This window comes from Candidatus Planktophila lacus, from assembly GCF_002287925.1.
In the GTDB taxonomy this organism is placed as follows: domain Bacteria; phylum Actinomycetota; class Actinomycetes; order Nanopelagicales; family Nanopelagicaceae; genus Planktophila; species Planktophila lacus.
In genome coordinates, this window is sequence record NZ_CP016769.1 from 1 (window position 1) to 57671 (window position 57671).

50 protein-coding genes, 2 tRNA genes and 1 pseudogene (1 of these 53 running past the window's edge) are annotated in these 57671 nt (G+C 45.3%); 37 read left to right on the forward strand and 16 right to left on the reverse strand.

The features are described 5' to 3' along the window. Window positions 1–104: 104 nt before the first annotated feature. The 10 genes from dnaA to A1s21148_RS00055 all read left to right on the forward strand — a co-directional run bounded on the left by dnaA (window position 105) and on the right by A1s21148_RS00055 (window position 10677). Window positions 105–1517, forward strand: coding sequence for a chromosomal replication initiator protein DnaA (gene dnaA / locus A1s21148_RS00005; RefSeq protein WP_095670461.1), 1413 nt, complete (start codon window positions 105–107; stop codon window positions 1515–1517). 387 nt (window positions 1518–1904) lie between these two features. Further along, window positions 1905–3035, forward strand: coding sequence for a DNA polymerase III subunit beta (gene dnaN, locus A1s21148_RS00015; RefSeq protein WP_095670463.1), 1131 nt, complete (start codon window positions 1905–1907; stop codon window positions 3033–3035). Window positions 3036–3045: 10 nt separating this feature from the next. Beyond that, window positions 3046–4149 carry a DNA replication/repair protein RecF gene (gene recF, locus A1s21148_RS00020; protein WP_095670464.1) on the forward strand — a complete coding sequence of 368 codons (1104 nt, stop codon included), beginning with the start codon at window positions 3046–3048 and terminating at the stop codon, window positions 4147–4149. Continuing rightward, window positions 4142–4594, forward strand: coding sequence for a DciA family protein (locus tag A1s21148_RS00025; protein WP_095670465.1), 453 nt, complete (start codon window positions 4142–4144; stop codon window positions 4592–4594). Before recF ends, A1s21148_RS00025 begins: the two co-directional genes overlap by 8 nt. A 187-nt stretch (window positions 4595–4781) precedes the next feature. Continuing rightward, window positions 4782–6743, forward strand: coding sequence for a DNA topoisomerase (ATP-hydrolyzing) subunit B (gyrB, locus tag A1s21148_RS00030; RefSeq protein ID WP_095670466.1), 1962 nt, complete (start codon window positions 4782–4784; stop codon window positions 6741–6743). Window positions 6744–6794: 51 nt separating this feature from the next. Next, window positions 6795–9272, forward strand: coding sequence for a DNA gyrase subunit A (gene gyrA, locus A1s21148_RS00035; RefSeq protein ID WP_420022013.1), 2478 nt, complete (start codon window positions 6795–6797; stop codon window positions 9270–9272). Window positions 9273–9367: 95 nt separating this feature from the next. Further along, window positions 9368–9442, forward strand: a tRNA-Ile gene (locus A1s21148_RS00040). A 13-nt stretch (window positions 9443–9455) separates the two neighbouring features. Continuing rightward, window positions 9456–9528, forward strand: a tRNA-Ala gene (locus A1s21148_RS00045). 87 nt (window positions 9529–9615) lie between these two features. Next, on the forward strand, window positions 9616–10128 hold the full coding sequence (locus A1s21148_RS00050) for a peptidylprolyl isomerase (RefSeq protein WP_095670468.1): 513 nt from the start codon (window positions 9616–9618) through the stop codon (window positions 10126–10128). A 9-nt stretch (window positions 10129–10137) separates the two neighbouring features. Beyond that, entirely contained in the window at window positions 10138–10677 is a 540-nt protein-coding gene (locus tag A1s21148_RS00055; protein ID WP_223299391.1) for a rhomboid family intramembrane serine protease, read from the forward strand. A 110-nt stretch (window positions 10678–10787) separates the two neighbouring features. Here A1s21148_RS00055 and A1s21148_RS00060 read toward each other — a convergent pair whose 3' ends face one another. Next, window positions 10788–12830 (reverse strand): (Fe-S)-binding protein, encoded by a 2043-nt coding sequence (locus A1s21148_RS00060; RefSeq protein WP_095670470.1) that lies wholly within the window; start codon window positions 12828–12830, stop codon window positions 10788–10790. Between the two features lie 271 nt (window positions 12831–13101). Between A1s21148_RS00060 and dnaK the strand changes: the two genes are divergently transcribed. Genes dnaK through A1s21148_RS00080 form a run of 4 tightly spaced genes read left to right on the forward strand, consistent with a single transcriptional unit; the run spans window position 13102 to window position 16765 of the window. Then, window positions 13102–14934, forward strand: a complete 1833-nt coding sequence (dnaK, locus tag A1s21148_RS00065) for a molecular chaperone DnaK (RefSeq protein WP_095670471.1) — start codon at window positions 13102–13104, stop codon at window positions 14932–14934. Beyond that, entirely contained in the window at window positions 14934–15440 is a 507-nt protein-coding gene (gene grpE, locus A1s21148_RS00070) for a nucleotide exchange factor GrpE (RefSeq protein WP_095670472.1), read from the forward strand. Before dnaK ends, grpE begins: the two co-directional genes overlap by 1 nt. 9 nt (window positions 15441–15449) lie before the next feature. Next, on the forward strand, window positions 15450–16373 hold the full coding sequence (locus tag A1s21148_RS00075) for a DnaJ C-terminal domain-containing protein (RefSeq protein WP_095670473.1): 924 nt from the start codon (window positions 15450–15452) through the stop codon (window positions 16371–16373). Further along, window positions 16370–16765, forward strand: a complete 396-nt coding sequence (locus A1s21148_RS00080) for a heat shock protein transcriptional repressor HspR (RefSeq protein ID WP_095670474.1) — start codon at window positions 16370–16372, stop codon at window positions 16763–16765. The genes A1s21148_RS00075 and A1s21148_RS00080 overlap by 4 nt, the downstream gene beginning before the upstream one ends. Here A1s21148_RS00080 and A1s21148_RS00085 read toward each other — a convergent pair. Together A1s21148_RS00085 and A1s21148_RS00090 are read right to left on the reverse strand one after the other, a co-directional pair. After that, entirely contained in the window at window positions 16762–18030 is a 1269-nt protein-coding gene (locus A1s21148_RS00085; protein WP_223299392.1) for a DUF1501 domain-containing protein, read from the reverse strand. The two genes, A1s21148_RS00080 and A1s21148_RS00085, sit on opposite strands and share 4 nt — an antisense overlap. Beyond that, complete coding sequence (locus A1s21148_RS00090; RefSeq protein ID WP_095670475.1) at window positions 18027–19316, reverse strand: DUF1800 domain-containing protein; 1290 nt, start codon at window positions 19314–19316, stop codon at window positions 18027–18029. The genes A1s21148_RS00085 and A1s21148_RS00090 overlap by 4 nt, the downstream gene beginning before the upstream one ends. A 44-nt stretch (window positions 19317–19360) precedes the next feature. On the opposite strand from A1s21148_RS00090, the gene pyrE reads away from it, so the two are divergent. Then, the gene (gene pyrE, locus A1s21148_RS00095) at window positions 19361–19894 is read left to right on the forward strand and encodes an orotate phosphoribosyltransferase (RefSeq protein ID WP_095670476.1); all 534 of its coding nucleotides are present in this window, start codon (window positions 19361–19363) and stop codon (window positions 19892–19894) included. Window positions 19895–19898: 4 nt separating this feature from the next. On the opposite strand, the gene A1s21148_RS00100 is transcribed toward pyrE, so the two are convergent. Continuing rightward, window positions 19899–20555 carry a DedA family protein gene (locus A1s21148_RS00100; protein WP_095670477.1) on the reverse strand — a complete coding sequence of 219 codons (657 nt, stop codon included), beginning with the start codon at window positions 20553–20555 and terminating at the stop codon, window positions 19899–19901. A gap of 23 nt (window positions 20556–20578) precedes the next feature. Between A1s21148_RS00100 and A1s21148_RS00105 the strand changes: the two genes are divergently transcribed. The 10 genes and pseudogenes from A1s21148_RS00105 (at window position 20579) to galE (ending at window position 34197) form a co-directional block, all read left to right on the forward strand. Further along, window positions 20579–21967: a glycoside hydrolase family 32 protein gene (locus A1s21148_RS00105; protein WP_095670478.1), complete on the forward strand. Its 1389-nt coding sequence runs from the start codon at window positions 20579–20581 to the stop codon at window positions 21965–21967. Between the two features lie 163 nt (window positions 21968–22130). Next, window positions 22131–23462: an ABC transporter substrate-binding protein gene (locus tag A1s21148_RS00110; RefSeq protein ID WP_095670479.1), complete on the forward strand. Its 1332-nt coding sequence runs from the start codon at window positions 22131–22133 to the stop codon at window positions 23460–23462. A 109-nt stretch (window positions 23463–23571) separates the two neighbouring features. Next, window positions 23572–24441: a carbohydrate ABC transporter permease gene (locus A1s21148_RS00115; RefSeq protein ID WP_223299393.1), complete on the forward strand. Its 870-nt coding sequence runs from the start codon at window positions 23572–23574 to the stop codon at window positions 24439–24441. Next, window positions 24438–25262, forward strand: coding sequence for a carbohydrate ABC transporter permease (locus A1s21148_RS00120; protein WP_095670481.1), 825 nt, complete (start codon window positions 24438–24440; stop codon window positions 25260–25262). Before A1s21148_RS00115 ends, A1s21148_RS00120 begins: the two co-directional genes overlap by 4 nt. A gap of 26 nt (window positions 25263–25288) precedes the next feature. Beyond that, complete coding sequence (locus A1s21148_RS00125) at window positions 25289–26947, forward strand: alpha-amylase family glycosyl hydrolase (protein WP_095670482.1); 1659 nt, start codon at window positions 25289–25291, stop codon at window positions 26945–26947. A 118-nt stretch (window positions 26948–27065) separates the two neighbouring features. Beyond that, window positions 27066–29351, forward strand: a complete 2286-nt coding sequence (locus tag A1s21148_RS00130) for a sodium-translocating pyrophosphatase (protein ID WP_190276883.1) — start codon at window positions 27066–27068, stop codon at window positions 29349–29351. 29 nt (window positions 29352–29380) lie between these two features. Further along, window positions 29381–32152 carry a type I DNA topoisomerase gene (gene topA, locus A1s21148_RS00135; RefSeq protein ID WP_095670483.1) on the forward strand — a complete coding sequence of 924 codons (2772 nt, stop codon included), beginning with the start codon at window positions 29381–29383 and terminating at the stop codon, window positions 32150–32152. Between the two features lie 9 nt (window positions 32153–32161). Further along, window positions 32162–32491 (forward strand): GDP-mannose 4,6-dehydratase, encoded by a 330-nt coding sequence (locus A1s21148_RS00140; protein ID WP_095670484.1) that lies wholly within the window; start codon window positions 32162–32164, stop codon window positions 32489–32491. Continuing rightward, window positions 32437–33219 (forward strand): annotated as a pseudogene (locus tag A1s21148_RS00145) (topoisomerase C-terminal repeat-containing protein); the annotation flags it as partial. The gene A1s21148_RS00140 and the pseudogene A1s21148_RS00145, both read left to right, overlap by 55 nt. Window positions 33220–33228: 9 nt before the next feature. Beyond that, window positions 33229–34197 carry a UDP-glucose 4-epimerase GalE gene (gene galE, locus A1s21148_RS00150; protein WP_095670485.1) on the forward strand — a complete coding sequence of 323 codons (969 nt, stop codon included), beginning with the start codon at window positions 33229–33231 and terminating at the stop codon, window positions 34195–34197. On the opposite strand, the gene A1s21148_RS00155 is transcribed toward galE, so the two are convergent. Next, complete coding sequence (locus tag A1s21148_RS00155; protein ID WP_190276884.1) at window positions 34198–34593, reverse strand: type II toxin-antitoxin system VapC family toxin; 396 nt, start codon at window positions 34591–34593, stop codon at window positions 34198–34200. It abuts the gene before it with no gap. Continuing rightward, on the reverse strand, window positions 34590–34946 hold the full coding sequence (locus A1s21148_RS00160) for a type II toxin-antitoxin system Phd/YefM family antitoxin (RefSeq protein WP_095670487.1): 357 nt from the start codon (window positions 34944–34946) through the stop codon (window positions 34590–34592). Before A1s21148_RS00160 ends, A1s21148_RS00155 begins: the two co-directional genes overlap by 4 nt. A 108-nt stretch (window positions 34947–35054) precedes the next feature. Here A1s21148_RS00160 and tmk point away from each other — a divergent pair, with 108 nt between their 5' ends. The 9 genes from tmk to A1s21148_RS00205 all read left to right on the forward strand — a co-directional run bounded on the left by tmk (window position 35055) and on the right by A1s21148_RS00205 (window position 45546). Then, window positions 35055–37100, forward strand: coding sequence for a dTMP kinase (gene tmk / locus A1s21148_RS00165; protein ID WP_095670488.1), 2046 nt, complete (start codon window positions 35055–35057; stop codon window positions 37098–37100). Continuing rightward, entirely contained in the window at window positions 37101–38273 is a 1173-nt protein-coding gene (locus tag A1s21148_RS00170; RefSeq protein ID WP_095670489.1) for a DNA polymerase III subunit delta', read from the forward strand. It abuts the gene before it with no gap. Beyond that, window positions 38273–39796, forward strand: a complete 1524-nt coding sequence (locus tag A1s21148_RS00175; RefSeq protein WP_095670490.1) for an alpha/beta hydrolase — start codon at window positions 38273–38275, stop codon at window positions 39794–39796. The genes A1s21148_RS00170 and A1s21148_RS00175 overlap by 1 nt, the downstream gene beginning before the upstream one ends. Further along, the gene (locus tag A1s21148_RS00180; protein WP_095670491.1) at window positions 39793–40884 is read left to right on the forward strand and encodes an acyltransferase family protein; all 1092 of its coding nucleotides are present in this window, start codon (window positions 39793–39795) and stop codon (window positions 40882–40884) included. Before A1s21148_RS00175 ends, A1s21148_RS00180 begins: the two co-directional genes overlap by 4 nt. A gap of 95 nt (window positions 40885–40979) precedes the next feature. Then, on the forward strand, window positions 40980–42395 hold the full coding sequence (locus A1s21148_RS00185) for a hypothetical protein (protein ID WP_095670492.1): 1416 nt from the start codon (window positions 40980–40982) through the stop codon (window positions 42393–42395). Beyond that, the gene (locus tag A1s21148_RS00190) at window positions 42385–43119 is read left to right on the forward strand and encodes a glycosyltransferase family 2 protein (protein ID WP_095671773.1); all 735 of its coding nucleotides are present in this window, start codon (window positions 42385–42387) and stop codon (window positions 43117–43119) included. The genes A1s21148_RS00185 and A1s21148_RS00190 overlap by 11 nt, the downstream gene beginning before the upstream one ends. Continuing rightward, on the forward strand, window positions 43106–43879 hold the full coding sequence (locus A1s21148_RS00195) for a class I SAM-dependent methyltransferase (RefSeq protein WP_190276885.1): 774 nt from the start codon (window positions 43106–43108) through the stop codon (window positions 43877–43879). Before A1s21148_RS00190 ends, A1s21148_RS00195 begins: the two co-directional genes overlap by 14 nt. Before the next feature lie 113 nt (window positions 43880–43992). Continuing rightward, the gene (locus tag A1s21148_RS00200) at window positions 43993–44637 is read left to right on the forward strand and encodes a VOC family protein (protein ID WP_095670494.1); all 645 of its coding nucleotides are present in this window, start codon (window positions 43993–43995) and stop codon (window positions 44635–44637) included. A 12-nt stretch (window positions 44638–44649) separates the two neighbouring features. Further along, window positions 44650–45546 (forward strand): glycosyltransferase family protein, encoded by an 897-nt coding sequence (locus tag A1s21148_RS00205; RefSeq protein WP_095670495.1) that lies wholly within the window; start codon window positions 44650–44652, stop codon window positions 45544–45546. A gap of 497 nt (window positions 45547–46043) precedes the next feature. Here the strand turns inward: A1s21148_RS00205 and A1s21148_RS00210 are convergent, their stop codons facing one another. From A1s21148_RS00210 to A1s21148_RS00255, 10 genes are all read right to left on the reverse strand, one after another. Then, on the reverse strand, window positions 46044–46676 hold the full coding sequence (locus A1s21148_RS00210) for a 2OG-Fe(II) oxygenase family protein (RefSeq protein WP_125932371.1): 633 nt from the start codon (window positions 46674–46676) through the stop codon (window positions 46044–46046). Between the two features lie 233 nt (window positions 46677–46909). After that, entirely contained in the window at window positions 46910–47647 is a 738-nt protein-coding gene (locus A1s21148_RS00215; RefSeq protein ID WP_190276886.1) for an FkbM family methyltransferase, read from the reverse strand. A 518-nt stretch (window positions 47648–48165) separates the two neighbouring features. Then, window positions 48166–49068, reverse strand: a complete 903-nt coding sequence (locus tag A1s21148_RS00220; RefSeq protein ID WP_125932372.1) for a glucosamine inositolphosphorylceramide transferase family protein — start codon at window positions 49066–49068, stop codon at window positions 48166–48168. Window positions 49069–49160: 92 nt separating this feature from the next. Continuing rightward, complete coding sequence (locus tag A1s21148_RS00225; protein ID WP_095670499.1) at window positions 49161–50468, reverse strand: DUF4910 domain-containing protein; 1308 nt, start codon at window positions 50466–50468, stop codon at window positions 49161–49163. After that, complete coding sequence (locus tag A1s21148_RS00230; RefSeq protein WP_095670500.1) at window positions 50453–51391, reverse strand: hypothetical protein; 939 nt, start codon at window positions 51389–51391, stop codon at window positions 50453–50455. The genes A1s21148_RS00225 and A1s21148_RS00230 overlap by 16 nt, the downstream gene beginning before the upstream one ends. Then, window positions 51392–51997 carry a hypothetical protein gene (locus A1s21148_RS00235; RefSeq protein WP_095670501.1) on the reverse strand — a complete coding sequence of 202 codons (606 nt, stop codon included), beginning with the start codon at window positions 51995–51997 and terminating at the stop codon, window positions 51392–51394. After that, window positions 51994–52830: a formyltransferase family protein gene (locus A1s21148_RS00240; protein ID WP_095670502.1), complete on the reverse strand. Its 837-nt coding sequence runs from the start codon at window positions 52828–52830 to the stop codon at window positions 51994–51996. Before A1s21148_RS00240 ends, A1s21148_RS00235 begins: the two co-directional genes overlap by 4 nt. Next, entirely contained in the window at window positions 52830–53777 is a 948-nt protein-coding gene (locus A1s21148_RS00245; protein WP_095670503.1) for a Gfo/Idh/MocA family oxidoreductase, read from the reverse strand. Before A1s21148_RS00245 ends, A1s21148_RS00240 begins: the two co-directional genes overlap by 1 nt. Further along, window positions 53774–54781, reverse strand: coding sequence for a Gfo/Idh/MocA family oxidoreductase (locus tag A1s21148_RS00250; RefSeq protein WP_095670504.1), 1008 nt, complete (start codon window positions 54779–54781; stop codon window positions 53774–53776). Before A1s21148_RS00250 ends, A1s21148_RS00245 begins: the two co-directional genes overlap by 4 nt. 5 nt (window positions 54782–54786) lie before the next feature. Further along, entirely contained in the window at window positions 54787–55515 is a 729-nt protein-coding gene (locus tag A1s21148_RS00255; RefSeq protein ID WP_095670505.1) for an acylneuraminate cytidylyltransferase family protein, read from the reverse strand. 74 nt (window positions 55516–55589) lie between these two features. Between A1s21148_RS00255 and A1s21148_RS00260 the strand changes: the two genes are divergently transcribed. The 3 genes in view from A1s21148_RS00260 to A1s21148_RS00270 are tightly spaced (at most 11 nt apart) and all read left to right on the forward strand, a layout consistent with a single transcriptional unit that may run on beyond the window. Further along, window positions 55590–56201 (forward strand): glycosyltransferase family 2 protein, encoded by a 612-nt coding sequence (locus A1s21148_RS00260; RefSeq protein WP_095670506.1) that lies wholly within the window; start codon window positions 55590–55592, stop codon window positions 56199–56201. Between the two features lie 11 nt (window positions 56202–56212). Further along, complete coding sequence (locus A1s21148_RS00265; protein ID WP_095670507.1) at window positions 56213–57250, forward strand: N-acetylneuraminate synthase family protein; 1038 nt, start codon at window positions 56213–56215, stop codon at window positions 57248–57250. Beyond that, window positions 57251–57671 carry the 5' portion of a cytidylyltransferase domain-containing protein gene (locus tag A1s21148_RS00270; RefSeq protein WP_095670508.1) on the forward strand. It continues 305 nt past the right edge of the window, so the window shows 421 of its 726 coding nt (coding positions 1–421); it begins with the start codon at window positions 57251–57253; its stop codon lies beyond the right edge, outside the window.

Sequence of the window (57671 nt, forward strand, 5' to 3'; positions counted from 1 at the left end):
CCTCTGTCCACAGGTATCCGTCAAAGTGGCTCTAAATGAAGGCTAAAGCCCTACTTTAGACCACAGCCTGTGGATAACGTTGTGGATAGTCTAAGGGGGCAATTATGGCAGTAGTTGAGATAGAACTCGCCGACCTTTGGGACCGGGTTATTGAGCATGTCTCACTCGGAGAACCACAACACCGCGCCTTTCTAACAATGACTAAACCGCTGGGTTTAATCCAGAGCGATGGTGGAATCACAAACCTACTTGTTGCAGCCCCAAATGTTTTTGCAAAAGATGTTCTCGAGTCCCGACTTCGTGTTGTTGTTAATGAAGTCCTTACTCGCGAACTTGGAGATAAAACAAATATCGCAGTGATGGTCGATGAGTCGCTCGAACTCGCGGATCACCCAGCGCCGGCGGTTGTTATTGAAGTAGCGCCATCACGTCCGGGCACTGGCCGCGACAACACCGAAACTGGCACTCGTAAAAACGATGAGCCTTCGCAATTAAATCCTCGTTATATTTTTGAAACTTTTGTTATTGGTGCATCAAACCGTTTTGCTCACGCCGCAGCTGTTGCAGTAGCTGAAGCGCCAGCAAAGGCTTACAACCCACTCTTTATTTACGGAGAGTCTGGGCTTGGCAAGACTCACTTGTTGCACGCTATTGGCGCCTATGCCAAAGAGCTTTATGGTAGTGTGCGAGTTCGTTATGTTTCATCTGAAGAATTCACCAACGATTTTATTAACTCTATCCGCGACGATAAAGCCTCTGCTTTCCAGCGACGTTACCGCGACTTAGATGTTCTTCTTGTCGACGATATTCAATTCTTGGAAAATAAAGAACGTACCCAGGAAGAGTTCTTCCATACTTTTAATACGCTTTATAACGCCAATAAACAAATAGTTATTTCATCTGACCGCCCACCAAAGCAATTAACAACTTTGGAAGATCGACTACGTTCTCGTTTCGAATGGGGTTTGATTACAGATATCCAGCCACCAGAACTTGAAACCCGTATTGCGATTCTGCGTAAGAAAGCTGCGCAAGATAAGTTAAATGCACCGGATGATGTTCTCGAATATATTGCAAGTAAAATCTCTACAAATATTCGCGAGCTAGAAGGCGCTCTTATTCGCGTTACCGCTTTCGCCAGCCTTAACCGCCAAGGTGTTGATTTAGGTTTAGCTGAAATCGTTCTTAAAGATTTGATCCCAAGTGGCGCAGGTCCAGAAATCACCGCGCCGACAATCATGGCCCAAACCGCCGCTTACTTCAGTTTGACGATCGACGATCTTTGCGGGACCTCACGTTCTCGGGTTTTGGTAAATGCGCGCCAGATCGCGATGTACTTGTGCCGCGAGTTAACTGAGCTTTCGTTACCGAAGATCGGCCAGACTTTTGGCGGTCGCGACCACACAACTGTTATGCACGCCGACCGAAAGATCCGCCAGTTGATGGCTGAACGCCGGTCTATTTATAACCAGGTCACCGAGTTAACTAACAGGATTAAATCTCAAAATAGGGGTTAGGTGCTTTGTCCGATTTTTCACCTTTTGGGGTGCTTACCCCCAACTGTGGAGAAATTGTGGATAACTGTGGATTTCAACAGGAAATCTGTGGTTAAAACTAGGTTTAAAAAGTTTCGTTTTTAAGAAAGGGGTAGTTGTGGTGAGAGAAGCTGTTAATACACACAGAAACGCTGGGTTTGTCCACAACTTTCCAACAAGTAAAAACGCCTCTGAGCAGGACTTTCCTTATTTATCCACAGATATCCACGGTGGTTACTACTACTACCTATATATACAAGAAACCCGCCCCCAAGCGAACCCCACAGCTTTTAAATCTTTAAAAACCCAACTAACTAAAAACCTACCTGCTGTGCAAGACTTTCAACTAAAGAAAAAGAGGGTTACGGCGTGAAATTCACTGTAGATCAAGGCGCGCTCACAGATGGCGTTAATTGGGTTTCCCGGAGCCTTTCAACCCGACCAATTAAAACCGAGCTTCTCGGAATCGTTATCGATGCCACTGGCGATGAGGTAATCCTTTCTGGTTCCGATTTAGAAACCTCAAGCAAATCTTTCTTTAAAGCAGATATCGCACAACCTGGAAAAGTATTGGTTCCCGGAAAGTTACTCGCGGAAATTTCTCGCTCCCTTCCAAATAAACCAATCACAATCACTTTAGATGGTTCTCGTGTTCTTGTTACTTCAGGTTCGGCAAAATTTACACTGCCAACTCTTTCAATCTCTGAATACCCAAATCTGCCTGAACTTCCAGAAACAACCGGAGTTGTTGCAAGCGATGTTTTCGCAACCGCGGTTGCGCAGGTTGCAATTGCTGCAGGCCGTGATGACTCACTACCAACACTTACCGGTGTACATATTGAAATCAACGAAGAGACTGTCACGTTGGCTGCAACAGACCGCTACCGTTTAGCAGTTCGCGAATTTAATTGGCAACCAACAACCCCGGGTCTTTCAACAACATCACTGTTGCGCGGGCGCACAATTGCCGATGCTGCTAAATCTTTAACTGGTTCAAAGAACGTTTCACTATCTTTCGCACCCGCAACTAGCAACGACCGCCTCGCAGGATTTTCCGGCGAAGGTAAGTCGATGACATCGCGCATGCTGGATGGAACCTTTCCTCCATACCGCCACTTGTTGCCACAAGAAGTAACAACCACTGCAATCGTTGAAGTTGCACCATTCCTAGATTCAGTTCGCCGCGTTGCACTTGTAACCGATAAAACAGTTCCGCTTCGCCTTGAATTTGCAAATAACTCAGTTTCACTTGAGGCAGGCGCCGGCGAAGAAGCACAAGCCACCGAAGCTATTGAAATTTTGTTAAACGGTGAAGCTATATCAATCGCCTTCAACCCAGTTTTCTTAGCTGATGGCCTGCAAGCCGTCGGAACTTCATTTGTACAAATTTCATTCACTGGTTCAAATAAACCAGCGATCCTCATGGGCAAATCAGAGCGCGATGGCAAGGTAATCGAAAACTATCGCTACCTTTTAATGCCGATGCGCTACGCCTCTTAAGGCCACTTAAGTGCGCGTTAAAAAATTAGCGCTGACTAATTTCCGCTCATATAAATCTCTCGAGCTAGAGCTAGCTCCTGGACCAACCACCTTCATAGGCAATAACGGCTCCGGTAAAACAAATATCGCAGAAAGTTTGATTTATCTTGCATACCTTTCTTCACACCGCGTTTCTCAAAACCTTCCACTTCTACATCTTGGCACCGATCAAGCGATCATTCGCGCCGAAATCGAGCGCGATGACCGCACTCTGCAGGTAGACCTAGAGATAAATGCCAGTAAAGCCAACCGTGCGCGGTTAAATCAAAACGCAACCAAATCACAACGCGATATTCTTGGCGCCCTGCAAGTTATCTATTTCTCACCTGAAGATTTAGATCTAGTGCGCGGTGAACCAACCCACCGCCGGGATTTTCTAGACAAACTTTTAATCACGCGAGCCCCAAGACTTGCTGGAGTTATTTCTGATTACGACCGCGTTGTTAAACAACGCAACACCTTGTTGAAAACTCGCGCGCCCGAAAACGCGCTGGCGCCATGGACAGAACAATTAATTAATTTAGGCGCACAATTAAGTGCTGAAAGAATTGCCTTAGTTGAAGAGTTAAACCCTTATGTAGCTGCAAACTACGCAAACCTAAATGAAGTAAAACCGGCGTCGATTGCTTATAAATCCGCAACTGACGGTTTAACCACAAATACCGATGAAAATATCCAAACCTTAACTGCGCGCCAACTAGAAGTAGCCCGTCAAGAAACCGAGCGCGGAGCATCACTTATTGGTCCACATCGCGATGACCTACATCTACAACTCGGCGATTTTCCAGCAAAAGGTTATGCCAGCCACGGTGAATCCTGGTCAATGGCTATCTCACTTCGTGTCGGAGCTTTTAACTTACTTAAATCTGAAGGCGCCGAACCCATTTTAATTCTCGACGATATCTTCGCCGAACTTGATACCGCCCGCCGCGCACAGTTAACTTCAGTTACAAAGATGGCTGAACAAACAATTATTACCGCAGCGGTTGAAAGCGATCTTCCACCAGAGTTATTATCAAGTAAGTACTACGTATCCCCAGGTGTGGTAAGTAAAGAAAGGGCAACCAATGTCTAAACGCGACCTTGCCTTAGATTTATTTCGTAGCTACAAAACCGGATTTATAAAGAAAACAAAAGTTGTTGAAGAACGCACCTCAAAACCCGGCGACCCAACTCTTATCAATAAAGTAATCGAAGATTTAATAACGCAGCGCGATTGGCATTTAGGAATCGCCGAAGGAACTCTGTTCTCAAATTGGAAATCAATTGTCGGTGACGAGATTGCATCCCACACAACACCACTCTCACTTCTCGAAGGCGCCTTACTTGTGCAATGCTCATCAACTGCTTGGGCTACACAATTAACTGCAGTTGGTTTAGATCTGCTGCACTCGGTTCAGAAGAGCGCTCCTGATGCCGGCGTGCAATCTTTAAACTTCATCGGGCCGCAAGCGCCCTCCTGGAAACGCGGCCTCCGGACCATCAAAAACGAACGCGGCCCGCGCGATACCTACGGTTAAAAGCCTTAAAACCCATTCACCCAATAGGAACCCTCACCCGTGCGCGGAAAATGGCGCATTACCCACACCTAAGGCTTATTGTGGCTAGCGCCTTTTCTTTTTACAGATAGGATAAGAGCGCTTAGTTAAGGAATTCCCCTTCTAGGTGCCTTTTAAGACCAGAACTTGATTTTGTGAGGAGCCTTTAGTGTCCGAGAAGTCCGGCGGTTACGACGCCAGCTCGATCACCGTCCTTGAGGGCCTCGATGCTGTCCGTAAACGCCCCGGCATGTATATCGGCTCAACTGGCGAACGCGGCCTTCACCACCTGGTCTATGAAGTCGTCGACAACTCTGTAGATGAAGCGCTCGCAGGATATTGCGATGAAATCAATGTGACTTTAATGCCTGATGGCTCACTCCAATGTATCGACAACGGTCGCGGCATTCCGGTTGATATCCACCCAGTTGAAAAGAAGCCAGCGCTCGAAGTTGTTCTTACAGTTTTACACGCCGGCGGAAAATTCGGCGATGGTGGTTACTCAGTCTCTGGCGGTCTACACGGTGTAGGTATTTCTGTAGTTAACGCACTTTCTACTGATCTTTCAGTTGATGTACAACGCGATGGTTTCTTCTGGTCACAAAGTTACAAACTTGGTGTTCCTACCGCGCCAGTTAAAAAAGGCGAAGCTTCAACCAAAACCGGTACAACAGTTCAATTCTGGCCATCTGCCGAAATCTTCGAAACCACAGATTTCTCATTTGAAATTTTATCCACACGTTTTCGCGAAATGGCTTTCTTAAATAAAGGTTTACGTTTAACCCTTACCGATCTGCGCCCTGGCCATGTTGATGATAAAGGCGAACCACTACACGTAAATTACAAATACGACGGCGGTATTGCAGATTTCGTAAAACACCTAAATTCAACGCGTGGTGAAACCCACAAATCAATCATCTTCTTTAACGCCGAAGATAAAAAAGCCAAACTCTCACTTGAGATTGCCATGCAATGGAACGCTGGGTTCTCTGAATCTGTCTACACCTTCGCAAACACAATTCACACCCACGAAGGTGGAACCCACGAAGAAGGTTTCCGAACCGCACTTACATCAGTTGTAAACAAGTTTGGCGAAGAAGCCGGATTCATTCGCAAAAAAGAAGATCGCCTAACTGGTGATGATGTTCGCGAAGGTTTAACTGCAATTGTTTCTATCAAACTCGGCGAGCCACAATTTGAAGGCCAGACAAAAACTAAACTTGGTAACACTGAAGCAAAATCATTTACCCAAAAGGCTGTCAACGAATTCTTAACACAATGGTTTGAACAGAACCCACAAGAAGGTAAAGACATTGTTCGAAAGAGTATCGATGCCGCAGCAGCACGCGTTGCAGCGCGCAAAGCGCGCGATCTATCGCGCAACCGCAAAGGTTTACTCGAAGGCCGCGGCATGCCCGGCAAGTTGGCCGATTGCCAATGGACGGACCCATCAAAGTGTGAGCTCTACATCGTCGAAGGTGACTCTGCAGGCGGTTCCACAAAAGGTGGACGCGATTCACGCAACCAAGCAGTTCTACCAATCCGCGGCAAAATTCTTAACGTTGAAAAAGCACGTATCGACCGCGTATTACAGAACAACGAAGTACAAGCGCTAATTACCGCACTTGGTACTGGCGTTCACGAAGATTTCGATATCGAAAAACTTCGCTATCACAAGATTATTTTGATGGCCGATGCTGACGTCGACGGACAACACATCCGCACACTTCTTCTAACTTTGCTATTCCGTTTTATGCGCCCACTTATTGAAAAAGGCTTTGTTTACTTGGCGCAACCACCACTTTATAAAATTAAATGGGGCGGCAAAGATCCGATTGAATATGCATTCTCTGATCGCGAACGCGATGGCATGATCAAGATCGGTCTCGACGCCGGAAAGCGTTTACCAAAAGATGACGGTATCCAACGCTTTAAAGGCCTTGGCGAAATGCCAGCGAAAGAACTTTGGGATACAACAATGGATCCCGAACACCGCGTGCTAATTCAAGTAACTCTTGAAGATGCATCTGCAGCTGATGATCTCTTCTCTGTTCTTATGGGTGAAGATGTAGAACAGCGCCGCGCATTTATTCAACGTAACGCTAAAGACGTTAGATTCTTGGATATTTAAATGGCTGACGATAAAAAACCTAAAGATGTAACTCCAGTCGATCGCACTGGCATGGTTAACCCTGGTGATGATTTCGATCGCATTGAAACAGTTGACCTTCAAGTTGAAATGGCGCGTTCGTACCTCGACTATGCAATGTCAGTCATTGTTGGCCGTGCTTTGCCAGATGTGCGAGATGGATTAAAGCCGGTTCACCGCCGCGTTTTATATGCGATGTACGACGCTGGTTATCGACCAGATAAGGGTTACTACAAATCTTCACGTATCGTCGGTGATGTCATGGGTAATTACCACCCACACGGTGACACCGCGATCTATGACACCGTTGTTCGCTTAGCCCAGCACTGGTCTCTGCGCTATCCATTGGTAGATGGCAACGGAAACTTCGGTTCTCCCGGCAACGATCCAGCAGCGGCAATGCGTTATACCGAAGCTCGTTTATCGCCTATCGCGATGGAGATGATGCGCGATATCGATGAAGACACCGTTAACTTCTCACCAAACTATGACGGCCGTTCTCAAGAGCCAGATGTTTTGCCAAGCCGTTTCCCAAACCTGCTTGTAAATGGTTCTGCTGGTATTGCAGTTGGTATGGCGACAAATATTCCGCCACACAACTTACGCGAAATCACCGAAGGCGTTATTTACGCTCTTAAAAATCCAGATATCAAACCTGAAGATTTGTTAAACGAACTTCTAAAGATTGTTAAAGGCCCAGATTTCCCAACTAAGGCTTTAATTGTTGGACGCACTGGCATCGAAGAGGCTTACCGCACAGGCCGTGGTTCAATCACGATGCGCGCAGTTGTGCAGGTTGAAGAAATCAATAAGCGCACCTGTCTTGTAGTTTCCGAACTTCCATATCAAGTTAACCCAGATAACTTAGCCCTTAAGATCGCCGAACTTGTTAAAGATGGCAAGATCAAAGGCATCGCCGATGTGCGCGATGAAGGCAACGAGCGTCTTGGCCAACGTCTAGTAATTGTTCTTCAATCTTCTGCAATTCCTAAAGTTATTTTAAATAACCTTTATAAACAGACTCAATTACAAGATACCTTCGGCGCAAACATGTTGGCACTTGTCGACGGCGTGCCACGCACCCTGCGTTTAGATGAATTCATCAAGTTCTACATCGAACACCAAGTAGAAGTAATCATCCGCCGTACTAAATATCGTTTGGCCGAAAAAGAAAAACGCGCCCACATCTTGCAGGGCTACCTCAAAGCACTCGATGCTCTTGATGCGGTTATCGCTTTAATCCGTGCATCTACCACCCCTGAAGAAGCGCGCACCGGTTTGATGAAGCTACTTGATGTCGATGAAGTGCAAGCAAATGCAATTCTCGATATGCAACTGCGCCGCATCGCGGCGTTGGAGCGCCAGAAGATCAACGACGAATACAACGGGCTTATGGCCGATATTGTCGAGTTAAACGAGATCTTGGCCAGCGAAGCAAAGCAGCGCCAGATAATCATTTCAGAGCTCACTGAACTCACTGCAAAATATGGCGACGAACGCCGCACCCAAATTGTTGCTAGCGAAGGTGATTTCTCGGCTGAAGATTTAATTCCAGATCAAGATGCGGTCGTCACAATTACTCGTGGTGGCTATGCCAAACGTACCAACGCAGATCTTTATAAATCACAACGTCGCGGTGGCCGCGGCGTAAAAGGTGCGGCGCTAAAGCAAGATGATGTTGTCGACCACTTCTTCGTTGCCAGCACACACGACTGGTTATTGTTCTTCACCAACCAAGGACGCGTCTACCGCGCCAAAGTTCACGAACTTCCAGATGCAGGCCGCGATGCACGCGGACAACATGTTGCAAACTTGATGGCCTTTAAACCGGATGAGCTAATTGCACAAGTCTTGTCATTTAAAGATTACACAGCATCTCCTTATCTAGTTCTTGCAACTAAAACTGGTTTAGTTAAGAAGACTCCACTTACCGAATATGACTCACCACGCACCGGCGGCTTAATTGCAATCTCACTAAAACCAGGCGATGAAGTTGTATCTGCAGCGCTTGTAAACAAAGGCGATGAATTGTTATTGGTTTCCAAGAAAGCGATGTCACTTCGCTTCGCCGCAGATGAAGAATCACTTCGTCCAATGGGTCGCTCAACAAGTGGTGTTATCGGAATGAAGTTCCGCGCCAATGATGAACTTCTAACAATGGCGCGCATCGATTCACAAACAGCAACAGCATTTGTATTTACTGCAACCGACGGTGGTTACGGAAAGAAAACCCCACTCGATGAATACCGCTTACAAGGTCGCGGCGGTATAGGCATTAAAGCTGCCAAGATCGATGAAAATTCACGTGGCTCACTCGTTAGCGCACTAGTTCTTGCTGATACCGATGAAATCTTGGCGATCACATCTGCAGGAACCGTTATGCGCACACCAGCTGCTGAAGTCCGCCAAACCGGCCGCGACTCAATGGGTGTTCGCTTGGTAAACCTCGATGAAGGCGTTGCACTGGTCTCTGTTACACAGAACCAGGAAGATGAGATTTCGGGCAAATAACGCTAGTCTTGCCCACCTGCGCTAAGGCGCGTTTTGGTCTCTTGAAGAAGTTCAAGTAACCTAGCGCTTCTGCATTAAAGAGAGATCTTTCTTGCGGGCCCATAGCTCAGCCTGGTTAGAGCGCTTCCCTGATAAGGAAGAGGTCGGTGGTTCAAGTCCACCTGGGCCCACCCGTTCTAACACGGGGACCTAGCTCAATTGGTAGAGCACCGCCTTTGCAAGGCGGGGGTTAGGGGTTCGATTCCCCTGGTCTCCACAAATTTTAATTTTGGAACCAGTAAAACTGGTCTCCACACAGTTCTTATTTAATGTAATTCATCCACTTAAACGATTGGCTACAAATATGTCATCAACAGCAACTCTTCACACATCACTCGGCGACATCGTTATCGAGCTCTACCCAAATCACGCACCAAAGACAGTTGCAAACTTTGTTGAACTTGCAACCGGTGCGAAAGAGTGGACCGATCCACGCGATGGCAAGAAGACAACTGCAAAGTTGTACGACGGAACAATTTTCCACCGCGTCATTTCAGGTTTCATGATTCAAGGTGGAGATCCACTCGGAAAAGGTTTCGGCGGACCTGGTTACCAATTCGCTGACGAATTCCACGGCGAACTTCAATTCGATGCGCCATACATTCTTGCAATGGCTAACTCAGGCCCAGGAACAAATGGTTCACAGTTCTTTATCACTGTTGCACCAACAACTTGGTTGAACCGCAAGCACACCATCTTCGGAGCAGTTAAAGACGCTACTTCTCAGGCTGTTGTAGACAAGATCGGTTCAACACCAACAGGTGCACAAGATGTTCCTGTTACACCAGTTGTAATCAATAGCGTCACAATCGCTTAACTCTTAATTATGTATCAAATGAAGCGTTCTGCAACGCTCTCATTAATTACACTAATTTCCGGTGCGTACTTATTAAATCTGGGCTACCCAGAGTTTTACGATTACACAGCGCTCTTCAGACCATTTGTAGATTCAGGTGAATACTGGCGACTCTTTACTGTCGCTCTCGTTCACGGCGGACTCACACATCTATTTTTTAATATGTTCTCACTTCTTGTTTTAGGAAATCCCATCGAAGCTGCTCTTGGCAAAGCGCGCTTTCTTGTAATTTTCTTTATCTCACTCTTAACCGGTTCCCTCGCTTCGATCTATCTAACAAACGATCTCCACGTTTCCGTTGGCGCATCTGGCGCAATCTTCGGTTTATTCGGCGCCTTCATCGCACTTCGCAAGCGCATCAACGACGGCGTACGCGATATCTATGTAATCGTCGGACTTAACTTCGTATTCGGCTTCATCCTGGGCGGCGTCGACTGGCGCGCCCACCTTGGCGGCCTTGTCGGGGGCTACCTGACTACCGCGGTATTGCTTCGAATTACACGCGTGTAATTCATACACACTGTGCACAAACCCTGTGGATATCTTTTTAAACGTGAAACTAAGGATTCCGAAGCGCAAGGACTGTAAAAGGCTTTTCCCCAGTCCTCAGCAAGGAATCCTTAGTTCTTAAGATTTCTAAGTAGGACTTGAGCTACATCCAAAACCTCAACGTCGCTTTGCCGCGCAACCATTCCGTCGCCAACCATCACGCGACAGAACGGACATGCAACTGCAACTTCATCAACGCCGGTTGAAATAGCTTCATCGACGCGATTTAAATTAATACGAGTTCCAATTTTCTCTTCCATCCACATACGTCCACCACCACCACCGCAACAGAATGAACGCTCTTGATTACGTGGCATCTCAGTAATGTCGCAACCGGATGCTTCAAGCAGTTCGCGTGGTGGCGCATAGATTTGATTGTGACGACCCAAGTAACAAGGATCGTGATAGGTAAGTTTCTGTTCGCTCTTATGTGGACTTGGCTTTAAGCGCTTCTCTTTAATCAAAGTGTTAAGTAATTGAGTGTGGTGCAACATCTCAAGCTCGAAGCCACTCTGTGCATAGTCGCGACCAATTGTTGTGAAGCAGTGAGGGCAGGTAACAACCACCTTCTTCTTACCCTTTGGGCGACCTGCAAATACTTCGTTAAAAGTTTCGATGTTTTCGCGTGAAAGTATTTGGTAAAGGAATTCATTTCCGGCACGACGTGCGGGATCTCCCGTACATGTCTCGCGCTTTCCTAGAACTGCGAAGTTAACACCAGCCATGTATAGAAGTTCCGCAACAGCCTTCGTTGTCTTCTTAGCGCGTTCTTCATATGCACCCGCACAACCAACCCAGAATAAATATTCAACTTCATCTGGCAATACGCCTTCAACAACGCGAACTGGAAAATCACACTCTGCAATCCAGCCTTCGCGATCTTGTTTATTGGCACCCCAAGGGTTGCCGGCTTTTTCAAGATTGCGGAATGTTCCACCAAGTTCTGATGGAAATTCTGATTCAACCAAGACCTGGAAGCGGCGCATATTTACGATGTGATCGACATGTTCGATATCAACCGGGCATTCATTTACGCAGGCGCCACACATGGTGCAAGACCAGAGCACATCGAGTGAAATAGGGCTGTTCTCGCCAACTATCGCCTCTGTTTCAACAACTTTAGCCATCGCGTGATCGCGCATCGCCATAATCAAAAGCTTTGGTGAAAGTGGTTTATCTGTATGCCAAGCAGGACATTGCGATTGGCACCGTCCACACTCGGTACAGGAAGTCATATCGAGCAGACCCTTCCAAGAAATATCTGCACGATTTCCTAAACCAAAGACATCATCTTCGGCAGGATCTTCAAAGTTAACTGGCTTACCGTGCGACAACATTTCAGGAAGCGCGCCAAGTGAGTTACTGCCATCGCTATTGCGCTTATAGAAAATATTAAAGAAGGCTAAGAAGCGGTGCCAAGCAATACCCATTGTTAAATTACTTGCGATAACAATGAACCACGCCATCGAAATAACTATTTTGGCTGTTGCTACCCAGACGATTGCGTTTTCGATTGCGGCAACACTCATACCTTGGAAAGCAAGAACTGCTGGCCAAGAGATTGCATAATGCCAGTTCCAGTTTTCTTCCCCAGCGAGTGCGCCTTCAAGACCGCGCAGTGCAATTACACAGAAGACAATCGCAAGGATTGTTGCTTCAACGTAATAAGCCTTGCCCATTCCAGAACCAGCAAAACGGTTAAGCATGCGAAAACGTGTAACTTGGCGAATGCCAATTAAGGTAACAATGCCAACTCCGGTAGCCATCGCGATAAATTCCGCGAATAGTTCATAAACAACCCAATGACCAATTAAGGGCAACGCAAACTCCGGATTAATTACTTGCCCATAGGCTGTAACCAAAGTTCCAAAGAGCGCACCGAAACCGACCATGACAAACCAGTGCGCAATCCCAGTTGCGGTGAAGTTGAGCATCTTGGTGTGGCCCAAAACTTCCTTCAACATATTCTTAAAGCGCGCACTCTGATCATTGCTGCGCGTTGGATCGGCTTGGCCCTTGCGATAAATCCCAATCAACTGGCGCACCCGAACCGTCAGCAGAGCGAGAGCTACAACGGTGATCGTGTACGAAAGTGTGGCCAGGGCGATACGCATAACGCGAGGTTACCGATCACGGCCTCGATTTACCTTGAGATGAAGCCTTTGAATTCCGCCAGTAAAGCCGACCGTAAAAGGCTTTTCCCCGGTCGGCGATGGTGGAATTCAAAGGCTGGGAATATCTGGGCAGGTGAGGGAGTTATACGGGATGCCCCAACCTTGAGTCGCACCTACTCAACCTTTTGAGTAAGATGGACTCAGGTTAGAGCAGCCTCAACCCCAGATCGGGCTTGAGATGAGCTAAGAAACGTAAAAAGGAGCAATACACATGGCTAGAGCAGTCGGAATCGACCTAGGAACTACAAATAGCTGCGTATCGGTACTCGAAGGTGGAGAGCCAACGGTTATCGCAAACGCAGAAGGCGCTCGCACAACCCCATCGATCGTCGCCTTCGCAAAGAATGGCGAAGTCCTCGTCGGTGAAGTTGCTAAGCGTCAGTCAGTGACAAACGTTGAACGCACAATCCGTTCCGTTAAGCGTCACATGGGTACTAACTGGTCGATGGATATCGATGGCAAGAAGTACACCGCACAAGAAATTTCTGCACGCGTTCTACAAAAGCTGAAGCGCGATGCTGAGGCGTATCTCGGAGAAACAGTTACAGATGCAGTTATTACTGTTCCTGCTTACTTCTCTGATGCAGAACGTCAAGCAACAAAAGAAGCCGGCGAAATTGCGGGCCTCAATGTTCTTCGCATTATCAACGAACCAACTGCAGCAGCGCTCGCATACGGTCTTGATAAAGCAGATCAAGAACAAACAATTCTCGTATTCGACTTAGGTGGTGGAACGTTCGACGTTTCACTTCTTGAAATCGGCGATGGCGTTGTTGAAGTTAAAGCAACTGCTGGTGATAACCACCTCGGTGGCGATGACTGGGATCAAGCACTAGTTGATCACTTGGTACAAACATTCGGTTCTAAGAACGGGATTGATTTAACCAAGGACAAGATGGCGATGCAGCGTGTTCGCGAAGCAGCTGAAAAAGCGAAGATCGAACTCTCATCTTCACAGCAAGCTTCAGTTAACTTGCCTTACATCACTGTTGATGCGGAGAAGAATCCCCTCTTCCTTGACGAAACAATTACACGTGCACAATTCCAAACACTTACAGCACCACTTCTAGATCGTTGCAAGAAGCCATTCCAGCAAGTTCTTAAGGACTCCGGAATCGCAATCGGCAATATCAAGAGCGTTGTTCTTGTTGGTGGTTCAACCCGTATGCCAGCAGTCGTTGATCTAGTTCGCGATCTAACTGGCGGAAAAGAGCCAAATAAGGGCGTAAACCCTGATGAAGTTGTTGCAGTTGGTGCATCACTTCAAGCTGGTGTACTTAAGGGTGAAGTTAAAGATGTTCTCCTTCTCGACGTAACACCGCTAACACTTGGTATCGAAACCAAGGGTGGCGTTATGACAAAGATGATCGAGCGCAACACAACTATCCCTACAAAGCGCAGCGAAATCTTTACAACTGCTGATGACAATCAGCCAGCCGTACAGATTCAGGTTTACCAGGGCGAGCGTGAAATGGCTGCTTACAACAAGAAGCTAGGCATGTTCGAGCTAACCGGAATCGCTCCAGCTCCACGCGGAGTTCCACAAGTTGAAGTTACCTTCGATATCGACGCAAACGGAATCGTTCACGTTGGTGCAAAGGATCTTGCAACAGGCAAAGAACAATCAGTCACAATCAGTGGTGGATCTGCTCTTTCAAAGGAAGAGATTGATCGCATGATGGCAGATGCTGAAGCTCACGCGGCAGAAGATGCACAGCGTAAGGAAGAAGCAGAGATCCGCAACAACGGAGACTCACTTGTCTATCAGACTGAAAAGTTCATTGCAGATAACGCAGAAAAACTTTCAGAAGGCGAAGCAGCCGAGAAGAAAACTGAAGTTGAGGCAGCACTTGCTGAACTAAAGACTTCACTCGGTGGCGCTAACTTCGAATCAATTAAGTCAAACACTGAAAAGGTTGCAACGCTTAGCCAAGCACTTGGTTCAGCAATGTATGCCGCAGCAGGAGCCGCAGCCGGTGATGGTGCAGCAACTGAAGATGGTGTTGAAGATGCAGAGGTAGTTGAAGACGAAGGCGCTAAGTAGTGTCAGACTCGACAACAGAAGCGGATGACGCTTTGCTAACAACTGAAGAAGCAGTGGAGGCTGCCCCGGTTCAGGAGACTGATCCGGTGGCAGCGCTCACCGCTGATTTACAACGACTTCAGGCTGAATACGCCAACTACCGCAAACGTGTAGAACGCGATCGCGCACTTGCTCACGAACTAGCAATTGGTGGAGTTTTAAGCGAACTTCTTGCAACCCTCGATGATATTGCCCGCGCAACCGAACACGGTGAGCTAACTGGCGGATTTAAATCCGTTGCAGATCAAATCACTGCAACAACAACTCGCCTTGGTTTGGAAAAGTACGGCACAGCTGGTGAAGAATTTGATCCACAAATTCACGAAGCGCTTCTGCATGACACAAGTGCAGATGTAAAGGTGCCGACTGCAACAAAGATTTTGCAGCCTGGATATAAATTTAAAGAACGTATCCTGCGCCCGGCTCGCGTTGCAGTTACCGATCCAGCCGAAACGCCTGCGGAGTAATTACTTTCCATGGCCGCTAAAGACCTTTATGAAAAGGATTTCTATAAGATCCTCGGAGTTGGCAAATCTGCCAGCGGCGATGAGATCAAGAAGAAATACCGTTCTTTAGCGCGCGAATTGCACCCTGATAAAACTAAGGGCGATGCCGCAATGGAAGAAAAGTTCAAAGCAGTTTCTGAGGCTTACGACATCTTGTCCGATGGCAAGAAGCGCGCTGAATACGATCAAGCGCGCGATATGTTCGAACGCGGTGGTTTCCGCGCACCACAAGGCGGCCAAAATTTCCAAGGTGGAGATTTCTCCGACATCTTCGGTGGCGGAAACCCACAAGATATCTTCGCTAACTTATTTGGTGGCGGTGGACGTCGCGGTCCGCGTAAAGGACAAGATTTACAAACCGAAGCAACAATTACCTTTAAAGAAGCGGCTTTCGGTACAACTTTAGAACTTCGCTTATCTGCAGATGGTGGGCCATCTCAAACTATTTCAGCGCGCGTTCCAGCTGGAGTAAAAGATGGCGCAAAAATTCGCGTTAAAGGAAAAGGTTCCAGAGGCGAAGCAGGCCCCGGCGACTTATTTATCTTGCTACATGTAAAGCCCCACGCTGTTTTTTCACGTAAAGGCGAGAACATTGCACTAACCGTGCCAGTTACATTTACCGAAGCAGCACTTGGCGGAGACATTAAAGTTCCAACGCTTGCCGGCGATGAAGTTACCTTGCGCATTGCCCCCGGAACTTCTAATGGACGTGTCTTGCGCGTTAAGGGCCGCGGAATTACCAAGGGTGCAACCGTCGGAGATTTACTTGTAACTATTGAAGTGCAAGTTCCACAACGCGTTGAAGGTGAAGCACTTGATGCGCTTAAGAAATATGCCGAAGCAACTGCTGATCAAGAAGTTCGTAAAGAATTTAACACGAAGGCGCTGCAATGAGCGACAAAGAAAATTTAGATAACCAACAACCTGATGACGAAGCAGGTCTATACGTCATCTCTGTTGCTGCTGAACTTTCTGGTCTACATCCACAAACACTGCGCCAATACGACCGCCTAGGTTTAGTTTCGCCCAACCGCACTGTTGGCCGCAATCGCCGTTATTCATTGCGCGATATTGCATCACTTCGCATGGTGCAGCGCTTAACCGGTGAAGGTATTAACCATGCGGGTATTAAACGAATCATTGAACTCGAATCTGCAATGGCCAATATGGCGATTGAGGTTGCACAACTTCGCATTGAAGTCGATGCGCTTCTTACCGAAAATCCACCAAAAGGACTTGCGGTGCGAAAGAAGAACGAAGTAATCGTTTACGAAGAAGAGCGCTAAACGCTTTTAATCGCGTTTACGCGCCCTGACCATTTACCTAAAATCTTCTCCGCTGGTGTACCTAAAACCTTTTCGATCACCGTCGAGTAAACATCGCGGAAATCTGTAGTAACAGCTAGGTCGCCATCGATTAACTTTGTAAGAGATGGTTGATCTCCATAGAAACCACCCTGTACGCGATCGCCAATTAAGAACATTGGGCCGGCGCTTCCGTGGTCCGTGCCTTCGGAACCATTTGCCTTAACACGTCGCCCAAATTCGCTATAAACCATGACGGTAATATCTTTAGAACGACCAGATGCTTTCATCTGACTCAAAAACTTAGTGATGCTGGAAGAGACAGTTCCAAGCAATAAAGCTTGGGCATTTGCTTCATTTGCATGGGTATCGAAGCCACCGAGGGATACCGACCAAACCTTTGTTGGCGCACCTGAAGCAATTAACTTTCCAACGAGATTTAACTGTTGCGTAAGATTTGAATCTCCACCAGCGTTACCACCAGAAATTGTTGGAAGATCATCAGACATCGGAGCTGGTTGCGATAGAACGGGGGTAATACTTCCAGAGACATTAAATAAGTTGCGCATCGATGTCGCTGCAGCGGCCATTAGCGGGCTATCTTTCTGCGAAGGCGCACTTAAGCGCTGACATGCTTTTGCAAATTGGCCTGACGGAATTATCAAACCACCAAGTGGTAACGCCGAGCCGCTCTGTATTTTTCCAGCTAAAAGTGGAGGCAGAACGCTTCCCAAGCTAATTGCAGTCATTGGATCTACTTTTTGCGTATCTAACCAACGCCCTAACCAACCAGTGTTTAGATGGGTTTGCGGAGAACCAGTCTGCCAAATCGCCATTGAAGAGAAATGTGAACGATCAGGTTTTGGATAACCAACGCCACGCACAATTGCAACTTTCTTCTCATCCCAAAGCCCTTTTATTCCAGTCATCGATGGATTGAAAGCAAAATCTTTATCAATCTGCAGCAGCGACTCTGGTGCGTAAGTTAAATCAGGACGCGCAGCAAAGTAAGCCGGATCTTTATATGGAATAACGGTATTTAATCCATCGTTGCCTCCGTAAAGAGTTACAACAACAAGAATTGGCGTACCTAAAGGCAGAGGGCGTGTAATTGCTGCATTTGCTACATCATCAAGTGATAAGACAGATGTTGCCGCGGCCGAGACTCCAGAGTACTTAAGGAATTGACGGCGCGTAAAGCGCGTCATACCTAATTGTTCACGAGAGAAAACTGGTTTTTCAATCATGCGCTCACCACATATTCTGGACTACAGATCGCCAAGGTAATTAAGCGCTCTGGGTTATTGCGAACTTCGCGAAGCGCAAACGTTGTGCGCGGTGACCACTCAACAACTCCTAACAAATCCGCCAGGTATGCAGATCTCTTTTCAGGGGCAATAGTTGTTAACTGCGAAGTATCGATTTGAGACGCGATCCACGTTGCAAAAGCTAGGCGGAATTGCGCACTCGCTGAACTAAGCCAAGCCTCATCGGTTGGCCAACCTCCTACATTTGGTGGAGAAAATGGAATCTGTGACAATTTATCGAGGTAACTATTTATCTTATTCTGCGAGTTCATTTGTGATGGCGTTAAATTGAATGCACGGCAAACGGCGATAAACCATTCAATTGGTGATTTAACGATGGAATATTCAGGGTTTGCGAGAGCTTTACTTTCAACCATCGACTTAATAAGGGCTGAAATGTCTCGACTAGCGAATGCCGCAATCGAAGGATTGTTCTCAGACAGTGGCGCAGTAGATGAGATGAATCGGTACCAAATTCGCTCATTAATAAACTTCGCACAATCTGGCTGTGATACCAAGTGTTTAATTACTTCTTCAGGAGACATCACGCCGGTTTTGCCTAAGACGGTAACGGCGCCAGTATCTCTACGCCGTGGAACCGAAACTACTTCACCAGTGCTGCGAGTGATCTGATAACCAGTAAATGCGCGCGCTAACTCTCGAACATCCATCTCGGAGTAGCGATTTACCCCAAGAACAAATAGCTCCATCATCTCGCGCGACAGATTTTCATTGGGCGCCTTTAAAGTATTTTCTCCACCGTCTAACCAGATTTGAAGTGCGCCATCAAAAAACATCGCAGATGCGAAATCACTAAAGTTTCCTAACGCATATTTTCTAAATGTTAAATTCTGGTTGTACATCGGCAGCGCGTAATTAACTTTTCCAATTGATGTCGCCCAATGTCCATGCCAGAACCAGACCATCTTTTCGTGCAATTGATTTTCTGAAGCCACCATTTGATCTAGCCACCACTTGGAGAGAGAAGTGGTTTGTGCACGCAAGCTTTGCGAGAACGCGGCGATCTCTGGGCTTTTAGGTTCGGGACGTTTTCCTAAATCAATTAACACCGGCGGAGTAACAGCGATTTCATTCTTTGATTTTGCGAGAAGTTCAGAGCGGGTTTTCTCAACCCCATTCTTTAGTGCGGCCTCAAATTCACCAGGGCGCGGGCCAAATCCAAAACGATGAAAGAGGCGAGCGGTCTCAAGGCGCTTTAGATCCATGCAAGGAGAGTATGTGGAGCAGGTGAACAATGTAAGGTTGCCACATGAACTCACACGAACTTCTCCGAGAAGAGATAAAAAACAAGGCCGTTGTTCACGGAAAAGTCATACTTTCATCCGGAAAAGAAGCCGATTACTACGTTGATCTGCGTCGTGTAACCCTCGATCATGTTGCTGCCCCACTCGTTGGTGAAGTAATGCTCGAACTAACTAAAGATCTTGATTACGAGGCAGTTGGTGGTTTAACGCTCGGCGCAGATCCAGTTGCAACAGCGATGATGCACGTGGCAGCGCGCAACGGCAAAGAAATTAACTCATTCGTAGTCCGCAAAGCAGAAAAAGCTCACGGATTGCAGCGCCGCATCGAAGGTCCAGATGTTGTTGGAAAGCGCGTCTTGGCAGTTGAAGATACTTCCACGACAGGTGGCTCTGTTTTAACTGCGGTTGAAGCCCTTAAAGACGCTGGCGCAATTGTGGTTGGCGTTGCCGTAATCGTAGAACGCGGCGCAAAGCAAGCGATCATTGATGCTGGATACGAATACCGCGCAGCATTCCAACCGTCAGATTTGGGTCTTTAAGAAATTAACTTAAGTGGCGTTTAGTGCGCCACTCGCGCAGAATTTCTAGCGCAACCGGCAAGACGCTTATCGCAATAATCAAACCAACTATTGGAAGCAGATATTTATCAACGCTTCCCTCGATACGTTCGCCTAGAAAAAAGCCCAAGCCAATTACCGATTGCGTCCAAATAACTGCGCCAACTACGTTCCAGAGGAAGAATTTCTTTGCAGGCACTCCCACAATTCCGCACATAGGATTTATCAGCGTGCGTACAAAAGGAATAAAGCGCGCTAAAACCAAAGCCTTACCGGTGCCATATTTATTTAGCCACTTCTGCGTTGCTTGCACTTTCTTCTGATTAAAAATGCGGCCATCGGGGCGATCAAAGAGCTTTACCCCGTATTTTGCGCCAATCCAGTAGCCGGTCTGAGATCCGATAATTGCAACAAGCGGCGCTGCAATTAATAACGAAATGATCTCAATTTGCACACCATCGAAGACTTTTGCAGCCGCACCCGAAGCGCCGACACCTGCTAGGAATAAAAGTGAGTCTCCTGGGAAGAATAAACCGATCAACAAACCAGTTTCCATAAAAATTATGGCGAGAATACCTATAAGGCCAAGAGTTGAAATAATCGAATGAGCATCAAAGAGATTAACCGTTTGGGAAAAATGCATACCTAGAGGATAAGGTACGCGCCATGTCTTCGCACTCAGGCTCAGGGTTGCACTTCTCACCTGAGCGCAACTGGATGAACGACCCAAATGGGTTGATCTTCTATAAAGGTAAATACCACCTCTTCTTCCAACATAACCCTTTCGAAAATGTTTGGGGCAATATGTCGTGGGGTCATGCAGTAAGCGAAGATTTGATTAACTGGAATGAATTGCCAGTAGCTATTGCTTGCGATGATTCACACGCAATTTTTTCGGGTAGCGCGGTAGTTGATTACTTCAACACATCAGGCTTCGGCACTTTAGAAAACCCGGCCATGGTGGCTATCTACACTGCACATAAACACGATGATTCGCATCAAGCGCAGGCTTTGGCATATAGTCTCGACGAAGGTTTGACCTGGGTTAAATATGAAGGCAACCCCGTTCTTGATCTACAACTAAACCACTTCCGCGATCCAAAAGTGATGTGGGATAGAACAACAGAAGCTTGGTTAATGACCGTTGTTCTTCCCAAGGAAAGAAAAGTCTCTTTCTATTCATCAAAAGATCTAAAAAATTGGGCGCATTTAAGTGACTTTGGCCCAGTTGGCGCCACCGATGGCGATTGGGAATGCCCGGATCTATTTCCTTTATTTGTAGACGGCGATGAAAGCAGAACCAAATGGGTTCTGCTAATTTCAATTAACCCAGGTGGTTTAACTGGTGGATCCGGAACACAATATTTCATCGGTGACTGGAACGGAAAAGAATTCATTGCCGACGATGTAAGAACTAATTGGTTAGATTACGGCCGCGACAATTACGCCGGTGTCACATTTAACGACGTACCAAACCAGCGCCGCGTCTTTATCGGCTGGATGAGCAACTGGGAATATGCACACAGCTTTCCAACATCACCATGGCGTGGTGCGATGACGCTTCCACGCGAGCTAACACTAATAACCAAAGATGGAAAGATTTCACTCGCTGCAAAACCAGTTGCAGAGCTAGAAAATTATCTTGGTGAGAAGTTAACGGCAGGAAACAAAGCGGAGCTCTTACAGATAATGGCAACTATTTCGACAAGCGAAGGTCTTTCAACAAAGTTTCGCGTAACCGCTGATGCCGGAAGCTATTTCGAGTTTGGGTACGACGCCAAAAGTAAATCTATTTTCGTTGATCGCAGTAACGCTTGGAATGAAATCCCCTCAACCCATATTCATTGCGCACGCCTAACCGGCGATGAAAAAACCTTTGATATCTGCGCAATTGTTGGCAGCGCATCAGTTGAAATCTTCGCGGTAGGCGGAACTCTTGTAATAACGGATCTTTTATTTCTATCTGGGGTGAGCCGTAGCGTTTCCTTCGAGATCGCCGAAGGATGCCAGCCACCCCGTTCGATCGCCGTTCGGGCTATCGCGCCACGCCGTTAAAGCCCCGCATAGCACTGCAAAAACCTGCAAAAAACCCTGAAAATGTCATTACATCGTTACGAGCAAAGCACCAATTGTCCGATTTTGGCTTGCGCGGCTCGTGTATTTTTCCCCTCAAATCAGCCGGTAACTCTCTGCCGGCTGCCCCTTTGAGAGGAAATATATGAAGAAGACAAAGCTCGGAGCGCTCCTTGCCGCTTCAGCAGTTGCTCTTTCACTTGTTTCAGTAGCGCCAACAGCGTCAGCTGCAACATGTTCAAAGAAGACAACTGTCACAATGCTCGGAACAATCAAGCCTGAAATTCAGGATCAATTCCTTGCAGCAGTTGCTTCTTACAACAAGAGCCAAAACTGCTACACACTTAAGTCGATCCCTGGTGATCGCAACATTACATTCCTACAGAACGTAACCCCAAAGTATGCTGCAAATGATGCACCAACAATCATGTACACACTTCAAGAGATTCCTGACATGGCTGACAAGGTCATGGACTGGAAGGGAACAAAGCTTGTAAAGCTAGTTTCACCAGGACTTCTTGAAGCTGCAAAGGTTGGCGGCAAGCAGGTTGGTGTTCCATCAACAGCTGAAGCTTTCGGTCTTCTTTACAACAAGAAGGTAATCAAGGCTGCTGGTATTGATGCAACAAAGATCAAGACACGTGCAGATCTAGAAGCAGCATTTAAGAAGCTTCAGGCAGCTGGAAAGAAGCCACTTCACTTCTCAGCTATCTGGTGGTCACTTGGTGCACACTTCACAAACATCTTCCATGCAAACGCTGGCAAGACACACGAAGCACGTCTAGCAGTTCTAGATCAGCTTTCAGATGGAAAGAAGAACCTTTCAGCAGATCCAGCATTTAAGAACTGGCTTGCTACATACGATCTTCTAAAGAAGTACAACTCATCACCAGCAAACCTCACAGACACTGAATACGATGCTTCAATTGCAGCACTTGCAAGCGGAGATTTCGGATTCATGTTCCAAGGTAACTGGACTGAGCCAAACTTGATGACTGCTGCAAAGGGCACCGATTTCGGAATCATGCCTCTTCCAACAGGCACAACCGCATCAACATACGGAAATGATTCAATTCCAGTTGGTGTACCTGGTTACTTCATGATCGATGCAAAGCAGTCAACAAAGGCTGAGCGCGATGGTGCAGTTGACTTCCTTACATGGCTCTACACATCACCAACCGGACAGCGTTTCGTTGCTGATCCTGTAACTGATGGCGGAATGGGATTCATTCCTGTTTACAAGGGCTTCAAGGTTCAGCCAGCTACAAGCATGGCTCGCGATATCGCGAAGTATGTTGATGGCGGAAAGACACTTGAGTGGATCAACACCTACTACCCAGCAGGTCTCCAAGAGACAGTTGGAAAGGTATCTATGCAGCAGTACTTCACCGACAAGATCAGCGCAGCTGACCTTGCTAAGGCGATCCAAGATGCATGGAAGGGCTCAACAAAGACTTGGCGTGGAGCAGCGAAGTAATTTCGCACACCCATATCTAAGTTAATAAAAAGTAAATAAAATCATCCTGAGGCGGGGCAACCCGCCTCAGGATGATTTACTTAAAGCGAGAAAGAATTAGGAGATCCAAGTGAAATCAGCGAGATCCATGAAGCGATTCATGAAATTTGCTGGCGTTCCACTTGCCATCTTTTCTATTGTTCTCGTAGTTCCTTTTGTAAACGGTGTCTATTACACCTTTACTGATTGGGATGGATTTGAAACAACAAAGTTAGTTGGATTTAGCAATTACGCAGAGTCATTTCAGGACCCAACATTTTGGTCGACTCTTCGATTTACAGCGTTATTCGTAGTCGTCTCCTTGGTTTTAGTTAATGCCGTTGCTTTTGGACTGGCTCTTATCGTTACATCCAAATTAAAAAGCGCTAATTTTCTGCGCACATTCTTCTTTGTACCAAACCTCGTCGGTGGAGTAGTCCTCGGTGTTATTTGGCAATTTATCTTTAACAGCGCAATAGTTGCTCTCGCAAATAAATACGATTGGGAACTTTTCAAACAGTCTTGGCTACAGGACACAAATAAAGCATTTTGGGCGCTCATCATCGTTACCGTTTGGCAGTCATCTGGTTACATGATGATCGTTTACATCACCGGACTTATCTCAATCGAAAACGATGTCCTTGAAGCATCGCAAATCGACGGCGCTTCACCTCTGCGCACTCTATTTACAATTAAAATTCCTTTGATGGCTCAGGCATTCACTATCGCGCTCTTCTTGACGCTGCGCGGTGGCTTTATGGCCTACGACGTAAACGTCGCGCTCACCGGCGGCGGCCCATTCCGTACAACTGAATTGATTTCGCTTCACATCTTCCAAGACGCTTTCGCCAACGGAAACTTTGGCACTGGTCAATCAAAGGCGGTCGTAATGTTCTTGATCGTTGCCCTTGCAGCCTTAGTCCAAGTGACAGTCTCTAAGAGATACGAGGTTCAGCGATGAGTACACGCGCCCGTTGGGGCAAGCGGGCCACATTCGCAGTTGGCTACACGCTGGCTTTCGCATATGTCTTCCCATTCTTCTTAGTCTTCGTAAACTCACTCAAGCTCAAATATGACATCTTGGCTAACCCGCTAGCGATTCCAATTTCAATTACTTGGGAGAACTTCCAGCAGGCCTACACCAAGATGAACTTCTTCAGATCTCTGACGAATTCGATAATCATCACAGTATTGAGCGTTTCATTACTAATCGTGTTTTCATCAATGTTGGCTTATTACTTAGCGCGCACGAAAACAAAGCTAACTAAGTACATCTTCCTAGTACTTGTGGCATCAATGATCGTGCCTTTCCAAGCGTTGATGATCCCATTTATGGCGCGCTTCGCTCAGTTTGTTTCGTGGAACAACCGTGGAGCACTGATCTTCTTCTACATCGGATTTGGCGTTGCTCTATCTACATTCCTTTATCATGGCTTTATCTCCACAATTCCAACCGAAATTGATGAAGCAGCTTCTATTGATGGCGCATCGGATATGGTCGCATTCTGGAAGATCATCTTCCCGATGATGCGTCCCATCACCGCAACTGTTGCAATTATCAATGCGCTCTGGATTTGGAATGATTTCCTATTACCGCGGCTTGTACTAACCAATGAAACGCAGACCTTGCCGCTTTCTACTTATCTCTTCTATGGCCAGTACTCTATTGAGTACGGACAAGCCATGGCCGGACTTGTTTTAGCTGTAATTCCAATTGTTATCTTCTACCTAGTTCTACAAAAGCAATTTATCTCCGGTATCTCACAAGGCGCAGTCAAGTAACCCTTAAATAAATAAGAAAGAGAAAAATGTCTTTATCTAAAGATAAAAATTGGTGGCGTCAGGCTGTCGTTTATCAGATCTATCCACGCTCATTTAAAGATTCTAATGGCGACGGACTAGGTGATATCAAAGGCATTACTTCAAAGATCGATTACCTATCATCACTAAGCCTTGATGCGGTCTGGCTTTCACCTTTCTATCCATCAGCACTTGTAGATGGCGGATACGACGTTGATGATTATCGTGATGTAGATCCAAAACTTGGTTCACTTGCAGATTTTGATGAGATGCTCTCGAAGCTACATGCGGCTGGAATCCGAATCTTTGTAGATATCGTCCCTAACCACTCTTCAAATTTGCATCTCTGGTTTAAGGAAGCGATCGCCGCTGAACCTGGTTCTGCAGCGCGAAATCGCTACATTTTCCGCGATGGCAAGGGCGCAAGCGGTGAACTACCACCCACCGATTGGCCATCACACTTTGCACCGAGTGCCTGGACCCACGAATCAAAGATGGGTGGAAAACATAACCAGTGGTACTGCCACTTATTTGCTCCAGAACAACCTGATTGGAACTGGGATAACCGCGAAATTGAAGAAGATTTCCTAAAGACTCTTAAGTTCTGGGCCGACCGTGGCGTTGATGGTTTCCGCATCGATGTCGCACACGCGATGAAGAAAGATCTATCTGAGCCGCTACAGAGCCAGCCAAGATATGCCAGCCATAAGGAGCTTGAGCTTGCTAACGGCACAAACGTCCTATTTGATCGTAATGAAGTTCATGAAGTTTATAAAGAGTGGCGCAAGCTATTTGAGCAATATGATCCACCACGCGTTGCAGTTGCTGAAGCCAATGTATCTGCAGAAGGCGCAGTTAAATACGCCAGCACTGCAGAGTTAGGACAATGCTTTAACTTTGAACTCTTAGATGCAAACTTCATCGCAAATGAGTTTAAGTTGATTATTGATCGCGCACTTGTTAACGCTAAGAAGGCGGGATCTTCTACAACTTGGTGTTTAAATAACCACGATCAGATGCGTCCAGCAACAAAGTTTGGACTTCTTCCAACTGTTGACCGAGTTAATTGGCGTAACTCAAACGGAACTTCTAGCCCACTTGACGAAAAACTTGGAACCCAATCTGCAGTCGCAGGTTCAATGTTGATCATGGCTCTTCCTGGATGTACATACATTTATCAAGGTGAAGAACTCGGACTTCATGAAGTAATGGATATTCCGGAAAGTGAAATTCAAGATCCACAATATTTACGCAATCATAAAATTGATAAAGGCCGCGATGGCTGCCGCGTTCCACTTCCTTGGACAAAAACTGGTTCATCATTTGGATTCGGCGATGGCGGATCGCACCTGCCACAACCCAAGCACTTTGGCGATTACTCAATCGAGGTCGAAAGCGCCGATCCAAGCTCACCGCTTTCAATCTTCCGCAAAGCACTCGCCCTTCGTAAAACCTTGATCGCGCCAGAAGATATGACTTGGCACGAGACCGGCGATGCCCAAGTGCTGCACTTCTCTCGCCCCAACGGCTGGAACTGCATCACCAACTTCGGTCGCAACCATTACAACTTCGATGGCGCCGGCGAGGTAATCCACTCATCTGGCCCACTCGGCAAAGCCGGCGACCTGCCTCCCGCGACCACGGTCTGGCTCCGCTCCTCCCTATAGCGCCACCCAGAAATACGGGCATTTTCGTTCTAATAGATATGTATATGTAGACTCACGCCCATCTTCGCGTTCTGATCCATCCATAAGAACGCCCTGACTCTCCAACGGAGGAGAACCAATGCGAGCATCTGCCGCCCTGTCCAATGTGCAAGTAACCGGCGCAAACCTAAATATCACCTACGTGGTCCTAGCGATTTCACTCATCGCTCTTGCGATCGCCTGGGTTTTGCGCGCCCAAGTCTTAGCTGCCAGCGATGGCACCGAAAAGATGCGCGAAATCGCTGAAGCGATTCAAGAAGGCGCCGCCGCATACCTTGCGCGCCAGTTCCGCACACTTTCATATTTCGTAGGAATCGTTTTCTTCCTACTCTTCGCACTTCCTGCTGATACAACTTCAATCCGTATCGGCCGCTCACTCTTCTTCCTTATGGGCGCAGGTTTCTCTGCACTCGTTGGTTACAACGGAATGTGGCTCGCAGTTCGCGCAAATGTGCGAGTTGCAGAAGCTGCTCGTCAGAAGTCAGCCGAAAAGGCAGTACAGATCGCATTCCGCACCGGCGGCGTTGTCGGTATGACAACAGTTGGTCTCGGACTTATCGGTGCATCTGGCGCAGTTCTTATCTTCCGCGAAAATGCACCAACAGTTCTTGAAGGTTTCGGATTCGGTGCAGCGATGCTCGCAATGTTTATGCGCGTCGGCGGCGGAATCTTTACCAAGGCAGCAGATGTCGGAGCTGACCTCGTCGGTAAAGTTGAAAAGAATATTCCAGAAGATGACCCACGCAACGCAGCAACAATTGCAGATAACGTCGGCGATAACGTCGGCGACTGCGCTGGTATGGCCGCAGACTTGTTCGAGTCATATGCCGTAACACTTGTTGCAGCACTTATCTTGGGTAAGGCTGCATTCGGTAACGAAGGTCTGATCTATCCGTTGATCGTTCCTGCAATCGGTATCGTTACAGCAGTTATCGGTATCTTCCTTACCAAGCTTCGCTCAACAGATAAGTCAGCGATGAGTGCAATTAACCGTTCATTCTTCCTATCTGCAGTTATCTCTGCAGGTCTTACAGGTCTTGCAACATTTACCTACCTACCTGCAAAGTTTGATCAACTTACAAACTTCTCTCCAAAGGTTTTGGAAGATGCCGGCAATATCAACCCACGCGTTCTTGCATTCGGCGCAGTATTAATCGGTATCGCACTTGCTGCAGCAATTCAGGTACTAACTGGCTTCTTTACTGAAGTTGGCAAGCGCCCTGTTAACGACGTTGCAGCCTCTTCACAGACAGGTGCAGCAACAGTGCTTTTGGCTGGCATCTCAGTTGGTTTCGAATCAGCGGTTTACTCAGGTCTGCTAATTGCAGCTTCGGTATTCGGCGCATTCTTGCTCGGTGGCGGATCAATCGTCTTATCACTCTTCGCAATCGCAATCGCCGGAACCGGATTGCTAACGACTGTTGGCGTAATCGTTGCGATGGATACATTTGGTCCGATCTCCGATAACGCACAAGGCATCGCTGAAATGTCTGGCGATGTTAAGGGCGAGGCCGCACAGATCCTTACCTCACTCGATGCAGTTGGTAACACAACTAAGGCGATCACTAAGGGAATTGCAATCGCAACTGCAGTACTTGCCGCAACCGCGTTGTTCGGTGCATTCACCGATGCAATCAAGGAAGCAGTTATCAAGGCTGTTGGCGAAGGCCAAGAAGTTGCACTTCAATACCAAGGCGTTCTCGATGTTGCAGATCCACGTAACCTCGTTGGTCTAATCATTGGTGCAGCAGTTGTATTCCTCTTCTCAGGACTTGCAATCAACGCAGTTTCTCGCGCGGCAGGTGCTGTGGTTATGGAAGTTCGTAACCAGTTCAAGATGCACCCAGGAATCATGAACGGAACTGAAAAGCCTGAATACGGTCGCGTTGTTGATATCTGTACTCGCGATTCACTACGCGAACTTGCAACTCCAGGAATTCTTGCAGTGATGGCACCAATCGCAGTTGGCTTCGGACTTGGAGTTGGCGCACTCGGTGCATACCTTGCAGGTGCAATCGGCACCGGAACACTTATGGCTGTCTTCCTTTCAAACTCAGGCGGAGCTTGGGATAACGCAAAGAAGATGGTTGAAGATGGAAATTACGGCGGCAAGGGCTCTGATGCTCACGCTGCAACCATCGTTGGTGACACTGTCGGAGATCCATTTAAGGACACCGCCGGCCCTGCAATCAACCCACTTATCAAGGTTATGAACCTTGTGGGCTTGTTGATTACACCTGCGATTGTAAGTTTCGCACTTCCAACTCAGCAATCAACATCGCTCATCATTTCACTCGTTGCAGTCGCCTTGATTATCGGTGCGTTAATTCGCAACCGACGCCAAGCAACTTCAATCGAATACTAAGAGAAGTACTTCCCCACTCTTAGGAACCGATGGCAAAAGACCTTATAAAACTGGTGATCGTTGAATCACCAGCGAAGGCGCGCAAGATTGGCGACTACCTCGGCGATGGTTACATCGTCGAGGCTAGCGTCGGTCATATCCGCGATCTTCCACAGCGCGCAGCTGACATTCCTAAAGAGGTAAAGAAGCTCGCTTGGTCTAAAGAAGGCGTCGATATCGAAAATGATTTCGCACCTCTATATGTCATCAACCCCGATAAAAAAGCCAAGGTCGCCGAACTCAAAGAGTTAATGAAAGGCGCCGACGAGTTATTACTGGCAACAGATGAAGACCGCGAAGGCGAAGCGATTGCTTGGCACTTAGTTGAAGTCCTTGAACCAAAGATTCCAATTAAGCGGATGGTCTTTAACGAGATCACCAAGGAAGCTATTCAGGCCGCTGTAGAAAATACTCGCGATCTTGATTACAACTTAATCGATGCCCAAGAAACTCGCCGCGTACTTGACCGCCTTTACGGCTACCGACTTTCTCCAGTCTTGTGGAAGAAAGTTATGCCACGCATCTCTGCCGGTCGCGTGCAATCAGTTGCCACCAAGTTAATCGTTGAAAAAGAACGTGAACGCATGGCCTTTATCTCATCTTCTTGGTGGGATTTAAATGCAACTTGCGAACTCGGTTTCACCGCTCGCCTGCTTTCAGTAGAAGGCAAAAAAGTAGCCTCCACTAGTGACTTTGGAGCCGATGGCGCCGTTAAAGAAAAGTCCCTTGAAAATATCTTGCTTCTTGATGAAAAGTCAGCGCACGCACTTGTTGATTCACTTAAATCAACTGCGCTAACTGTTAAATCAATGGAGGAATCTCCACGTACCGAACGCCCTAAGCCACCATTTACAACTTCCACCATGCAGCAGGATGCTGGTTCACGTCTTGGTTGGGGCGCACAGATCACGATGCGCGTTGCACAACGTCTGTACGAAAACGGTTACATCACCTACATGCGTACCGACTCAATCAATCTTTCGGCGCAAGCAATCAACGCCGCACGTGCTGCTGCAAAATCTCTTTACGGCGCCGACCACGTTGCCGATGCGCCACGCGTTTACCAAGGTAAATCAAAAAACGCCCAAGAAGCGCACGAAGCAATTCGTCCAGCAGGTGACACCTTTAAAACTCCTGGCGAACTTGCACCAGAGCTTTCCCGCGATGAATTCGCACTTTACGACCTCATCTGGAAGCGCACCGTTGCTTCCCAAATGGCCGATGCCAAAAAGATGCAGATGCGCGTTGACTTCGATGCCAGGACTTCAGATAACAAAGACACAATCTTTCGCGCCAACGGAAGCGTGATCACGTTTCCAGGATTCCTTGCCGCTTACGACGACATCGTCGATGAAAACACCAAGGTCGATGAAGAAGCAACGGATAAGCGTCTACCTGCAATGTCAGTTGGCCAATCAATCAAAGTCAGCGAATACAACTGCGAAGGCCACGACACAAAGCCACCTGCTCGTTACACCGAACCAACACTCGTTAAGAAACTCGAAGAACTCGGCATCGGTCGCCCATCAACATTTGCTTCCATCATTCAAACAATTCAAGATCGCGGTTACGTTTACAAACGCGGTCGCGCACTTGTTCCAACATTCTTAGCATTCTCAGTTACCGGCCTTCTCGAAACCCACTTCACCAAGCTCGTTGATTACGACTTCACAGCCAGCATGGAAGAAGACCTAGACAAGATCGCAGCGGGCGAAGCCGGCCGCGTTGATTGGCTCCGCGATTTCTATTACGGCGCAGACGGACAGCCAGGCCTGGATGAACTCTCACTCGATCTCGGTGGCATCGATGCCCGCGCTACAAACACTATGAATTTATCTGACACCATCGAAATCCGCGTAGGTCGCTACGGCGCGTACCTGCAAGAAAATGTTCCAGATCAAGATCGCAAACTTGCAAACATCCCTGAGGAACTTGCACCAGATGAGTTAACTCTTGAAAAAGCTATCGAACTACTTGCCGCCCCTTCAGGCGAACGCGAACTCGGTACAGATCCAAACACCGGCCTTGAAGTGATTGCCAAGTCAGGACGTTTCGGCCCTTACATCACCGAAGTATTCCCAGAAGAGCCCGTCGAGCTAGATGACAAAGGCGAACCAAAGAAGAAGCGCAAGAAGAAAGATGCACCCAAGCCAAAGACCGCTTCTCTTCTTTCCACAATGACACTCGACACCATCACCATTGATGATGCGCTAAAACTTCTCTCACTCCCTCGCATCCTTGGCACAAACTCCGCCGGCGAAGATATAACAATTCAAAACGGTCGCTACGGCCCATACCTAAAAGCTGGCGCTGATTCGCGCACGCTAACAAGCGAAGACCAACTCTTCTCACTTTCACTCGATGAAGCACTTGAGATTTACTCAAAGCCAAAAGAGCGTCGTCGTGGCGTTGCAAAGCCTCCACTTAAAGAACTTGGTAAAGATCCTGCAACCGAGAAAGAAGTTATCGTTAAAGATGGTCGCTTCGGCATGTATGTAACCGATGGCGAAACCAATGCAACGCTTCGTCGCGGTGACACGCTTGAGGCGTTAACAATCGAGCGGGCGCTAGAACTTCTTGCCGGACGTCGTGCCTGGGAAGCCGAAAACGGCCCATCACCTAAGAAATCTCGTAAAAAAGCAGCAAAGGTTAAGCCTGGTGATGCTGCGCCAACTCTTACCAAGAACACCGTAAAGAAGGCTGCAACTAAGAAAAAAGCAGCTAAAAAAGCCACCGGCAAAGCCGCAAAGAAAGCCGAATAGAGTTAACCCATGAACCGCGAGAAATGGCTAATTACTGGCGGCGCGGGCTATATCGGCACACATATCGCTGATCTCTTTATCGCAGACGGCAAAGATGTAGTCCTTCTTGATTCGCTTTACCAAGGACTTTCTTCACGCATTGATTACCTGTGCAAGAAGCACAACACAGATATTCCACTTGAAGTTGTTGATATCCGCGATTACACAGCTATAGAAAACATTCTAGAAAACAACAACTTTTCCGGGATTGTTCACACAGCAGCGCTTAAAGCAGTTGGCGAATCGCCCCTTCAGGCGAACGCGAACTCGGTACAGATCCAAACACCGGCCTTGAAGTGATTGCCAAGTCAGGACGTTTCGGCCCTTACATCACCGAAGTATTCCCAGAAGAGCCCGTCGAGCTAGATGACAAAGGCGAACCAAAGAAGAAGCGCAAGAAGAAAGATGCACCCAAGCCAAAGACCGCTTCTCTTCTTTCCACAATGACACTCGACACCATCACCATTGATGATGCGCTAAAACTTCTCTCACTCCCTCGCATCCTTGGCACAAACTCCGCCGGCGAAGATATAACAATTCAAAACGGTCGCTACGGCCCATACCTAAAAGCTGGCGCTGATTCGCGCACGCTAACAAGCGAAGACCAACTCTTCTCACTTTCACTCGATGAAGCACTTGAGATTTACTCAAAGCCAAAAGAGCGTCGTCGTGGCGTTGCAAAGCCTCCACTTAAAGAACTTGGTAAAGATCCTGCAACCGAGAAAGAAGTTATCGTTAAAGATGGTCGCTTCGGCATGTATGTAACCGATGGCGAAACCAATGCAACGCTTCGTCGCGGTGACACGCTTGAGGCGTTAACAATCGAGCGGGCGCTAGAACTTCTTGCCGGACGTCGTGCCTGGGAAGCCGAAAACGGCCCATCACCTAAGAAATCTCGTAAAAAAGCAGCAAAGGTTAAGCCTGGTGATGCTGCGCCAACTCTTACCAAGAACACCGTAAAGAAGGCTGCAACTAAGAAAAAAGCAGCTAAAAAAGCCACCGGCAAAGCCGCAAAGAAAGCCGAATAGAGTTAACCCATGAACCGCGAGAAATGGCTAATTACTGGCGGCGCGGGCTATATCGGCACACATATCGCTGATCTCTTTATCGCAGACGGCAAAGATGTAGTCCTTCTTGATTCGCTTTACCAAGGACTTTCTTCACGCATTGATTACCTGTGCAAGAAGCACAACACAGATATTCCACTTGAAGTTGTTGATATCCGCGATTACACAGCTATAGAAAACATTCTAGAAAACAACAACTTTTCCGGGATTGTTCACACAGCAGCGCTTAAAGCAGTTGGCGAATCTGTTGAGAAGCCAGATGAGTACAAAGAAGTTAACTTCACTGCAACAACAGAGTTGTTAAATCTTGCGCAAAAGCATGGCGTGAAGAAATTCTTGTTCTCTTCCACCGCAGCTGTCTACGGTAGCCCAGACACCATGGATCCTTGTAAAGAGAACGGTCCGCTTGCACCAATCTCTCCTTATGGCTCAACAAAGCTTGATGCGGAAAGTAAAGTTACAGAATTTATAAATACGCCAGGTAACTCTGGAACATCGCTTCGCTTCTTCAATGTTGTTGGCACAGCAGCACACGAGCTGCTCGATAACTCTATTGAAAACCTTGTACCAATTGTCTTGGGCAAATTAAGCAATAACGAAGCGCCGGTTATCTTCGGCACTGATTACCCAACCGAAGATGGCACTTGCGTGCGCGATTACGTAGATGTTCGCGATATTGCTGCAGCGCACTTGGTAGCTGCTAACGCAACTAAGCCAATTCCAGCGATCATCAACGTTGGCACAGGACGCGGAGCATCAGTGCGCGAGATCGTAAAGTTAGTGCTGGAGGCTATAAATAAGAGCGATGCTCAGGTTATTGAGGCGCCACGACGTGCGGGAGACCCAGCATTTCTATGCGCAAACGTTGATTTAGCAGCGACAGAACTTGGATTCAAATCAAAGTACAGCCTGGAAGAAAGTATTCGTAGCCTCTTCTAATTAAACCTTGGCACCAGGCGATAAAACGTTTATCCCCATCTTCTTCGCATTCTTTGCCATCTGTTTATCGTAAGTGATCATTCCGTCAATCGAACCAGATATGAGAAGTGCAGATGCAACATGAATAGCATCAAGAGTTCGAAGCGAGACATCCTCATTAAATGCTTCAGCAAAGTTTAAAACCTTTTGCTCTAAATTCAGGGATTCGATTTGAGCTAAAACATCATCCGCAACAAAGATCATCTTGGGATTAATCCGATTTACTGTTCGCTTCACCTCGACGCGAGTAATTGCGGATGTAACCATGCGGTTCTTCATAGCCTTATCTAATTCGGCTGTTTCCTTCTCAATAAAAATTAACTTGAGAATTGCAGAGCTATCGATATACCAGCTCAATATCGTTCCTCAGCGCGCATTTCCATCAATACTTGGGTTGAAGTCTTAGAACCCGTCATTTTTACACGGCCTGGATGTGGTCGCCAATCGGGATTACGCGCAGGTTTAATCAAACCGCTTTCAATGTACTCATCGTAAAGCGACTTGGTAATTGGCAGTATGCGCGCAACCGGCACACCATGTTCGGTGATTTCGATAATTGCACCATCTTTAACTTGATCTAAAACTTTTGATGCATTTTGGCGAAGTTCGCGCACACCAACAGATTCGATAGCCACAACTTTTATCGCGGGCTTCTTAGCTGGACTTCGCGTTGCGCCAGTCGGCTTTGGTTTACGTGCTGCAGTTGTCATGCTGCAAAGGTAGCACAAACGGTAAAAGTGCTACATCTAATTAATCGCCTAGTTAAAGCCCTTTTCGCCCCTATTTAGCGCGTCTGGTGCTGCCGATAGACTTCACACATGCCCGCAAGCCTGCCGACCCCTGCCGCCCCGGCGCAGGATGCAACCCGCAGCGTTCTGGCGATCCCAGCATTCCGCAAGCTCTGGAACTCGATGGTCTTCTCATCCCTCGGTGATTGGTTAGGCCTTCTCGCAACCACGGCGCTCGCTGCACAACTTTCTGGCGGATCTTATGCAACTGCAAACTTTGCAATCGCGGGCGTTTTTATTGCACGCCTTTTGCCTGCAGTTTTCTTAGGCCCAATCGCCGGAGTAATCGCAGATCGCTTTGATCGCCGCAAGTTAATGGTGACCGCCGACATTTTCCGTGCTGGACTTTATATCTCGATCCCAATTGTTAACACGTATTTCTGGTTGTACGCCGCAATGATCTTGGTCGAGTGCTTAACGCTCTTCTGGTCACCAGCGAAAGAAGCAACAGTTCCGAATTTAGTTGGCAAGGATAAGTTAGAGAGCGCAAACCAAGCATCACTTCTAGCCGCATACGGCACAGCGCCAGTTGCGGCGATCTTGTTCTCACTCTTAACGCTCTTTGCCTCCGCGATTGAATCGCTCTTTCCATTCTCAATCGGTACCTCTGTTGATATTGCACTCTATGCAAATGCCGCCACCTTCGCATTCGCCGCATTTACGATCTGGGGACTTAAAGAGATTCCTAAAGGCGCAGCTGCTGAAAAAGCTAAAGATGAAAACATTTGGAAATCACTTCACGATGGCTGGAAATCAGTTAGCGAAACCAAGTTAATTCGAGGCCTCGTCGTGGGCATGATCGGTGCCTTCTCTGCAGCAGGTGCCGTCATTGGTCTTGCGCGCACATTCGTGGGCGATCTTGGTGGCGGAGATGCGGCTTACGGTGTCTTGTTCGGTGCAGTCTTTACCGGTCTTGCAATCGGTATCGCCTTTGGCCCAAAGATATTCGCGCAATTTTCTCGTCGTCGTTTATTTGGCGCTTCTCTTACAACCGCCGGAATATTCCTTGTTCTGCTTGCCTTAATCCCAAACCTTGTTCTGGCAGTCTTTACAGTTATCTTCCTCGGAGCTTTTAGCGGCATCACCTGGGTTACCGGCTTCACGATGCTGGGCATGGAAGTTGCCGATGAAGTACGCGGTCGCACCTTCGCCTTCGTGCAATCACTTATCCGCATCACACTGGTTGCAGTTCTTGCAATCGCACCAGCAGTTGCCGCAGCGTTCGGTGTCCATACCTACAAAATTCAAAACGCAACATTTAACTTCAACGGCGCACAGGTAACAATTCTTATCGCAGGTCTTATCGCATCAATCATCGGCGCAATTTCATATCACCAGATGAAAGATCGCCCAAGTGTTTCGCTCTGGTCAGATATTGCAAATGCACTTAAAGGCGAACTCGGTGGTATCACTGGTGCACCAACAACTGGTGTCTTCATAGCATTCGAAGGTGGCGAAGGCACTGGTAAATCTACGCAATCAAAACTTCTTAAAGAATGGTTAGAGGCGCGAGGTGAAAACGTTGTCTTATCGCGCGAACCCGGCGGCACAGATTTAGGACAAGGCCTGCGCAAGATTTTGCTCGGACACGAAACCGGTGTTATTAGCCCGCGCGCTGAAGCACTTCTTTATGCAGCAGATCGCGCACACCATGTCTTTTCAATTATTCGTCCTGCACTTGCCGAAGGCAAAGTCGTAATTACCGACCGTTACTTTGATTCATCAATTGCCTACCAAGGCGCCGGTCGCGTACTTGCACCCGGAGAAGTCGCACGCATTTCACGTTGGGCAACCGAATCACTTTTCCCAACGCTAACAATTGTTATCGACTTACCTGCTGAAATCGGCATCGGTCGTCTGCACAACCCAGATCGCTTAGAAGCAGAACCACTTGCCTTCCACGAGCGCGTGCGCCAAGAGTTCTTGCAACTTGCCCGCCTTGATCCAGAACGTTATTTAGTTGTCGATGGCAAACAAACAATTCAAGAAATTCACGCCGCGATCATCGCGCGCGTTGGCGAACTTCCTGCGCTAAATAAAACAGATAAGCCTGCAAAGAAAATCTTTAAACGTTAAATGAGCACACCTTCCGTCTTTGACTCTTTAGTCGGCCAATCCCACATCACCGAAATCTTGCAAGGCGCAGTCGCGGCATCGCGCACCAACGCCGAATCCCCCGAAACTTCTAGACACGGAATGACCCACGCCTGGATCTTCACCGGCCCGCCCGGTTCTGGCCGTTCATCAGCAGCCGTTGCCTTCGCCGCAGCCCTGATCTGCCCAAAGGGGGGGTGTGGCACCTGCCAGGAGTGCCGTAGCGCCCTGACCGGGGGCCATCCTGACGTCGAGATCATCCGCACCGAAGGCCTTTCCATCAAGATCGATGAGGTCCGCGAGCTCCTGACTCGCACATCCTGGGCGCCCTCCATGGGCGGCTGGCGCGTGGTCGTTATGGAAGATGCCGATCGCATGACCGAATCCGCCGCCAACGCACTTCTCAAAGCGATCGAAGAACCCGGTGCTCGCACCGTTTGGTTGCTCTGCGCCCCAACGCTTCACGACATCTTGCCCACCATTCGCTCGCGCTGTCGCCACCTGCAACTGCGCACGCCATCAACCCAAGATGTCACCGCCGTTCTCGAAAACCGCGACGGAATTTCACCAGCAATGGCAGATTTCGCAGCCCGCGTTTCCCAAGGCCACATCGGCCGCGCCCGTTACATCGCAACCAATGAACACGTGCGCAGCAATCGCGCCCAAATCATGAAGCTGCCACTACAACTCTCCTCAATCGCCGCAGCCTTTCAAGCAGCGCAAACTCTGGTCGACCTAGCAACACAAGAAGCAAACGCCGCAATTGAAGAACGTGACGAGAAAGAAACCGCCGCGCTCGCCGAGGCATATGGCAAAGGCGCAACCGGTCGCGGCATGGCAACCGGTGGATCAAAGGCGATCAAAGAACTTGAGAAAGAACAGAAATCCCGCGCCACCCGCATGGTGCGCGATTCTCTAGATGGCGCCCTACTTGATATCGCAACTTTCTATCGCGATGTCATGATGGTTCAGGCCGGCGCCACCGATTCCATTATCAACATAGATATGACCGATCAAATAACCGCTTATGCGCATAAAACACCCGCACATGCGACGGTAAAGAAGGTCAACGCCATAATGGAAGCTAGGACCAACTTGAGCCACAACGCAGCACCACTTTTAACCATCGAAGCCTTGATGTGTCGTTTGGCCTAATGAAAAAACGCACCCCTTTTCTAACCGCTCTGACTCTCGCCTTTGCACTAGTTGCAGCAGGATGCGCTTCCAATGTAGCGATTGAAAAACCACTCTCTGATTTAGCCGCCTATGAAAACCAGAAACTCGACTGGGCAACTTGCTACGAAGATTTTGAATGCACCGACCTGCGTGTGCCTATTGATTACGCTGACTTAACAGTTGGAACATTTAAATTAGCCGTTCTTCGCTACAAAGCGCAAGATCAAAAGAACCGCATTGGTTCGCTAATCGTTAACCCCGGCGGCCCCGGAGGTTCAGGCGTTGACTATGCCTATAACGCCGAATACGTCTTTGATCCCGATGTTCTCGACCGTTATGACATCGTGGGCTTTGATCCACGTGGCGTAGACCGCAGCGCACCGATTGAATGCTTAACCGATGAAGAGACCGATGCAAATTACGCATCTGATGCCAAGCCTGACACCGAGGCAGAACTTGAAAAGGCGCTCGCCGATTCAGAAGATTTCATCAAAAAATGTGAAGAGAAGAACGAATTCTTAACCCATTACTCAACTGCTGAATCCGCCCGCGATATGGACATCCTGCGCTCAGCCCTTGGCGATAAGAAGATAAACTTCTTCGGAAAATCCTACGGAACCTACCTCGGCACACTTTATGCCCAGTTCTTCCCCGACAAAGTCGGCCGCATGATTCTCGACGGTGCACTCGATCCAAATATTTCAATCCTCGAACAAAACATTTCCCAAGCAGTTGGCTTCGATATAGCACTAGACGCGTTCCTTGCAGACTGTGCAAAGCAAGATGATTGCCCACTTCCTGCCAATCGCCAAGAAGCAACCGCTGCAATCATCGCGCTCTTCACAACTGCCGCCACCAATCCTCTTCCACGTAAAACAAAAGTTGAAAATGACGACCGCGTTGCCACCGAATCTCTTATCGTTCTCGGCACCGCATCCGCTCTTTACGACGATGTCGACGGATGGCCGAAACTTAGAACCGCATTTCTTGAAGGCCAACGCGGCTTCGGTGACACATTCCTCGACCTTGCCGATCAATACACCGGTCGCTCTTCCGATGGCATGTACATGTCTAACGAACTTGATTCTGGAGCCGTCATTGACTGCCTTGATTGGCCCGACACTCGCAGCATTGAACAAACTAAAGCAGAAGCCCAACGCTTCACCGACCGCGCACCCGTCTTTGGTCCATACCTTGCCTACACAAATATCGCCTGTAAGTCCCTAACACCAGCGCCGAAAGACAAATTAACGCGCACCACAAATAAAATTACTTCAATCAAAACCGCACCGATACTGGTCATCGGTACAACCCGTGACCCAGCTACCCCTTACGACTGGGCAGTTGGTCTCCACGAAATCTTCACCACATCAAAACTAATCTCCCTCGACGCCGATGGCCACACTGGCCAAGGCCGCGGCAGCGCCTGCGTCGATAACGCAGTGGATTCCTACTTACTTCAAGGCGTAACACCAAAGAATAATTTAGTTTGTAACTTATGAACGGACCAAATCTGAAGAACGAAAAGCTAATAGAAATTCAATTTCTTAGAGTTTTGGCCATAATGTCCGTGGTGATATTTCACTTCACTGCACGAAGAGCATCCGAGTTACCCTACGGAAAATGGGTTTCGGGCGAGCCGTGGTCTTTAGGCTGGATTGGCGTTGAATTATTTTTTATAGTTTCAGGTTTTGTGATTGCCTTTTCAATTTCAAGAACTTCAAGCATGAGAAATTTCCTGATAAATCGCGCGATTCGGCTATACCCAGCCTTAATACTGCTACTTCCTGCAGTTTATGTGGTTCAACGATTTACGCCCCACTCTCCTTATTCAGATCGGTCTACGCTCTGGAATCTCATTGGATCTGCGACTTTAATTCCTCCGACAGTTCTAAATCATGTTTCCGATCAAAGTTTTGATTGGCTAACCCTAGTTCTCTGGTCACTAAAAGTAGAAGTGTTTTTTTATTTACTTTGTGCATTTATGGTCTTTCTAATCGGGAAAAATCGCCTATCTCTAGCTTTAATTGTTTTCGTGACGATGATTAATTTCTTAGTAGGGTTAAATGAGTATTTAGATGATGACTCAATTTTTTGGGTAATAAAATCAATAAAGGTTTTCGGCTTTGATTATTTGGCTTGGTTTTTGATTGGGGTTTTGATTTATGATTTAAGATTTAAGCCCAAATCTAAACTTCTTTCGGCGAGTTTAGTGTTAGTTTCAACCTCAACTTTGATTAATTTATACTTTGTAAATGATTCAAGTATCGGTACATCAATAGCTGGATTAGTCGTAGTGGGAGTCGCACTGGCCTTTGGGCTTTTTTGTGTAATTAAGCGATTCTGGATGGAGAAATGGATCTTGGCAATTGGGAATTCCAGTTATGAACTCTATTTAGTCCACCAAGGGGTGGGTTTGACTTTTTTGATTTATTTAGTTAATAGGTACGAGCTTGGGGCCGTAAATGGAACCCTATCGGGCATTTCTATTGTTGCTGTCCTAACATACCTCTGTCATTTGATTTTCGTCCACATAACAGGACCTTTTAATTTAAGCATAAAGAGAGCAATACCCAAGAAATGGTATTAATAATCCCCCCCACATCGTGCAAGGTATCTAAATTTGCTTAGACTAATGGATATCCACTTCCTGTAACTAATTGCATATCTAGATATGATTTGGTGATGACCAAGCTAGCCCCATTCCTATTTTGGAAACTTTGGCTTGCTGTGTTATCAATATCGGTTTTGGTAGTGATTGCAAAATGGCCAAATGCTTCGGGTGAAGATATTACTCATTCTAGAGAATTTTTTCAGCAGGATTTGAGGAGTGACTTTCTAGGCAGTGTCGGAACTGTATTTTATGGCCTAATTCCAAATGGCTTTTTTTCTTGGTATCACAATCTACTGTTGCTTCAAGTTTTGTTTACCAGTGTGGGCTTTTATCTTATCTTTAAAAATAGGACGTTTGCACAATCAAAAATCCGTAATGTTTCTCTTCTATTAATTCTCTACTTTGGAATAATACTAGGTGCTGCTCAATCTAGAGATGGCATTATGCTTGCCTTCAGTGTATTTGGTATTGGGTTGTTTCTGGCTTCTAAAAATGTAAAAATATCAAGTCTTAGATTTGCGATTTCTGTAGTGGCTTGGTTCATCGTTATTCTGGGATTTTCATTTCGTCCCTGGCTTTCTATTTCGCTCGTATTCATTTTCTTGGCTGTATGGAAAATTCGAGACCAAAATAAATCGATTTCACGATTTGTATTAATAGGTGTTATTTTTGTCTTGCTTTCCTCACCAATGATTATTGATCAATCCACGAAAAAGATCTGGAATCTTCAAGACGCTTATCCTCAACAAATTGTAATGATTCACGACCTTACGGCCACGTATTGCTGGAGCGTGAATGCATCGTCAGTCAAGCATGCGGCAGAAGGTTTGAGTGCACTTACTACAAACCCCGAGGCCCTTCGAGAGATCTGTCAATTTTTTAAACCAAATACTTGGCAGGCTGTTTCAGGCTTTATTCCTTCAGCATTACCTACAAAAGGAATGGTAGCCCCGATTAAATTGATTGATCTAAATGACGACTCCCGGTATCAGAAGCTCCAAGAAGAATGGTTTCATGTGATTTCACGCGACCCGTTTACGTATATACAAAACCACATGTCCTTCGGCACTCAAGTGCTAATTTCGGGAGAGTCGCGCAATTTAAGCGTGGTCGAGACGGCGCAAGCACTTCTTGAAGATATTAGATTAGAGACTTCATTTAATTTCCTAGTATCTATCTTTGAATCACCATACGAAATAGTTATTTCGTTGCATCTTCTTTCCCCTCTCGCTTTTCTTATCTTTTTAATTGCAGTTTATGTCAAAGATAGAAAGTTGGAATCTCAATTTTTGAGATTAGCTAGCGTCCGCTATGCCATACTCGCATTTATTTCCTGGATGGCGCTAACTATTCTCGCTTTTGCAAGTGATAACGGAAGATATACATATCAACCAGTCTTTTTCTTGTATTTGGTTATGTTGCTAGAAAGCATCAAGCTTCCTACTGAATATTTCAAAAAGGAAAGTGATTTGAACCATGAAGAGTGATTTCATTACATGCGTAGTACCTGCTAGAAATGAAGCAGGGCATTTGAGAGAAGTAATTTCACAGGTTAAATCAATTGAAGCGATTAAGGACATCATAATCGTAGAGGGTGGATCGAGTGATAAAACATGGAATGTATCCCTTGAATTAGCACAAGAGGATCCCACGATAATTAGAGCATTTCAGCAAACTGGAAAGGGAAAATTTAATGCTGTACAGCATGGCGCCGCCAATGCGAAGTACCCTTATCTGCTCGTGTGGGATGCGGATGGAACGGTTCCACTCGAATGCACCGTAAAAGTAATTGAACACGCTCTCGAATCGGGTCACGCAACAATGGGAGATCGATTGCGAGGTGAAATCGAGCCGGGGGCTATGCGCTTTGCGAACTGGGTCGCAAACTGGGTATTTGCGTTCTTATGGTGGCCAATCCTTCACTCCAAACCTTCAGATATGTTATGTGGAACTAAGATTGTTCAAACTAGTGCCATCACCTCAATTCCCCAATGGTTACTAAAAATCGACCCTTATGGAGATTTTGCGTTGATTGCGAATGCAAGATTCCAGGGCTACCAAATCCATTCCGTGGTTGTTGATTACGATGCTAGAAAATATGGCTCAACAAACATACATCGGTGGAGTGGAGGCTTCCGCCTGCTTTTTACAACCCTTTGTATCTACAGTTGGCTTCTATTACGAAAACGAGAAATTGATGAGCCAAAGTAAAACGTACGAACAATTTCTAGAGAATCAGCTACGTAATTCAAAAATTCAAACAATCCAAGTATATTTTAAGTTTTTATATTCTTTAGTATATTCAAGACTTGCAGGTAAAAGAAATATTCTTGAAATAGGTTCAGGCGCTGGAATTAGTTCTGAATTTTTAAAAGGCCTTCAGGTCACACGTACAGATTTGTTAGCGTGGAAAGATAACGATGTAATTGGTGGTATTGATGCTATGAATCTTCCCTATGAAGATGACGCTTTCGATGGAATTTTTGCCGTTGATGCTTTGCACCATATCCCCTTCCCTGCAAAGGCTCTAACAGAGATGATTCGAGTTTGCGCGCCAAATAATCAGGTGATATTGGTAGAGCCTTACGTATCAATTCTATCATTTCCTGTCTATCGAGTGTTTCATACTGAAAAGACTTCTTGGAAAACGCTAAAATTTCATTTCGATCGTCCGATGGTTGGAGACAAACCAAATGAGGGCGATCAATGCATCGCCCAAAGTATTTTTCTAAATCTTGATAAATGTGATGAATTGAGAACCCTCTCAAGCAAAGAAATTACAATTGAAATTCAATATCTCAGTCCCCTTGCGTTTTTTGCAACGGGTGGATTGACCAAGCCAATCAGAGGGCTATCGATTTTAATCTCGGCACTTATTAAATTTGAGGAGAGAATGCCCCAATTCTTGCTCAAGCAACTTGGATCAAGGATCTTCGTTGTGATTGGAGTTCAGAGTCCCAAAATCGTCTAATCCGCACTAGCCAAGACTCGAAAGCTGCATCCAAATCACGAGCTGCCAAGCCGCGTTCAGGTTCCTCCAATGCTTGGTCATTAGCACCCCTCGGGATAGGGCAAAATTGCCCCATGCGCTTAGACCATGTCTCATATGTAACGTCCCATGATCAATTAGCCGATACCGTGCAACGCCTAGGTTCACGCCTAGGAACAACATTTGTTGATGGCGGTATCCACCCACGTTTTGGAACACGTAACTTCACAGCACCACTTCTTGATGGAAAATACATCGAAGTTGTTTGCCCGCTTGATCACCCAGCTACCGAACAAACACCTTGGGGTAAGGCAGTATCAAAGAAAGCACAGCAAGGGGGAGGCTGGCTTACTTGGGTGTTTAGTACTGAGGACATTTCACCAATCGAAGAAAAATTCGGTCGCAAGGCAGTGGACGGCCACCGCACACGACCAGACGGCACCGACCTCAAGTGGAAGCAAATTGGCGTTAAAGAAATCGAGGACTCACGCGAACTTCCTTTTTTTATTCAATGGCTAACCGAAGATCACCCATCCAAAGATGGAGTTACAGTTTCAAAGATTGAGAAGATCGTTATTTCGGACAAGGACCAACTTTCCGATTCATGGTTTAAAAACGAAATCCTTAGTGGATTAGATCAAATTTCAATTGATTGGGTGGATCCTTCAACACAGGAGGGTGAAACCGGAATCGTTGCGGTTCATTTGAATACGCCGACCGGTGTTGTCAGGCTTGATTAGAAAAATCTTTTCATGGATGACGTTCCAGTCTTACTTCTCGGGTACAACCGCCCAGAATTCCTAGCTCAACGCATTCAAGAACTACGCAAGATTGCCCCGCCACTGATTTACATATCAATAGACGGCTCTAACGAATTAACGGAAATTGAGATTAATCGCCAACTATCCTTGAATCTAGAAGATTGGCCAATTGGATCTTCGATTGTGTTGTGGCGACAGAGTGAAAATTTTGGGCTGACGCGCCACGTAACTTCAGCCATTGGGAGAGTTCTCAAAGAGCACCCCAATGTAATTGTGGTGGAGGACGATATTTCACTTTCGCCAAGTTTCTACACGAATATGATTCGTGGGTTTCGTGTTTTGAAAGAAAATAGCGTGCGAGGAACAGTAGGAGCATTTTCACCCATAAAGCTACCCAAAAAACTTGAGAGATTAAATCGGTGGAGAAAAACCCCCTATTTCTCATGCTGGGGTTGGGGGATATCAAGGGAAATTTGGGAAAAGTATCAAGTGGATCTAAGAAAAGAAAATATAGAATTATCGCTTTCTAAATCAAAAATCTGGAATGACTTATCGAGAACACAAAGAAATGTTTGGATGAGGAGATTCGAAAAAATTGTTTTATACCCACTTGATACCTGGGATGTACAGGTTCAATATATGTCATTCAAATACGACCTCGTTAGTATTCTTCCAATCTCGAGATTCATAGATAATGTTGGATTTTCTGATGAGCGTGGTGCTCATACCAAAGGTAATAAACCGCGATGGATTATGTCAGATGGTTATTCAACTTCTAAAATACACACGAATTCAATTTCAAGGTTATCGCGACCCCTCACAAAACTAATCGACTCCAACACTTTTGCGGGGGATTCTAAATTTTTTCAATGGTGGATGAGCAAGTAGGTCTTACACCCACCCACCCCCAATCGATTACACCAGAACCTCATTACATGGCTAGACCGTAATGAGGTTTTGCTAAACTTAAATAAAAAATTCACACTAATTTCTGGTTGTGAATACTTAAGAGTTGAAACTGCAAGTAAGACCATTTTCTCTATCTTGATAAAATTCTTATCGAGCAGGTCTTCGTAATTAACGCACCTGCTCCAATTCCCAGCGATAGTTCGCAATTATTATCTTTGCTCAAGACAATCATGTTCAACTGAACGGATACGCCCTAAAGCAAATTTTATCGCCCACTCATATATTTGTCAGAATAAAAAGCACGCAATCAAATACTAATTGTTCACCCAATTACAGTTCCACGCGCGTCTTAACGTTTTCTAGTAACTGACTTTTAGTATGATTTAAATCTCTAGTTGTCTATTCATTCCTGTAAGTCACTAAGAATGACAACAGAAACCGCCGAAAGAGTATTTTGGAAGCTCTCTGGAAACTAACTAATTCTTTAAGATGTGTTTTTTACTCCAATAATCAAAACGCAATATTTGCCTTAAACCTTCTTCTATTTTCCCAGCAAAATGTGGAGTATTCGTATCGAAAACGACCAACATTCCCCGTTTTCCTAAAATTGGAGAAAAATCTACAGCGGAGGTATCAAATTCAGGTTGATTACTTTGATATTCCAAGGCAGCAGGATCCTTCATAAATATTTGCTTTCTTAACTCTTCAAAATCATTTGGATTTTGTTTGCTTGTTGTAAATGGACCGGATTCGAGATTTACATCGGTCAAGTACACCATTGCTTTTGTGTAACGTTGTGTATCTATGTGAGGTAAGAAAGGTGATGCTTTAGCTTCAAATGCATGGATAGAATTCGAAGTTGTGGTCTGGAACCACAATTTATGAAATTCTAAGTGTTTGTCGATTTGTTTCATGATTTTTTCGATATCTCGAAACAAATCACTCAGAACTTCAGATTCAGAATTCTCGATATCGGCTTTCTTGAACTCGACTACACCTGGTCGACTTTCTGGTAATTGAAAAAATTTTTTTAACTCATCAATATGCCCTTCATCCAAGAATTGATGTTGGACATAACACCCAGTTGATTTCACTTCTTGAAGTGTCATTTCTGCCTCCCGCTTATTCTCAAGAAAATTGTGCATAGTATAGTCATTATTTCAACCTCCTAGCGGGATGAGTCGGACTTGAACCGAAGAAGTCCGAATTATGAGTCGCCAGAGACTAAGACCTACGCGTTCCCTATTGTGCTCGGGTTGTTGAGATTACACTCAATTTCAACGAGAAACACCCATAGCTCAGCACGCCATTGCACCAACTATTTTTGCGATATCGGCTTATTTCATTTCAGAGATAAAAATCCTTTTAAAAAGTGAGTTATTCTTTTTAATAAAGCAGGAGAGTTTAGGAATAAAGCTAGATTAAGAGCCATTCTTTTATCAGATGCAGTCCGATCATTTTTACCAATCAGAAATGAAGCGAGTGCCGTGAATCCGTAATTTGATAAAATGTATGAAATGTGTTCAATTGATGAATGAGATTGAAGGCGATTATCTTCGTAGTTATCTTCAAAAATGTTTTTTCTACACAGCAAAACAGATACACCTATAACTTCTCTTTTACTTGAATTGATTTCAGTACCTTTTGGCAGCCAAGTTACTGCTGGTTTCAAATCGATTGCCACGTAACCATTAAGACGTGCCCACCCTAAGATTTGTTCCAAGTTTCCGCTTTCATGATAAATGCTATTTAACCAAGTGTGCACAAAAATGAGTGGTTGGTATTTGTCACAAGTTTTAATTGCTCCTTGAAGAATTTCATACTCAGAACCTTGGGTTACTATGCGAATCAGATGAATTTTTTCAAGCGAATGTTCTTTTTCTATTAAACTATCGAGCGTAGTCACATTTACTTTAACTTCTTTCAATACATCATATCTTGAAGAGTGTTGATCGAAACGCCCTGGTATTTGTGGTTTATAAATCGAACTGCAAAGCTCTTGTCTTGTGACATACAGTGTTGCTTCCGATTCTTTGCTCCCTAACAATAAAGGGAATTTGTTAGAAGGCGATTCAAGCAAGTCTGTGTCCGCACCAAATTGTATTTGGTTGATGTTCTGTCTGGAAATCTTTATATCAACTGGGGGATTCGGCGAATTTGTTCCGATGTCAAGGACGTTAAGATGAACATCGGATAGAGTTATTTTTTGGGGCGAAGCGAGAACGGGGGGGGGGGGTGACCTTTTTGAAGAAAATCATCTAGTCTCCTAATTCCCTTGTCGCTATTTCTGTTGTCGGCTTAAGCTACTCCTCTACCTAGCTCCTGATCTTACCTTAAGATTTTTGAGCTTTCCGAATTTGGGCCGACAAAACGATTCGAGATCATATTCTCCGCGAAAAATCTTGTTCGAAAACACCTATGCGCACCTAATCAATCAAGAGGCAGAAACCGCCAGTGGAATGTTCGCCAACGCCTTTAATGCCTAAATTGCAAGAGTGTTAGACAAGTTAGCTATAAATAGTTATTTAAAGTTTAATAGTGAACATAATCGCAGTTCAAGTGGTGGGGCAGATAGGGCTCGAACCTACGAGGACCGGATTATGAGTCCGTCCATGCGTGATTTGTTATGTGTAATTTTCGGGCGGCATCAATTAACCCACATATAGTGTTGTCAGAGACGTTTAAAACAGCGAAGTGATGGGACTTTGATGTAGCCCAGTATGGATTGGATTCTCTTCCGGTTATTCTGAGGTCATTAAATGGCAAATCGTCCAATATCTGAAATCCCGAAGCTTTATCGATACTTATTTTGGAGAAGCCAAGTGATTTGCCGTAACTGTCTGAGCAATCTTGGAAAGGCCTTATGAGGGAACCATTCCACTGAAACACCGCCCCTGCATTTCGCGCAAAATCTTTCCCTTTATATAATCCAGATGAGCCATGTTCAATATACGGCCCAGTGATACTTTCAGCCATGAATACGCGTATTGAGTATTCATCGTCTATCCCGTAAATCCAAAAGAATCCATCAATTTCATGAATATTGGGGTCATATATACTAATCGGAATAGACCCAACGGCATCCAAATTATTTAATTGCAAATCATATTTATATACCTGAGTCTCTAGCTGCTGTGAGTACTCTTCAATTACCAAGTAAAGTTCCCCTTGAACGATAATTGGATAAGGATAAGAAATAGTATGAGTTCGATTCACTCCTGCTTTATCATTTGCATACTTTACAACCGAAAAATTCTCAATGAAGGTTAAACTTTCATTAGTCTCCACTTTGGCAATAGCGGTAACATACTTATCGCCTACGTACCCACATATTTCAAAAAAGATGAGAAGTTTACCTTTGAAAGAAATTAGGAATGGGTCACACACAAAATAATCAGTAAATACAACTCCATCATCCGTTCTAAAATCGAAAAAAGTATAGTTCTGCCCCAGAAGAGGAAATTGGTCTAACTTATAGTCCAGATTATTTACATCGAGCAAACATTTGCCAATAGACCAATAGAATTTATGCGAGGAACCCTTAGGAGTATCCCTAAGGGTCGTCTTTCTATGGGAAAAGTACTTCTTCATATTCATAAAGTTATTACGCCAGCCGCATGTAATCTACCTAAGAGAGATTCAACTTCTTGAAAATTTAGGGATAGCGATTTACAAATTTGTATTGTATCTGTTTTCCCATCTAGCATGTTCAAAATATTCAAGATATTTCTGGCTTCCAAATGGGAAGTATTTCCGTCTTTGTTAATATTTGGGTACAGACCAAGTGAATCGAGCTTCGGTTCACCAACATTGTTATTGATGTAGATTCTATTTCGCTCGAGAATATAAATAATCTCAGAATAAAACTTTATAGATTTAGACAACCCTGCTTCACTTATAAACCCTAAATCATCCAAGGAAGTGTGATATTCAGGATAGTCATGATATTTGTTTGTCATTACTGAACAGACTGGCCAATTTATCGCGGGACTACACCATTGCCTTTCATCACTTCCCCTTTTTAGAAAATCCGACCGCTTAAATTCATAGTTGAGTAGGGCAAGTTCGGCAACTCTATCCGCAAGGGTCATGCCATAACGAGATGGCATGAAAACGAGATCGGAATCTACTCCAACACATGTAAGAACATATCCTGCGACAATAGATTTTGAGATTTCAGTTCGACGCAAGCTGAGGTAATGAATTGCCCCTATAGTTTCGGGTCCAATATAGAAGCGATATGAGTACCTCAACTCATTTCTTAAAGATTTTTTCCAAAGTGAATTTACAAGGCTCATCCAAACAGCTGGACCAGAAAGTTCATTATTTGCCATCTGCGGGTGACAAAAGTAAGTTGAAAAGAAAACTTCTGTATCTTCGCGGCCTGGAATAAAAATCTCGCCAAGTCTCATAACCCCTGGTGGGGAAGTTGTACTGATCCGCACCCTATAGTCCCCCGCTTCAAGAGTTTCAACAACAGAGTAAGGCAAACAGACTCCCCAAGTTTTTGAGTAGTAGGACGTCACATATGGAATTGCTGTGGGTAAATCAGAACGAGTGTGAATGTGGCTTAGCAACTCTTGGAGTTCAAATATCGCATCAATTGACTGAGAGCCAACCACCACATATAGATTCGAAAGCTCCAGATCTATCAATTCTTCGCCATTAGGGCTTACGAGAGATGCGGAGACCAGATTCCATTCATTAGGAACTGTCCAGCCATTAAAATCTGTCCCGCTGGGAATATCAATGAAATTGATTTTTGGGATTAGAAAAGATTCAAGCACGCTCATGGAATCCAAATTTCCTTTTGAAACAATTGAGCGCGGAATCTGGAATGCCTGGATGCAAAAATCCATTGCAGCTTTAGCGTCCTGCTGAAAATCTACATTCTCGGACATAAAATTTCCATGAATTTCAAATCGGCGTACACCTGGTAAATACTTTGGAGAGTCGAGATACCTTTGGAATCCAAATATGGATTATTCATCTTTGAGATACCTTCGACACGAGTAAAACTATAGCCCAAATTAGGAAACTGAAATAAAGATAAATCCACTAGTGCGCTTGAGTAAATAGACCACCATTTTGTCGGGATCGGAGAGCTTTGGAGCACTAAACTAATACTGTCCGAGTTTTCGCTACAAATTTCAGAAATTATAGAAGAGTTGAACTTCAAAATTTCTCGTCTATGCATATAATATTTAACGGAAGTGCAATTATGAAAATTCATGGCGTTAAGGACTAGAAATTCTAAGTCACCAAGGCTCATGAAACCGCTTTCTACCAAAGGACTCCCAAATACACCCAATATGCCTGGCTCTGTTTTCAAATCAGAGAAATCTAGGGATTCACACCGGCGGTGACTCTCGAGCGAATAAACTTTCGAATCCAGCAAATGTGCATAGGAACTATAAAAGCTGAACTCCTTAGTTCTATTTTCTTTCACCAATAATTTAGCAATGGAAACCACTATCAACCCGTCGTCTAAGACAATTTTTCTTGACTTGGAAACAGTTTCGAAATATTCACGACAGAAATATCCCAAGATATTTCCCAGTACAAACTCTATAGTTTTAAAGTTACGGCCGAAAAAAACAAAAAGTGGATGGATTTTTGAGTAGATTTTTTCAGAAAGGAAGAGAGTATTTTTAGGTTTTAATTTCTTAAGCGCATGTTTGTACTGAGTCTGACTTAACTGGGTTTGGTCTGCGAGATCAAAAACGACACAAATATTGAAATAAGACGATCCCACATCATCTAGAAATCTTCCGAGCTCAACAACCTGCTTAGGTGAATTTGTTAGAGATAGAAAAAATCTCATTTAGCTATTATTCGTTAATTTCACATTACGAGTGAAGAGAAAATCTCTCATATTTGAGAATTTCAGTTGACTTTGGTTTGACCAGTTGATTGAAGAGGAAACGCTGTGTTCAAACAAGGCTCCCCTTTCTTTATAATTATTAAAATAGTGCGGTTTGTCAGAAGGTTTATTAAGTCTATAGTCAAAATCACACCCGAAAAGACAAATATCAGTGGCGCCAAAATGAAGCGCAACTAGAATCCCAAAATCCAATACAACATTAGCATTCATATTTTGCACAAGGGGAAACTCATTTACAAACTCTAACGCGATCGACTTCGATAAGAGATTTTCATAACTTTGAAAAAAATCTCTAGAGTCAACTTCTTTAAATAGTGAAGCTAGATTTTCACTCAAGAATACTTCCTGCGTCGCGCTAGTGATAGCTTTCTTCCATTCCTCAGAATGCCCGAACCTTTGATCCGCGCACACATAAATTACTTGATTATTCCAATCCGAAAAATTCTCCCAAATTAAGCGATTTGTGATCAAAACCTTATCAAAAGATTCATAGAGTGCTTGATCTAAAATTAGACTAGGCCCATTTCCAAGTATTGCAATCTTCATTGATCAACCAGGTTAGGCGTCCTGAGCTTTGGTAGTGGAAGAACAGAATCATTTGGCCACAATGCATCCAGCACTTGGTCATCAAACAAATTATAGATTAACTCTAAATGGGAGATTCTAAAGTCTGTCGTTAGAAAAGTTTTGCCAACTATCGGTTGTGGTTCCGAAAATAGATTCGATTTCTCTAGGAGTCGATCAAACAGTCTTCCTAAATCTCTTTTTCCTGCTTTTACAGATGCTATCGCGGTTTCGTGGAGAGTTAGATTCCGTTCGAAAACTGGAAGCGTCTGATGAAGTATGTCACCGGCATCAGGCTGAAGATTTATTCGGTGAAAAGTGATTCCTGTGCTGAAGGGATCCATGAAATAAGTTGGCCAAAATAAGGTGGCAGAACCACGATACTTCGGGGAAAGTCCGAGATGAATATTAAATGTCTCCTCCGGAAGCAGGTCCAAAGTCTCATTTGTTAGCATCCCTGCCCCCATAACAATGCATGCATTTGCACCAAAGGATTGAATTGACTGGTGAACAGTGTTTTCATTGAGTTGATCAGGAGTAATTTTTGTGAGACTGACATGCGGAAGGTACTCGTAGGCACTCAGATCCTTGCTTCCGTAATGCTCACTTTCGAGCCGCTGTCGCAATTTGAAATGGTGACTAAAAAGTTTGCGTTGCGCGGGACTTGGATTCCTATCCTTAACCGGAAAATCTGGTAACAACGACTCTCGTTGCATGAAAATGATTTTAAATTGAACCTGGGAGTGTTGTGTAATGACATCCCTCAGAATGTATTCGTGTCTAGGGTGTGAACCGGAAATTATTAAAACTTTCATTAAATCAATTCCTTCTCAATCATTTCAATTAACTTAAGTACCGAAATTGCCTGCGATAAATCGCAGTCTGTGCTCGCGTAATCGCCAGCTTCCAGGAATTCTCTGAATGAAAATACCTGTGCCTGAAACCCTGGTTTGTATAAAGTTAGTGGTTCAGCTAATTCCAGTGCTACATGAGGGATGTATCTTCTAAGTGGATATTCTGAGTTGGGCTCAAAGATTTCGATTTTATCAAATTCGGATATATTCTCAAAACCTTTTGATAATATGGTGCGCCCTCCACCTGAAATCTTTATACTTACATTTTCAGGCGACCCCCAGTTTGTAAGTAGCGAAATTATATGACCGTCATCCGATTCAAGCTGAACCATAAAGCCATTCCCGGTCTCTTCAATCCCCCCCCACGCTCCTTTGATAACTAAAGGCCCTGAGATGTATTGTAGAAAATCAATCATGTGGCAGCCATTAATTCGAAATTGATCAAACGTTTTAATGGAATCAGGAAAGTTTGCTTGAATAAAGGAAGAAGGATTACTCCTAAGAAAATTACGCATTTTTGAAGCGCTCGCGTAGTAACGACGATTATAAGCAAAAAAGAGCTTATTTTGGTTTTTGTGATTTGCAAACTGCAACAAGTCAGTGGAACGGAGACCACCCGGTTTCTCTATAAATATAGGTAACCCAGTAGAAATAACCTGACTAATCGCAAAAGGTGTAACCGAAGTTTCAAGTGCGATGACAATGGCGTCAACACTGTCGCATTCCTGAAGGAAGCTTGAAAGATTGGGGCTCACTGGAATACTCCAGCGATCTCCAAACGCCTTCAATCTATTTGAGCCCGATCGGCTAAATGCAATCTTCGGTGCGAATCCAGCGTCAAGAAAAGCAGGTAGATGAAAATTGGATATTGGGCCGCTTCCCCAGTAAGCCAATTTGTAACTTTTCATGTGACCCTCCAAGATTTAGTGTAGGAATTCAGGTCAAGTCTCGTAGATTGTAAGTCTTGCTGAGTCAATTTTCTTTTATGTGATAGCTGCATAGCTAGAATTATTATCTCGTTAGCCCTAACAGAACCTTGGAAATCCAACGGATCAGGGCAATCTCCGCTGAGGGAATCCAAGAGAGATTCAAAAGAATTAATGGAGCCAGGTATTAGGTTCCCTTGATCGCACATTGTTGCTAAGTCATATTTCTTCGATGATCCTAACTTAGGTAGATCATTTCGAAAGACCTGGTATTCGCCAGAAAAATTTAGCGATACATGCCCTTCTTCAAAAAGTAATAATTGCATTGGAGTAACTCTAGATAGTTCGCTGTACTCAAATCTAATTCGCTTCCCTCCAATTAGAACTTGTATTTCTCCGATGGCGGTATCAAATTTTGGACGATTTTTTTGAATTGAAAATTTCAGATTACCCGATATCTCAAATTCTTTTTGATCAAGTGTGAACAATTCATTGAGCGAAGCTAACCAATGAACACCACCAGAAGCAAGGCACATTGCGCCTCCAATTGAACTGAAACTAATTAATTCACCCAAATCAAATCTCTCATTCAACCGAGAAATTCCAGAGGTGACTCCAAGTAATTTCCAACGGTTATGAGATCTAAATTGTACTTTCGGATTAGACGCTTGCAGTGAAACCAATGTATCTAATTCAGACAGGCTGTTAGTCAAGAGCTTTTCTACAATGAGATATTTAGGGCTAAGCGCTACAGCCATGATCGCATTTTCAAGATGCGAGTCTGCGGTTGTAGCAACAACAATATAGTCAAAAACAGATTCTAAATTTTCTAATTGGTCTACCAAGGTCAATTCCTGAATTTCTTGTTTGAGATCAGCTGACTTCTTTGATTCCCGTTCGCACAAATACATCGAGTGACCCAGCTTTACGCCCGCAAGTAGATAATTTTTCCCAGCACTACCCCCGCCGATTACCAAACCTTTCATGCGCCCTAAGATCTTCTTTTTAAGATTGAAGAAACGATCTCAAGGTCGAATTCCGTATCAATATCGTAGGCATCTTCTTGTGAAATATCTACATAACCAACTCTGGTTTGAAATGTGTTTAAACCGTCGATGTTGTATTCCTGGTTCATCAAGGCATGCTTTGCCAATCCACACATTGTGCCCCCATTAAAGCGCACCACCCTTGGTAACTCCTGACGATTAGACCAAAGAGTGTGCGCATCTATTTGATTAAAAGGAATAATGGTTTCATTTTTTATTACTTGCATCGCCCTGTAAGGATGGTGCTCAATTTCGTTCACAGTAAAAACCCAATCAAAATTGCCGGATTGAATTTTTTCTACTGTTTCATTTATTTGTGATACTTTGCGAAGTGGAGTTGTTGGCAGAAGCGCGCAGAAACTATGCGGAAGTTCATTCCTAGACTTTAAAAACTCCATCGCAAACTTGTACACCAAGAACATGTGTGCGGTATCGGTGGCAGTGTCCTCTGGCCTTAAAACCGGGCACTCTGCGCCATAATTCAAGGCTACTTGTTGAATTTCAAGGGAGTCGGTCATGACTATGACGCGATCGAGATTTGATTCCAGTCCCGCTTTGATTGCATGCGCAATCAACGGGACGCCGTCAAGTAACCTCAGATTCTTGTTAACTATGCCTTTCGACCCCCCTCGAGCGGGGATTAATCCAACGGTTGACGCCATGGCTTCCTTCATTCTCTCAATTTCTTTAGACTAGCATTTGACAATGAAACCATACCGAATTGAAGCAAATTAGTGGAGGCAAGACCATGGAACCACTAATTTCTGTTGTAGTTTGCGCCTGGAATGAAGAGTTATATATCCAAACTTGTATTCGATCACTCCTTAATCAGAAAATTGAAGCGCCATTTGAGATTATTCTTGTAAATGACGGCAGTACAGACTCAACTTTGAAGGTAATGGAAAACTACCGAGATATCGAAATGGTAAAAATCAAGTCAAACGTCAGAAATATGGGAATTGGGTATACATCCAATGTGGGAATCAGAATGGCACATGGTCGATACGTGGTGAGGGTTGATGCGGACGACTATGTCTCTGAGTATTTCCTTCAAACACTATTTCTCGCGATGAACGATGTAGTTACTCACAAAGCAGTCAGCTGCGATTATCATTTAGTCTCTAAAAATGGCGAAATAATCGGTAGGAGAAGTTTTCCAGATGCTCCTATCGCATGTGGAATTATGTTCGAAAAGGAAGCACTAATAAACATCGGACTCTACAATGATGATTTAAGAGTCTTTGAAGAGAGAGAACTACTGGAAAGGTTTATTCGAAGTTACAAGATGTTGAATTTACCGATAAGTCTATACCGGTATAGAATGCATGAAGCAAATACCAGCCGGGCGACATTAAACTGAAAGTAAAAATCATGAATGCACCTCAAACATTAAGATTCGATAATAACTTTCACCTCCTGGCGGAGATTGGCGTTAATCATGAAGGAGACATAAATACCGCAAAGAAAATGTTTCAAGAAGCCAAATCTGCAGGGTGCCACAGTGTAAAGCTTCAAGCATACAAAGCTGAAAACTTAGTTACTCGAGCAGCGGCCGCTTACTGGGATACATCCAAAGAAGAGACTAAATCTCAAATTGAATTGTTTCGAAAATATGATCGTTTTAGTATTTCTGACTATATAGAGTTATCAGATTTTGCCCACTCAATAGATTTACAGTTTGGCCTTTCCATCTTTAATTTGGAATGGATTGAACCTTTAAGCGAAGTTGTTGACTACTTCAAAATTGCATCTGCTGATATCACTTGCACCCCCCTTTTGGAGAAAATTTCTAGATTCAATAAACCAATAATTCTCTCAACTGGCGCTGCAACTTTAAAAGAGATTCAAACAGCGGTTGATACACTTACTCAAAACGGCAATAGCGATGTAACTTTATTACACTGTATACTTAACTACCCTACAGATTTATTTGACTCAAACCTTAAATTCCTTTCTAACTTACGTCTTAACTTTCCAGAATTAAGAATTGGACTTTCGGATCATGTTGCTGAAATTGAATTTGTAAGGTTTTCCATTGCCAGGGTATTTGGGGCGTCGGTGATTGAAAAACACTTTACCAATGACAAAAAACTCCAAGGTAACGACCATTACCATTCAGGAAGCGCAGAAGACTTTGCCAACATTCTCTCCATTGTTAAGCAAACAGATTTGCTGATGGGTTCCGGAGAAGAAATTTTGGAATGTGAGATCCCTGCGCGACAAGGAGCCCGCAGGAGTATCGTTTATTCTAAAGATTTGGCACTTGGTGAAGTGATCGAATTTGAACACCTACTTTTCAAGCGACCGGGTATAGGAGTATCTCCGACTCAATACGCAGCTATTGTAGGAAAGACACTGTTGCAAAACGTAAGCGCCGATCAGTTGGTGCAATTATCAGATTTCACCTAAATGATTTTGGTACAAGCAAGATCGACTTCTAAGCGACTCCCAAACAAATCGCTTCTTAGTATTGGTGGAGTGGCAATAATCGAATGGGTGTTATCGGCTTGTCTTGATCTTGAAAATGAGCATACAGTGGTTCTCTGTATCCCAAACACAACAGAAGAACTAGAACTTGAAAGCTTTGTGCGATTCAAATTTCCACGAGTTCGCATATTCAAAGGCAGTGAGGAAAATGTTTTTCAAAGATTTCAAGGAGCGTATAAATCACACCTCGATGAACTCTTGGCTGAAAACATCTCTAACGGAGTGATCAGAATCTGCGCTGACCGACCACTACTTTCAAGGTATCTGATTTCAGACCTCGTTCATATCGACCATGAAGTAGATCAACTGCTTTATAACCATTTCAATCCACTCAGAGTCGGCC

What these genes read in the sequence shown, in the direction of transcription:
- dnaA (WP_095670461.1), top strand. Translation starts at nt 105, where the DNA reads ATGGCAGTAGTTGAGATAGAACTCGCCGACCTTTGGGACCGGGTTATT.
- A1s21148_RS00025 (WP_095670465.1), top strand. Translation starts at nt 4,142, where the DNA reads ATGTCTAAACGCGACCTTGCCTTAGATTTATTTCGTAGCTACAAAACC.
- gyrA (WP_420022013.1), top strand. Translation starts at nt 6,795, where the DNA reads ATGGTTAACCCTGGTGATGATTTCGATCGCATTGAAACAGTTGACCTT.
- A1s21148_RS00050 (WP_095670468.1), top strand. Translation starts at nt 9,616, where the DNA reads ATGTCATCAACAGCAACTCTTCACACATCACTCGGCGACATCGTTATC.
- A1s21148_RS00055 (WP_223299391.1), top strand. Translation starts at nt 10,138, where the DNA reads ATGTATCAAATGAAGCGTTCTGCAACGCTCTCATTAATTACACTAATT.
- A1s21148_RS00060 (WP_095670470.1), bottom strand. Translation starts at nt 12,830, where the DNA reads ATGCGTATCGCCCTGGCCACACTTTCGTACACGATCACCGTTGTAGCT.
- dnaK (WP_095670471.1), top strand. Translation starts at nt 13,102, where the DNA reads ATGGCTAGAGCAGTCGGAATCGACCTAGGAACTACAAATAGCTGCGTA.
- A1s21148_RS00075 (WP_095670473.1), top strand. Translation starts at nt 15,450, where the DNA reads ATGGCCGCTAAAGACCTTTATGAAAAGGATTTCTATAAGATCCTCGGA.
- A1s21148_RS00080 (WP_095670474.1), top strand. Translation starts at nt 16,370, where the DNA reads ATGAGCGACAAAGAAAATTTAGATAACCAACAACCTGATGACGAAGCA.
- A1s21148_RS00085 (WP_223299392.1), bottom strand. Translation starts at nt 18,030, where the DNA reads ATGATTGAAAAACCAGTTTTCTCTCGTGAACAATTAGGTATGACGCGC.
- A1s21148_RS00090 (WP_095670475.1), bottom strand. Translation starts at nt 19,316, where the DNA reads ATGGATCTAAAGCGCCTTGAGACCGCTCGCCTCTTTCATCGTTTTGGA.
- pyrE (WP_095670476.1), top strand. Translation starts at nt 19,361, where the DNA reads ATGAACTCACACGAACTTCTCCGAGAAGAGATAAAAAACAAGGCCGTT.
- A1s21148_RS00100 (WP_095670477.1), bottom strand. Translation starts at nt 20,555, where the DNA reads ATGCATTTTTCCCAAACGGTTAATCTCTTTGATGCTCATTCGATTATT.
- A1s21148_RS00105 (WP_095670478.1), top strand. Translation starts at nt 20,579, where the DNA reads ATGTCTTCGCACTCAGGCTCAGGGTTGCACTTCTCACCTGAGCGCAAC.
- A1s21148_RS00110 (WP_095670479.1), top strand. Translation starts at nt 22,131, where the DNA reads ATGAAGAAGACAAAGCTCGGAGCGCTCCTTGCCGCTTCAGCAGTTGCT.
- A1s21148_RS00120 (WP_095670481.1), top strand. Translation starts at nt 24,438, where the DNA reads ATGAGTACACGCGCCCGTTGGGGCAAGCGGGCCACATTCGCAGTTGGC.
- A1s21148_RS00125 (WP_095670482.1), top strand. Translation starts at nt 25,289, where the DNA reads ATGTCTTTATCTAAAGATAAAAATTGGTGGCGTCAGGCTGTCGTTTAT.
- A1s21148_RS00130 (WP_190276883.1), top strand. Translation starts at nt 27,066, where the DNA reads ATGCGAGCATCTGCCGCCCTGTCCAATGTGCAAGTAACCGGCGCAAAC.
- topA (WP_095670483.1), top strand. Translation starts at nt 29,381, where the DNA reads ATGGCAAAAGACCTTATAAAACTGGTGATCGTTGAATCACCAGCGAAG.
- A1s21148_RS00140 (WP_095670484.1), top strand. Translation starts at nt 32,162, where the DNA reads ATGAACCGCGAGAAATGGCTAATTACTGGCGGCGCGGGCTATATCGGC.
- galE (WP_095670485.1), top strand. Translation starts at nt 33,229, where the DNA reads ATGAACCGCGAGAAATGGCTAATTACTGGCGGCGCGGGCTATATCGGC.
- A1s21148_RS00160 (WP_095670487.1), bottom strand. Translation starts at nt 34,946, where the DNA reads ATGACAACTGCAGCACGTAAACCAAAGCCGACTGGCGCAACGCGAAGT.
- tmk (WP_095670488.1), top strand. Translation starts at nt 35,055, where the DNA reads ATGCCCGCAAGCCTGCCGACCCCTGCCGCCCCGGCGCAGGATGCAACC.
- A1s21148_RS00170 (WP_095670489.1), top strand. Translation starts at nt 37,101, where the DNA reads ATGAGCACACCTTCCGTCTTTGACTCTTTAGTCGGCCAATCCCACATC.
- A1s21148_RS00175 (WP_095670490.1), top strand. Translation starts at nt 38,273, where the DNA reads ATGAAAAAACGCACCCCTTTTCTAACCGCTCTGACTCTCGCCTTTGCA.
- A1s21148_RS00180 (WP_095670491.1), top strand. Translation starts at nt 39,793, where the DNA reads ATGAACGGACCAAATCTGAAGAACGAAAAGCTAATAGAAATTCAATTT.
- A1s21148_RS00185 (WP_095670492.1), top strand. Translation starts at nt 40,980, where the DNA reads ATGACCAAGCTAGCCCCATTCCTATTTTGGAAACTTTGGCTTGCTGTG.
- A1s21148_RS00190 (WP_095671773.1), top strand. Translation starts at nt 42,385, where the DNA reads ATGAAGAGTGATTTCATTACATGCGTAGTACCTGCTAGAAATGAAGCA.
- A1s21148_RS00195 (WP_190276885.1), top strand. Translation starts at nt 43,106, where the DNA reads ATGAGCCAAAGTAAAACGTACGAACAATTTCTAGAGAATCAGCTACGT.
- A1s21148_RS00200 (WP_095670494.1), top strand. Translation starts at nt 43,993, where the DNA reads ATGCGCTTAGACCATGTCTCATATGTAACGTCCCATGATCAATTAGCC.
- A1s21148_RS00205 (WP_095670495.1), top strand. Translation starts at nt 44,650, where the DNA reads ATGGATGACGTTCCAGTCTTACTTCTCGGGTACAACCGCCCAGAATTC.
- A1s21148_RS00210 (WP_125932371.1), bottom strand. Translation starts at nt 46,676, where the DNA reads ATGACACTTCAAGAAGTGAAATCAACTGGGTGTTATGTCCAACATCAA.
- A1s21148_RS00225 (WP_095670499.1), bottom strand. Translation starts at nt 50,468, where the DNA reads ATGTCCGAGAATGTAGATTTTCAGCAGGACGCTAAAGCTGCAATGGAT.
- A1s21148_RS00230 (WP_095670500.1), bottom strand. Translation starts at nt 51,391, where the DNA reads ATGAGATTTTTTCTATCTCTAACAAATTCACCTAAGCAGGTTGTTGAG.
- A1s21148_RS00235 (WP_095670501.1), bottom strand. Translation starts at nt 51,997, where the DNA reads ATGAAGATTGCAATACTTGGAAATGGGCCTAGTCTAATTTTAGATCAA.
- A1s21148_RS00240 (WP_095670502.1), bottom strand. Translation starts at nt 52,830, where the DNA reads ATGAAAGTTTTAATAATTTCCGGTTCACACCCTAGACACGAATACATT.
- A1s21148_RS00245 (WP_095670503.1), bottom strand. Translation starts at nt 53,777, where the DNA reads ATGAAAAGTTACAAATTGGCTTACTGGGGAAGCGGCCCAATATCCAAT.
- A1s21148_RS00250 (WP_095670504.1), bottom strand. Translation starts at nt 54,781, where the DNA reads ATGAAAGGTTTGGTAATCGGCGGGGGTAGTGCTGGGAAAAATTATCTA.
- A1s21148_RS00255 (WP_095670505.1), bottom strand. Translation starts at nt 55,515, where the DNA reads ATGAAGGAAGCCATGGCGTCAACCGTTGGATTAATCCCCGCTCGAGGG.
- A1s21148_RS00260 (WP_095670506.1), top strand. Translation starts at nt 55,590, where the DNA reads ATGGAACCACTAATTTCTGTTGTAGTTTGCGCCTGGAATGAAGAGTTA.
- A1s21148_RS00265 (WP_095670507.1), top strand. Translation starts at nt 56,213, where the DNA reads ATGAATGCACCTCAAACATTAAGATTCGATAATAACTTTCACCTCCTG.